Source organism: Mesorhizobium sp. P2_C4 (assembly GCF_056404575.1).
The window spans coordinates 1-55,594 of the sequence record NZ_JBFUDT010000001.1 but is presented as its reverse complement, the minus strand read 5'-3'; the positions used below and the strand labels follow the sequence as shown (position 1 = coordinate 55,594).

Annotated in this window: 58 protein-coding genes (1 of these 58 cut by a window edge); 40 read left to right on the top strand and 18 right to left on the bottom strand. The window is 63.5% G+C overall.

Annotated features, from left to right (window positions below; all coding sequences use genetic code 11):
* A protein-coding gene (locus AC1DX6_RS00290; protein ID WP_477310098.1) for an N-acetyltransferase family protein crosses the window boundary here: on the top strand, positions 1-187 show its 3' end. The gene continues 383 nt to the left of window position 1, outside the view; the window shows 187 of its 570 coding nt (coding positions 384-570); the start codon falls outside the window, past its left edge; the stop codon is at positions 185-187.
* Positions 188-191: 4 nt separating this feature from the next.
* Here the strand turns inward: AC1DX6_RS00290 and AC1DX6_RS00285 are convergent, their stop codons facing one another.
* Together AC1DX6_RS00285 and AC1DX6_RS00280 are read right to left on the bottom strand one after the other, a co-directional pair.
* Complete coding sequence (locus AC1DX6_RS00285; RefSeq protein WP_477310096.1) at positions 192-578, bottom strand: DUF2794 domain-containing protein; 387 nt, start codon at positions 576-578, stop codon at positions 192-194.
* A gap of 657 nt (positions 579-1,235) precedes the next feature.
* Positions 1,236-1,985: a DUF1223 domain-containing protein gene (locus AC1DX6_RS00280; RefSeq protein WP_477310094.1), complete on the bottom strand. Its 750-nt coding sequence runs from the start codon at positions 1,983-1,985 to the stop codon at positions 1,236-1,238.
* Positions 1,986-2,171: 186 nt separating this feature from the next.
* Between AC1DX6_RS00280 and AC1DX6_RS00275 the strand changes: the two genes are divergently transcribed.
* Positions 2,172-2,849: a ceramidase domain-containing protein gene (locus tag AC1DX6_RS00275; protein WP_477310092.1), complete on the top strand. Its 678-nt coding sequence runs from the start codon at positions 2,172-2,174 to the stop codon at positions 2,847-2,849.
* Positions 2,850-2,917: 68 nt separating this feature from the next.
* Here the strand turns inward: AC1DX6_RS00275 and acnA are convergent, their stop codons facing one another.
* Entirely contained in the window at positions 2,918-5,608 is a 2,691-nt protein-coding gene (acnA, locus tag AC1DX6_RS00270) for an aconitate hydratase AcnA (protein WP_477310090.1), read from the bottom strand.
* A gap of 285 nt (positions 5,609-5,893) precedes the next feature.
* Between acnA and ccmA the strand changes: the two genes are divergently transcribed.
* From ccmA to AC1DX6_RS00250, 4 genes are all read left to right on the top strand, one after another.
* Entirely contained in the window at positions 5,894-6,502 is a 609-nt protein-coding gene (gene ccmA / locus AC1DX6_RS00265) for a heme ABC exporter ATP-binding protein CcmA (protein WP_477310088.1), read from the top strand.
* A gap of 211 nt (positions 6,503-6,713) precedes the next feature.
* A complete protein-coding gene (gene ccmB / locus AC1DX6_RS00260; protein WP_477310086.1) occupies positions 6,714-7,379 on the top strand; it encodes a heme exporter protein CcmB in 666 nt (221 codons plus the stop codon).
* Positions 7,380-7,493: 114 nt separating this feature from the next.
* Positions 7,494-7,658 carry a heme exporter protein CcmD gene (ccmD, locus tag AC1DX6_RS00255; RefSeq protein ID WP_477310084.1) on the top strand — a complete coding sequence of 55 codons (165 nt, stop codon included), beginning with the start codon at positions 7,494-7,496 and terminating at the stop codon, positions 7,656-7,658.
* Positions 7,655-8,233 (top strand): DsbE family thiol:disulfide interchange protein, encoded by a 579-nt coding sequence (locus tag AC1DX6_RS00250; protein WP_477310082.1) that lies wholly within the window; start codon positions 7,655-7,657, stop codon positions 8,231-8,233. Before ccmD ends, AC1DX6_RS00250 begins: the two co-directional genes overlap by 4 nt.
* A 47-nt stretch (positions 8,234-8,280) precedes the next feature.
* Here the strand turns inward: AC1DX6_RS00250 and AC1DX6_RS00245 are convergent, their stop codons facing one another.
* Entirely contained in the window at positions 8,281-8,448 is a 168-nt protein-coding gene (locus tag AC1DX6_RS00245; protein ID WP_477249514.1) for a hypothetical protein, read from the bottom strand.
* Positions 8,449-8,730: 282 nt separating this feature from the next.
* Here AC1DX6_RS00245 and AC1DX6_RS00240 point away from each other — a divergent pair, with 282 nt between their 5' ends.
* Positions 8,731-9,651, top strand: coding sequence for an SMP-30/gluconolactonase/LRE family protein (locus AC1DX6_RS00240; RefSeq protein ID WP_477310080.1), 921 nt, complete (start codon positions 8,731-8,733; stop codon positions 9,649-9,651).
* A gap of 32 nt (positions 9,652-9,683) precedes the next feature.
* A complete protein-coding gene (locus AC1DX6_RS00235) occupies positions 9,684-9,890 on the top strand; it encodes a tautomerase family protein (RefSeq protein ID WP_202352214.1) in 207 nt (68 codons plus the stop codon).
* Between the two features lie 185 nt (positions 9,891-10,075).
* Here AC1DX6_RS00235 and AC1DX6_RS00230 read toward each other — a convergent pair whose 3' ends face one another.
* The 9 genes from AC1DX6_RS00230 to AC1DX6_RS00190 form a co-directional block, all read right to left on the bottom strand.
* Complete coding sequence (locus tag AC1DX6_RS00230; protein WP_477310078.1) at positions 10,076-10,624, bottom strand: NADPH-dependent FMN reductase; 549 nt, start codon at positions 10,622-10,624, stop codon at positions 10,076-10,078.
* A gap of 39 nt (positions 10,625-10,663) precedes the next feature.
* On the bottom strand, positions 10,664-11,284 hold the full coding sequence (locus tag AC1DX6_RS00225) for a pyridoxamine 5'-phosphate oxidase family protein (RefSeq protein ID WP_477310076.1): 621 nt from the start codon (positions 11,282-11,284) through the stop codon (positions 10,664-10,666).
* 10 nt (positions 11,285-11,294) lie between these two features.
* The gene (locus AC1DX6_RS00220) at positions 11,295-11,957 is read right to left on the bottom strand and encodes a septation protein A (protein WP_477311867.1); all 663 of its coding nucleotides are present in this window, start codon (positions 11,955-11,957) and stop codon (positions 11,295-11,297) included.
* A gap of 58 nt (positions 11,958-12,015) precedes the next feature.
* A complete protein-coding gene (ftsY, locus tag AC1DX6_RS00215; protein WP_477310074.1) occupies positions 12,016-13,683 on the bottom strand; it encodes a signal recognition particle-docking protein FtsY in 1,668 nt (555 codons plus the stop codon).
* Between the two features lie 12 nt (positions 13,684-13,695).
* Positions 13,696-15,003 carry a tRNA (N(6)-L-threonylcarbamoyladenosine(37)-C(2))-methylthiotransferase MtaB gene (mtaB, locus tag AC1DX6_RS00210; protein ID WP_477310072.1) on the bottom strand — a complete coding sequence of 436 codons (1,308 nt, stop codon included), beginning with the start codon at positions 15,001-15,003 and terminating at the stop codon, positions 13,696-13,698.
* Positions 15,003-15,887 (bottom strand): diaminopimelate epimerase, encoded by an 885-nt coding sequence (gene dapF, locus AC1DX6_RS00205; protein ID WP_477310070.1) that lies wholly within the window; start codon positions 15,885-15,887, stop codon positions 15,003-15,005. Before dapF ends, mtaB begins: the two co-directional genes overlap by 1 nt.
* Positions 15,888-15,960: 73 nt before the next feature.
* Positions 15,961-16,122, bottom strand: coding sequence for a DUF1328 domain-containing protein (locus tag AC1DX6_RS00200; RefSeq protein WP_477310068.1), 162 nt, complete (start codon positions 16,120-16,122; stop codon positions 15,961-15,963).
* Positions 16,123-16,217: 95 nt separating this feature from the next.
* A complete protein-coding gene (locus tag AC1DX6_RS00195; protein ID WP_477310066.1) occupies positions 16,218-16,784 on the bottom strand; it encodes a hypothetical protein in 567 nt (188 codons plus the stop codon).
* Positions 16,785-16,900: 116 nt separating this feature from the next.
* Positions 16,901-17,911, bottom strand: a complete 1,011-nt coding sequence (locus AC1DX6_RS00190) for an MBL fold metallo-hydrolase (RefSeq protein WP_477310064.1) — start codon at positions 17,909-17,911, stop codon at positions 16,901-16,903.
* Positions 17,912-18,072: 161 nt separating this feature from the next.
* Here AC1DX6_RS00190 and AC1DX6_RS00185 point away from each other — a divergent pair, with 161 nt between their 5' ends.
* From AC1DX6_RS00185 to zapE, 3 genes are all read left to right on the top strand, one after another.
* Entirely contained in the window at positions 18,073-19,506 is a 1,434-nt protein-coding gene (locus AC1DX6_RS00185; RefSeq protein WP_477310062.1) for a hypothetical protein, read from the top strand.
* A 190-nt stretch (positions 19,507-19,696) separates the two neighbouring features.
* Positions 19,697-20,236: a protease inhibitor Inh/omp19 family protein gene (locus tag AC1DX6_RS00180; protein WP_477310060.1), complete on the top strand. Its 540-nt coding sequence runs from the start codon at positions 19,697-19,699 to the stop codon at positions 20,234-20,236.
* A gap of 30 nt (positions 20,237-20,266) precedes the next feature.
* The gene (zapE, locus tag AC1DX6_RS00175; protein ID WP_477310058.1) at positions 20,267-21,466 is read left to right on the top strand and encodes a cell division protein ZapE; all 1,200 of its coding nucleotides are present in this window, start codon (positions 20,267-20,269) and stop codon (positions 21,464-21,466) included.
* Between the two features lie 221 nt (positions 21,467-21,687).
* Here the strand turns inward: zapE and AC1DX6_RS00170 are convergent, their stop codons facing one another.
* Complete coding sequence (locus AC1DX6_RS00170) at positions 21,688-22,152, bottom strand: N-acetyltransferase family protein (protein ID WP_477310056.1); 465 nt, start codon at positions 22,150-22,152, stop codon at positions 21,688-21,690.
* A gap of 215 nt (positions 22,153-22,367) precedes the next feature.
* Between AC1DX6_RS00170 and mdh the strand changes: the two genes are divergently transcribed.
* From mdh to AC1DX6_RS00115, 11 genes are all read left to right on the top strand, one after another.
* Positions 22,368-23,336 carry a malate dehydrogenase gene (mdh, locus tag AC1DX6_RS00165; RefSeq protein WP_477310054.1) on the top strand — a complete coding sequence of 323 codons (969 nt, stop codon included), beginning with the start codon at positions 22,368-22,370 and terminating at the stop codon, positions 23,334-23,336.
* A gap of 61 nt (positions 23,337-23,397) precedes the next feature.
* The gene (gene sucC, locus AC1DX6_RS00160) at positions 23,398-24,591 is read left to right on the top strand and encodes an ADP-forming succinate--CoA ligase subunit beta (RefSeq protein ID WP_477310052.1); all 1,194 of its coding nucleotides are present in this window, start codon (positions 23,398-23,400) and stop codon (positions 24,589-24,591) included.
* 4 nt (positions 24,592-24,595) lie between these two features.
* A complete protein-coding gene (locus AC1DX6_RS00155) occupies positions 24,596-24,967 on the top strand; it encodes a cupin domain-containing protein (RefSeq protein WP_477310050.1) in 372 nt (123 codons plus the stop codon).
* A gap of 2 nt (positions 24,968-24,969) precedes the next feature.
* Positions 24,970-25,467 carry a DUF1579 family protein gene (locus AC1DX6_RS00150; RefSeq protein ID WP_477310048.1) on the top strand — a complete coding sequence of 166 codons (498 nt, stop codon included), beginning with the start codon at positions 24,970-24,972 and terminating at the stop codon, positions 25,465-25,467.
* A gap of 11 nt (positions 25,468-25,478) precedes the next feature.
* Positions 25,479-26,381: a succinate--CoA ligase subunit alpha gene (sucD, locus tag AC1DX6_RS00145; protein WP_477310046.1), complete on the top strand. Its 903-nt coding sequence runs from the start codon at positions 25,479-25,481 to the stop codon at positions 26,379-26,381.
* A gap of 135 nt (positions 26,382-26,516) precedes the next feature.
* On the top strand, positions 26,517-29,501 hold the full coding sequence (locus AC1DX6_RS00140) for a 2-oxoglutarate dehydrogenase E1 component (RefSeq protein ID WP_477310044.1): 2,985 nt from the start codon (positions 26,517-26,519) through the stop codon (positions 29,499-29,501).
* 45 nt (positions 29,502-29,546) lie between these two features.
* A complete protein-coding gene (odhB, locus tag AC1DX6_RS00135) occupies positions 29,547-30,827 on the top strand; it encodes a 2-oxoglutarate dehydrogenase complex dihydrolipoyllysine-residue succinyltransferase (protein WP_477310042.1) in 1,281 nt (426 codons plus the stop codon).
* Positions 30,828-30,916: 89 nt separating this feature from the next.
* The gene (locus AC1DX6_RS00130; RefSeq protein WP_477311866.1) at positions 30,917-31,381 is read left to right on the top strand and encodes a hypothetical protein; all 465 of its coding nucleotides are present in this window, start codon (positions 30,917-30,919) and stop codon (positions 31,379-31,381) included.
* Positions 31,378-32,133: an SDR family oxidoreductase gene (locus tag AC1DX6_RS00125; protein WP_477310040.1), complete on the top strand. Its 756-nt coding sequence runs from the start codon at positions 31,378-31,380 to the stop codon at positions 32,131-32,133. Before AC1DX6_RS00130 ends, AC1DX6_RS00125 begins: the two co-directional genes overlap by 4 nt.
* Before the next feature lie 24 nt (positions 32,134-32,157).
* Positions 32,158-33,561 (top strand): dihydrolipoyl dehydrogenase, encoded by a 1,404-nt coding sequence (gene lpdA / locus AC1DX6_RS00120; protein WP_477310038.1) that lies wholly within the window; start codon positions 32,158-32,160, stop codon positions 33,559-33,561.
* A gap of 989 nt (positions 33,562-34,550) precedes the next feature.
* Entirely contained in the window at positions 34,551-35,027 is a 477-nt protein-coding gene (locus tag AC1DX6_RS00115) for a DUF2867 domain-containing protein (protein ID WP_477310036.1), read from the top strand.
* Positions 35,028-35,068: 41 nt separating this feature from the next.
* Here the strand turns inward: AC1DX6_RS00115 and AC1DX6_RS00110 are convergent, their stop codons facing one another.
* Together AC1DX6_RS00110 and AC1DX6_RS00105 are read right to left on the bottom strand one after the other, a co-directional pair.
* Positions 35,069-36,139: a TraB/GumN family protein gene (locus tag AC1DX6_RS00110; RefSeq protein WP_477310034.1), complete on the bottom strand. Its 1,071-nt coding sequence runs from the start codon at positions 36,137-36,139 to the stop codon at positions 35,069-35,071.
* Between the two features lie 388 nt (positions 36,140-36,527).
* Complete coding sequence (locus tag AC1DX6_RS00105) at positions 36,528-37,466, bottom strand: tyrosine recombinase XerC (protein WP_477310032.1); 939 nt, start codon at positions 37,464-37,466, stop codon at positions 36,528-36,530.
* 113 nt (positions 37,467-37,579) lie between these two features.
* On the opposite strand from AC1DX6_RS00105, the gene rimM reads away from it, so the two are divergent.
* A complete protein-coding gene (gene rimM, locus AC1DX6_RS00100) occupies positions 37,580-38,179 on the top strand; it encodes a ribosome maturation factor RimM (RefSeq protein ID WP_477310030.1) in 600 nt (199 codons plus the stop codon).
* Entirely contained in the window at positions 38,176-38,880 is a 705-nt protein-coding gene (gene trmD, locus AC1DX6_RS00095; RefSeq protein ID WP_477310028.1) for a tRNA (guanosine(37)-N1)-methyltransferase TrmD, read from the top strand. The genes rimM and trmD overlap by 4 nt, the downstream gene beginning before the upstream one ends.
* Here trmD and AC1DX6_RS00090 read toward each other — a convergent pair.
* Positions 38,862-39,614, bottom strand: a complete 753-nt coding sequence (locus AC1DX6_RS00090) for a sulfite exporter TauE/SafE family protein (protein ID WP_477310027.1) — start codon at positions 39,612-39,614, stop codon at positions 38,862-38,864. The genes trmD and AC1DX6_RS00090 overlap by 19 nt on opposite strands.
* A gap of 295 nt (positions 39,615-39,909) precedes the next feature.
* On the opposite strand from AC1DX6_RS00090, the gene rplS reads away from it, so the two are divergent.
* The 10 genes from rplS to AC1DX6_RS00040 all read left to right on the top strand — a co-directional run bounded on the left by rplS (position 39,910) and on the right by AC1DX6_RS00040 (position 50,178).
* Positions 39,910-40,449, top strand: a complete 540-nt coding sequence (gene rplS, locus AC1DX6_RS00085) for a 50S ribosomal protein L19 (protein WP_477248724.1) — start codon at positions 39,910-39,912, stop codon at positions 40,447-40,449.
* Positions 40,450-40,596: 147 nt separating this feature from the next.
* Positions 40,597-41,031 (top strand): organic hydroperoxide resistance protein, encoded by a 435-nt coding sequence (locus AC1DX6_RS00080; RefSeq protein ID WP_477310025.1) that lies wholly within the window; start codon positions 40,597-40,599, stop codon positions 41,029-41,031.
* Positions 41,028-41,537 carry a MarR family winged helix-turn-helix transcriptional regulator gene (locus AC1DX6_RS00075; protein ID WP_477310023.1) on the top strand — a complete coding sequence of 170 codons (510 nt, stop codon included), beginning with the start codon at positions 41,028-41,030 and terminating at the stop codon, positions 41,535-41,537. Before AC1DX6_RS00080 ends, AC1DX6_RS00075 begins: the two co-directional genes overlap by 4 nt.
* Positions 41,538-41,760: 223 nt before the next feature.
* The gene (locus tag AC1DX6_RS00070) at positions 41,761-42,585 is read left to right on the top strand and encodes a class I SAM-dependent methyltransferase (RefSeq protein ID WP_477310021.1); all 825 of its coding nucleotides are present in this window, start codon (positions 41,761-41,763) and stop codon (positions 42,583-42,585) included.
* A gap of 211 nt (positions 42,586-42,796) precedes the next feature.
* Positions 42,797-43,594: a transporter substrate-binding domain-containing protein gene (locus AC1DX6_RS00065; protein WP_477310019.1), complete on the top strand. Its 798-nt coding sequence runs from the start codon at positions 42,797-42,799 to the stop codon at positions 43,592-43,594.
* A 233-nt stretch (positions 43,595-43,827) separates the two neighbouring features.
* A complete protein-coding gene (locus tag AC1DX6_RS00060; protein ID WP_477310017.1) occupies positions 43,828-44,646 on the top strand; it encodes an amino acid ABC transporter permease in 819 nt (272 codons plus the stop codon).
* Between the two features lie 58 nt (positions 44,647-44,704).
* Positions 44,705-45,340: a class I SAM-dependent DNA methyltransferase gene (locus tag AC1DX6_RS00055; RefSeq protein WP_477310015.1), complete on the top strand. Its 636-nt coding sequence runs from the start codon at positions 44,705-44,707 to the stop codon at positions 45,338-45,340.
* A 534-nt stretch (positions 45,341-45,874) separates the two neighbouring features.
* On the top strand, positions 45,875-47,284 hold the full coding sequence (gene leuC / locus AC1DX6_RS00050; RefSeq protein ID WP_477310013.1) for a 3-isopropylmalate dehydratase large subunit: 1,410 nt from the start codon (positions 45,875-45,877) through the stop codon (positions 47,282-47,284).
* A 165-nt stretch (positions 47,285-47,449) separates the two neighbouring features.
* On the top strand, positions 47,450-48,646 hold the full coding sequence (locus tag AC1DX6_RS00045) for a GGDEF domain-containing protein (protein WP_477310011.1): 1,197 nt from the start codon (positions 47,450-47,452) through the stop codon (positions 48,644-48,646).
* Positions 48,647-48,981: 335 nt separating this feature from the next.
* Positions 48,982-50,178, top strand: a complete 1,197-nt coding sequence (locus tag AC1DX6_RS00040) for a GGDEF domain-containing protein (RefSeq protein WP_477310008.1) — start codon at positions 48,982-48,984, stop codon at positions 50,176-50,178.
* Between the two features lies 1 nt (position 50,179).
* Here the strand turns inward: AC1DX6_RS00040 and AC1DX6_RS00035 are convergent, their stop codons facing one another.
* On the bottom strand, positions 50,180-50,548 hold the full coding sequence (locus AC1DX6_RS00035) for a hypothetical protein (RefSeq protein WP_477310006.1): 369 nt from the start codon (positions 50,546-50,548) through the stop codon (positions 50,180-50,182).
* A gap of 267 nt (positions 50,549-50,815) precedes the next feature.
* Between AC1DX6_RS00035 and AC1DX6_RS00030 the strand changes: the two genes are divergently transcribed.
* From AC1DX6_RS00030 to AC1DX6_RS00005, 6 genes are all read left to right on the top strand, one after another.
* The gene (locus AC1DX6_RS00030; protein WP_477310005.1) at positions 50,816-51,220 is read left to right on the top strand and encodes a hypothetical protein; all 405 of its coding nucleotides are present in this window, start codon (positions 50,816-50,818) and stop codon (positions 51,218-51,220) included.
* 448 nt (positions 51,221-51,668) lie between these two features.
* A complete protein-coding gene (gene sdhC / locus AC1DX6_RS00025) occupies positions 51,669-52,073 on the top strand; it encodes a succinate dehydrogenase, cytochrome b556 subunit (protein WP_477310003.1) in 405 nt (134 codons plus the stop codon).
* 2 nt (positions 52,074-52,075) lie between these two features.
* Positions 52,076-52,471: a succinate dehydrogenase, hydrophobic membrane anchor protein gene (sdhD, locus tag AC1DX6_RS00020; protein ID WP_477310001.1), complete on the top strand. Its 396-nt coding sequence runs from the start codon at positions 52,076-52,078 to the stop codon at positions 52,469-52,471.
* Positions 52,472-52,473: 2 nt separating this feature from the next.
* On the top strand, positions 52,474-54,309 hold the full coding sequence (gene sdhA / locus AC1DX6_RS00015) for a succinate dehydrogenase flavoprotein subunit (protein ID WP_477309999.1): 1,836 nt from the start codon (positions 52,474-52,476) through the stop codon (positions 54,307-54,309).
* Positions 54,310-54,311: 2 nt separating this feature from the next.
* The gene (locus AC1DX6_RS00010) at positions 54,312-54,749 is read left to right on the top strand and encodes a DUF3052 family protein (protein ID WP_477309997.1); all 438 of its coding nucleotides are present in this window, start codon (positions 54,312-54,314) and stop codon (positions 54,747-54,749) included.
* Positions 54,750-55,529, top strand: coding sequence for a succinate dehydrogenase iron-sulfur subunit (locus AC1DX6_RS00005; RefSeq protein ID WP_477309995.1), 780 nt, complete (start codon positions 54,750-54,752; stop codon positions 55,527-55,529).
* Positions 55,530-55,594: the final 65 nt, after the last annotated feature.

The following is a 55,594-nucleotide window of genomic DNA, read 5'->3' as shown; positions in this document are numbered from 1 at the left end:
GGACAGCGCCTCGGTGCGGCTGCACGAAAAGCTCGGCTTTCGCCATTCGGGGCGTCTGGAAGGCTCCGGCTACAAGCACGAACGCTGGCTGGACACCGTGTTCATGCAGCTGTCGTTGAATGGCGGGGCGCAGGTGCCGCCCGATCCCGACTCACTGCCCGAGCGGAAATTTCGTCAGCAGAAATAAGAGTTTAGGCCTCAACAATCTTCAGCTTGGGGTCGAAGACGCCAAGCACGCGGCCAAGTTCCTGGCCGCGCTTGAGGATGCGGCCGCCGGCGGCGATGACGGCGAAGGCGCCTTGCCGGCGCGCCAGCTGCGGGTCCTTGACGATTTGGAACAGTGGTACCTCGCTGGTGCGGCGGAACACCGAAAAGACGGCGCGGTCGGAAAGCTGGTCGATGGCGTAGTCGCGCCATTCATTGGCGGCGACCATGCGTCCGTAAAGTCTGAGTATCTGGTCCAGCTCGCGCCGGTCGAAGCGAACCGGCTGGTCGAGGCGCTCGCGTCTTGCCTCATGCAACGGGATCAATATTGCGGATGCGTCCCCATCCTCCGCCCCACTGCCGCGATCGGTCATGCCTCGATCCTTCAAAATGAATCTTGCAAGCCAAAGTTGGCGTGTTCGTCGCCGAATTGCAAGACCCGGCTAAGCATCCCGCAGCCGCGCTGTTTCCGTCACGTCCAGTCACTTTTGTGAAACGCGCTGATGGAATTGGTGATCCTTCGCCACATTTCTGCCTTTTTTTATCCGCGCTCATGCCCCAATGTCCGACGAGTTTACCGGCGTTGCCTGAGACGGTTCGGTCCGGCACCGGCTCGTAAACCCCAAGCCCCCCGCCCACGGGTCTGCGTCGGATCGAACCAACCTCGGTTTTCCCAAGGGAAAATCGGGTGCGACGATCCCAAAACTAAATGACCGACGTCAGAAGCAAGCTGACGTCGGTTTTTTATTGGGTGAACCTCGCGCAACCGCGACGTCGTCATCCGCGGGCGGAGCGGAAGCGAAGCGGACGCGCAGACCCGAGGATCCATGCCGGGACGTTTGTCGAAGCATGCTCCCTGTCAGGCTGGTCAGCTGGTGCTTCAGGATAGCCTAAGCAGGCCGCTCCCCTATTTCTGGACCGCTTTCACGTGTGGCCTATGTCGCGGCATGGATCCCGGGGTCTCCGCGACGGAGCTTCGCTCCTGCTTCGCCCCAGGATGACGAAGGCACGGGTCGTTTCGGCGCTCTATCTCAAGGCTTATGTATAAACGCTGCCCCCAGGATCGGCCCGGGCATGCCGTCCTTGCCGACCGACTGCAGCAACACCGCGCAGCCGCCCTTCTTGGAGATCTCGCTCATCGGCAATTCGTAGCGCTGCGCCTTGCCGTGCCACATGCCGGCGGTCTGGATGCCGGAGACGGCGTTCCAGTAGGTCATGCTGCGGCCGCTGTTTTCGCCCTTGCCGATGTCGATCGTCTGCGGCGGGTCGAAATAGACGATGACGACATGGGCGTCGCGGGGGCCGTTGCCGGCTTCGCCGGCGTCGATCATGACGCGGTCGCTGGTCTGGCTGACCTTGATGCCGACCCGCATGCCTTCGCCGATACGCTCCATGCGGGCGAGCGCGCCATCGACTTCCTTGCGGCTGGCGCCGTTGACGTGGCTGCGGCCGTTGATGACGGCTTGCGGCGTGTAGACCGAACGGTTGCCGAAGGCGCGCATATAGTCGTACTGGCGCTCGGTATTTTCCTTGCGGCTCAACGTGTCCTGCCAGCCGAGATAATCCCAGTAATCGACATGATAGGCGAGCGCGACGATGTCTTCCTTGGCGGCAAGCTCGGCAAAGAACGCGTCGGCCGGCGGACAGGAACTGCAGCCCTGGCTGGTGAAAAGCTCGACCACGCCCAAGGGTCTGTCGCTCTCGGCGGCAAGCCCGGTTCCGGCAAGCGCCGAAAAGGCCAGCGCCAACGCCGCAAGCCGCAATTGTCTGTTGAAGGCCATGGTCGTTCCGATTTCCCGCCGGTGCTGCCGGCCTTGTTCTGGTTGCTGAAATATGTGGCAGAAGCGACAGTCAACGGGAAGTCACGTTGCGGTGAAATTTTGCCGTTGCAGCGGCAGGCTGCACCGCAATAGGAGGATGGGCCTGCACTTCACGGCGTGGTTCGATTCGAGGGCAGCATCAGCGGTATGTGGCAAACTCTCCTGACGCCGGTCGATCTCTATTGCGAACGGACCGGGCCGGAACTTTGGGCCGAACCAGCCAATGCTTTGACCAATCTTGCTTTTCTTGCCGCCGGTCTGTGGGGTGTGCGGGAAGTGCGGCGGCGCGGCACCGGCACGTTCGCCGAGGTGCTGGCCTGGTGGGTGGTGGCGATCGGCATCGGCTCGACGCTGTTCCATACCTTGGCCGTCCGGGCGACGATCTGGGCCGACGTGCTGCCCATCGCCGGCCTCACGCTGGCTTACACGCTGTTCAACCTGCGTCGCTTCCTCGGCATGGAATGGAGCAGGGCGGTTCCCGTCTTCTTCGCCTTCTATGCCGTTGCCGGCCTGCTGACTTGGGCCGTGCCGGACTGGCTGCACCAAGCCGCGAACGGCACGACAGGCTATCTGCCGCCCTTCCTGGCGCTTGTCTTCTTCGGCCTGTGGACGGTGGCGAGCGGCAGCAGCACCGGCCGCTACACTCTGGCCGGCGCGGCGATCTTTGTCGTCTCGGTTATCTGTCGGATGGCCGATCCGCTGGTCTGCACGAGCTTTCCGCTCGGCACGCATTTCCTGTGGCACATCTTCAACGGGCTGATGCTCGGCGTGCTGCTGGCGGCGGCGGCGCGGTATGGGGCGCCGAAAGTAGGCAGTAGGCAGTAGGCAGTAGGCAGTAGGCAGTAGGCAGTAGGCAGTAGGGGCTCTATTCCCTACTGCCTAACCCCTATTCCCTAAGCCGCCAGATCGCGCAGCACGTACTGCAAGATGCCGCCGTTCTTGAAGTAGTCGAGCTCGTCCAGCGTATCGATGCGGCAGATGATCGGCACGTTTTTCACCGTGCCGTCGCCATAGGTCACCTTGGCGGTCATGGTCTGGCGCGGCTTGATGGCACTCAAGCCATCGATCTCGACGATTTCGTCGCCCTTGAGGTTGAGCGTGGCCCATGACGTCCCTTCCTCGAAGACGAAGGGGATGACGCCCATGCCGACCAGGTTCGAGCGGTGGATGCGCTCGAAAGACTGGGCGATGACGGCGCGGACGCCGAGGAGATTGGTGCCCTTGGCCGCCCAGTCGCGTGACGAGCCGTTGCCGTATTCGACGCCGGCGAAGATGACCAGCGGCACGCCTTCCTTCTTGTATTCCATGGCGGCGTCGTAGATCGACGTCTCTTCCTTGCTGGGGTAGTGGATGGTGTAGCCGCCTTCGCGGCCATTCTCGCCCAGCATGTGGTTGCGGATGCGGATGTTGGCGAAGGTGCCGCGCATCATCACCTCGTGGTTGCCGCGGCGCGTGCCGTACTGGTTGAAGTCGGCCACGCCGACGCCATGGTCGGTCAGGTATTTGCCGGCCGGAGACGCCGCCTTGATCGACCCCGCCGGCGAGATGTGGTCGGTGGTGATCTTGTCGCCGAACAGGCCAAGCACGCGGGCGCCCTTGATGTCGCCGATCTTGCCGAAGCCTGCGGTCATGCCGGCGAAATAGGGCGGGTTCTGCACATAGGTCGAGTTGTCGTCCCAGGCATAGGTCTGGCCTTCCGGCGCCTTGACGTTCTGCCAGTACTCGTCGCCCTTGAAGACGTCGGCATATTTGCGGGCAAACAGCTCGCGCGTGACGTTCTTCTCGATGAACTCCTGGATCTCGGCCGAGCTCGGCCAGATATCCCTCAAGTAGACCGGGTTGCCGTTCTTGTCTTCGCCGAGCGGCTCTGACGTCAGGTCCTTGGTCACCGTTCCGGCCAGCGCGTGCGCGACGACCAGCGGCGGCGAGGCCAGGTAATTCGCCTGCACGTCGGGGGAGACGCGACCCTCGAAGTTGCGGTTGCCGGAGAGCACCGCGGCAGCAATCAGGCCCTTGTCGTTGATGGTTTTCGAGATCGGCGCCGGCAGCGGGCCGGAATTGCCGATGCAAGTGGTGCAGCCGAAGCCGACCAGGTTGAAGCCGATCTGGTCGAGCTCCTTCTGCAGGCCGGATTTCTCCAGATATTCGGCAACTACCTGGCTGCCCGGCGCCAGCGAGGTTTTCACCCACGGCTTCTGCTTGAGGCCGAGCCGGTTGGCGTTGCGCGCCAGAAGGCCGGCGCCGATCAGCACGCTCGGGTTGGAGGTGTTGGTGCAGGAGGTGATGGCGGCGATGACGACGTCGCCATGACCAAGATCGTGGCTGGTGCCTTCGACAGCGTAGCGCTTGTGAATCTCGGCGGCCTTCTTGTATTCGGTCTCCATCGCCTTGGCGAAGCCTTCCGGAATGCCTTCCAGGGCAACGCGGCCTTCCGGACGCTTGGGGCCAGCCATCGACGGCACGACGCTGTCCAGCTCGAGCTCGAGCAGGTCGGTGAAGACAGGGTCGGCCGAGCCGGTGTCGCGCCACAGGCCTTGCGCCTTGGCATAGGCCTCGACGAGGGCGATGCGGCTTTCCTCGCGGCCCGACATTGTGAGGTAGCGGATGGTCTCGCCGTCGACCGGGAAGAAGCCGCAAGTGGCGCCATATTCGGGCGCCATATTGCCGATGGTGGCGCGGTCGGCCAGCGTCATGTTGGAGAGGCCAGGGCCGAAGAACTCGACGAACTTGCCGACGACGCCCTTCTTGCGCAGCATCTGGGTGACGGTGAGCACGAGGTCGGTGGCGGTGACACCTTCCTTCAGCTTGCCGGTGAGGCGGAAGCCGATGACTTCCGGCAGCAGCATGGAGACGGGCTGGCCGAGCATCGCCGCCTCGGCCTCGATGCCGCCGACACCCCAGCCGAGAACGCCTAGGCCGTTGATCATGGTGGTGTGCGAATCGGTGCCGACGCAGGTGTCGGGATAGGCGGTGGTTTCGCCGTCCTCGGTGTTGGTCCAGACGACCTGGCCGAGATATTCGAGGTTGACCTGGTGGCAGATGCCGGTGCCGGGCGGCACGACGCGGAAATTGCGGAACGCCTGCTGGCCCCATTTGAGGAACTTATAGCGCTCCTCGTTGCGCTCATATTCGAGCTCGACATTGCGGGCAAAAGCCATCGGCGTGCCGAACTCGTCGACAATGACCGAATGGTCGATGACGAGATCGACCGGCACCAACGGATTGATCTTTTGTGGGTCGCCGCCGAGCGAGGCCATGGCGTCGCGCATGGCGGCAAGGTCGACCACGGCCGGAACGCCGGTGAAGTCCTGCATCAGCACGCGGGCCGGGCGGTAGGCGATTTCGACGCCGGCAGTGCCCTTGTCGGTCAGCCAGCCGGCAACCGCCTGGATCGATTCCTTGGTGACGGAGCGGCCGTCCTCGTTGCGCAGCAGGTTTTCCAGCAGCACCTTCATCGAATAGGGCAGCTGGGAAATGCCGGTGAGGCCGTTCTTCTCGGCCTCGATGAGGTCGTAGTAGACATAGTCTGTACCGCTCGCGGTCAGCGTGCGGCGGCAGTTGAAACTATCGAGGGATTTTGACACGTGCGGTCCGTCCTTGTCTGTTCAGCCTGAAAGGGAACGGACGCCGATGGCATGCAATCACGCGCAAAGGTGCGGGTACGGCCATTTCCGCTGTCCGTTCCCAGCCAACCCGAGCCGTTCAAGGCGGCGCGTGCGCTGGTTCGGCGCAAATTCCTGTTCCCGTGCCGACCGCTGGCACGGATGACCCGGATATAGAGAATTTTCTGGAATAGTTCTAGACACGGATTGGCCATTTTTGCTGCGGCGCACCGAAGCCGCGCGCGGATGTTCGGCGAAGGGGAAAGAATGCGGCTGGTTGCCGAAAATCTGGGCGGGGAACGCGGCGGCGAGACGGTGTTTTCTGGCATCCACTTCGCACTTGCGCAAGGCCAGGCGTTGATCGTCACCGGGCCGAACGGTTCGGGCAAATCGACGCTGCTCCGGGTCGTCGCCGGCCTGCTGCCGGTGGCGGAAGGCCGTGTGTCGATCGAGGGCGGGAGTGAAGATTTTCCGACAGTCGCCGCGGCCTGCCACTATCTCGGCCACCTCAACGCGATGAAGACGGCGCTGAGCGTGACGGAAAACCTGCGCTTCTGGCGGGATTTTTCGGGCGACGGCCTATCGAGCGTCGAAGAGGCGCTGGAGATCGTCGGGCTTGGCGGCATCGGCCATTTGCCGTTCGGCTATCTCTCGACCGGACAGCGGCGGCGTGCGGCGATAGCGAAATTGCTGGTCAGCGGGCGGCCGCTTTGGCTGCTGGATGAGCCGACAGCGGGATTGGACAAGGCATCGGAGGCGCGGTTTGCCGGGTTGATGACGAGGCATTGCAGGGATGGTGGGATGATCGTGGCGGCGACGCATTTGCCGCTGGGGATCGAGGGGGCGATAGAGTTGAGGATGGAGGAGGCTGGATGATGCCGGCACTCGACGGCGCCCCCCTCTGTCCTGCCGGACATCTCCCCCACGAGGGGGGAGATCGGTTGTCGCCACGGCTTTCGCCAATCACCGATATCGCAAAGATGTGCGGGGCGCCGAAACCGTCAATCTCCCCCCTTGTGGGGGAGATGGCCGGCAGGCCAGAGGGGGGCGTGAAGGAGCGCCTGCCTCAACAGAGGACCACATCGTAATGTGGTCCCTCTTCCTGCGCGACATCCGTCTCAACATCCGCGCCGGTGGCGGGGCGCTGACCGGCGTCATCTTCTTCCTCGCTGTCATCGCGACGATCCCCTTCGGTGTCGGGCCGGATCTGAAGCTGCTTGCCCGCATCGGTCCGGCGATCCTGTGGATCGGCGCGCTGCTCTCTTGCCTGCTCGGCCTCGATCGGCTGTTCCAGGCCGACCGCGAAGACGGCTCGCTCGATCTCTTGGTGCTCGGCAATGACCGCCACATGCTGGCGCTGACGGTGCTGATGAAATGCCTGGCGCATTGGGCAGGAAGCGTGCTGCCGCTGGTCATCGCAGCACCCCTGCTCGGCCTGTTCATGAACATGGAGCCGGTCGCCATCGGCGCCACGGCGCTGACCCTGCTGGTCGGCACGCCGGCCATCACCTTCATCGGTGCCGCCGGCGCCGCGGTGGCGGTGGCGCTGCCGCGCGGCGGGCTGCTGATCTCAGTGCTGGTGCTGCCGCTGACCATTCCGGTGCTGATCTTTGGCGTCGCCGCCAGCTATGGCGCGGTGGCGGATCCCGATCCGTTCCTGCAGCCCTTCCTCATTCTCGCCGCGCTGACCTTGTTTCTTGCCGTGCTGGGACCGGTGGCAGCGGCGCTGGCGTTGCGGCACGGGACGGATTGAAGGCCGCGGCATGGCGGCCGATTGCGAAGCCGATGGCGCGAGGCTAAGGAAAGGCATGGTCGAACAAGGCGAAATGGGCGGATCGGAAGGCTGCGCGCTGGCGGAGGGGATCGCATGAGCGCGCACGCCCTCTACGTCACCGCCGCCTATGCGATCACCGGCATCGTGCTGGCCGGCCTGATCGGCTGGATCCTCATCGACCAGCGCGGCCGCAAGCGCGATCTTGCCGAACTGGAAGCCGCCGGCGTGCGGCGACGCTCCGACAAGGCCAAGCCATGAGCATGGAAAACGAAACGCCAGCGCGTGGTCGCCGCCTGATCGTGCTGTTGCCGCTGCTGATTTTTCTCGGGCTGGCCGGGTTGTTCCTGTCGCAGCTTTTGTCCGGGCGCGATGTTTCGGAAGTGCCGTCGGCGCTGATCGGCCTGCCGGCGCCGCAGACCAACCTGCCGGCGCTGGAAGGCATCAATCTGCCGGGACTGGACTCGAAATCGTTCGCCGGCAAGGTGACGCTGGTCAACGTTTTCGCGTCATGGTGTGCGCCGTGCCGGGAAGAGCATCCGGTGCTGCTGGCGCTGTCGCAGGACAAGCGTTTTGTCATGGCCGCGCTGAACTACAAGGACGAGCCGGAAAATGCTCGCCGGTTTCTCGGCGATCTCGGCAATCCGTTCCAGGCGATCGGTGTCGACGAGGCGGGCCGCACGGCGATCGACTGGGGCGTCTACGGCGTGCCGGAGACTTTTGTTATCGGCAAGGACGGCAAGATTGCCTACAAGCATGTCGGCCCGCTGACGCCAGACTCGGCGCAGACGCTGCTATTGCCGCAGATTGAGAAGGCGCTTGCGGCGCCGAACTGATGCGGCACCTCGGGCTTCGAGCCCGAGGATGACGAACGTGGTGCGGCTCAGCCGTAGATCTGCTTGTGGACCTGGTAGAGCATTTCCGAGCGGTCGGCGCGCATGTCGGCGAGGTCGCGGCTGGAGAAGCTGTCGATTTCGGCGACGAGGCGGTTGTAGTGCTTGCGCTTGGCAATGCTGGCACGAGCGCGGGTCATAAGGCTGTCGATGATCATAGCAAGGTTCCTTTCAGCGCCGCATTGCTGCGGCAGTTATTCCTCCCTTGATCGATACGAAGCATGACATAGTTACGTAGCGTTGCAAAAAGAAGATGTTGCAATGCACCATTGCACTGGGCGCATAGCCGGTTAATGCGGCGCTAACGTCATGGGCAGGGAACAGGCCGGCAAGTGATCTGTCCTGGCCGCCCTTTTTATATGGCACTGTGCGTACGCACATTGCCTTCTGTTCCACGGGCTGGCTTGATCCCTCGCGTTGTGTAGTGCCCGGAGGAAAGCATGGCGGCCGCAGACTATTACGAAATTCTCGATCCGCGTTTTGCGCGGCTGTTCAATTCCAACGCGCAAGTGGAAAAGCTGTTCACGGGATGCCAGTGGGCGGAAGGGCCTGCGTGGTTCGCCGCCGGGCGCTATGTGGTCTGGTCCGACATCCCCAACAATCGCATGCTGCGCTACGACGAGACCGACGGCAATGTCAGCGTCTTCCGTCAGCCATCCGGCAATTCCAACGGCAACACCGTCGACCGGCAGGGCCGGCTGGTCACCTGCGAGCATTCCGGCCGCCGCGTCAGCCGCACCGAGTTTGATGGCTCGGTCACCACAATCGCCGCGAAATGGAAGGGCAAAAGGCTGAACTCGCCGAACGACGCGGTAGTCAAATCCGACGGCTCGATCTGGTTCACCGATCCGAGCTACGGCATCGACACCGACTATGAGGGCGACAAGGCCGAGAGCGAGATCGGCGCCTGCCATGTCTACCGCGTCGACCCTGATACGGGTGAGGTCGAAGCCGTCATCACCGACATGGTCAGGCCCAACGGGCTCGCCTTCTCGCTCGACGAGAGCAAGCTCTATGTCGTCGACACCGGCCGCACGCACGGCGCCAAGAACCCCGCCCATATGCGGGTGTTCAATGTCGGCAAGGGCGGCAAGAAGGTGTCTGGCGACAAGGTCTTTGCCGACTGCACGGCCGGTCTGTTCGACGGTTTCCGGCTCGACGCGGACGGGCGTATCTGGACCAGCGCTGCCGACGGCATCCATTGCTACGACCCCGACGGGACGCTGATCGGCAAGGTCAAGGTGCCGGAAGTCACCGCCAACTGCGTGTTCGGTGGCAACAAGCTGAACTGCCTGTACATCGCCGGCACCACCTCGCTCTACATGGTGCGGCTCATGGTCAACGGCGCCAAGACTTTTTGAGACGGTCAAACGGGATCCATGGGAGGGACTTCATGCCATTCGTCAACATCCGCATCGTCAAGGAAGTCATCGCCGCCGACCCGGCCGGCAAGAAGGCGGATATCGCCAAAAAAGTCACGGCGGCGATCATGGATGCCACTGGACTGGGTAACAACGATGTCTGGGTGGTGTTCGAGGAGGTCAACGCCCGCGACTGGTATGTCGGCAAGACGGATGTCGAGACGTTGCGGAAGGGGTAGGGTCGCCGGCACGTTTGGGTGCGGCCGCTCCCTTTCCTTCGTCATCCTCGGGCTTGACCCGAGGATCCATGCCGTGACCTCTAACGTCAAGCACAGCGGTGCCGAATCTGTAACCGTTGCAACGCCTTAGCGTCACGGCATGGATCCTAGGGTCTGCGCCGCGTCGCTACGCTCCTTGCTTCGCCCTAGGATGACGAAGGCGCGTTTGCGCGTACAAAACCTACAAAGCCGTTCAGTGCTTCACGCATCGCCCGCTGGTTCGCTTCCTCCCTCAGGATCATTTCCACCTCCGGCGGCTTCTTGCCGAGCAAAGCGATTTCGCACACCGCTTCCTCAAAAAGCGCAAACGACATCGTCCGCATGATCTCGGCCAGCGCCGTGCGGGCGAACAGCGAGCGCGGCGAGGCGTGCACCAGCATGGCCGGCTTGGCGACGGCGGCGTCGCGCGACACCAGCCAGTCGAGCGCGTTCTTCAGGCCACCCGGCACGCCATGGGCATATTCCGGACAGGAGATGATGACACCGTCGGCGCGGGTGACGGCGTCGATCAGCCGGGAAGCCTCCTGCGGCGTCCGTTCGCCTTCGTCGTCGGGGTTAAAGATCGGCAAGCGGCCAAGCCCGTCATAGACGCTGACACGGCAGCCGGACGGGGCGGTTTGTGCCAGCGCCGCGACCAGCGCTGAATTGGTGGAGGCGGCGCGCAGGCTGCCTGAGAGGGCGAGGATTTCGATCAAGGGAGGCGAGCCGTATGCGAGCGAATCGTGTCCGCAAACCTACCACATCGTCTGTTTGTATTCCTCGTCGAGCCAGCGGTCGGTCGCCTCGGCCGAATCGGAAACCGCCAGTTGGTCGCGCAGGATCTGGCCCAGCGTCGGCAGCGTCGCGCGGTCGTACCAGGTCTCCGGCTTCCACAGATCGGAACGCATGAAGGCCTTGGCGCAATGTATGTAGGCGGCCTTGACGCTGACCACGACGACGCTTTGCGGTTCCTTGCCGTCGACCGCCAGCCGCTCGCGCAAGCCGGCATCGACGGTGATGCGGGCGTCGCCATTGACGCGCAGCGTCTCGTTCATGCCGGGAATGAGGAACAGCAGCCCGATCGAGGGGTTGAGCAGGATATTCTCCAGCGTGTCGAGCCGGTTGTTGCCGGGCCGGTCGGGGATGGCGATGGTTTTGTCGTCGAGCACCAGGGCGAAGCCCGGCCTGTCGCCTTTCGGCGTCACGTCGGCATTGCCGGCGCCGTCGGATGAGCCGATCAGCACGAACGGGCTCTTGCCGATGAAGGAGCGGCAGTGGCCGTCGAGCGCCTTCAGCTCCTTGCGGATGGAGCCGTCGGTCGGCCGCGGCGTCTTGTAGATCGTCCTCAACTCGTCGCGCGAAGTGACGAATTCCATGACCCTCTCCCTACTTGCCGGCCTCTCCGGTCTTGTCTTCAAGCGAATGGCGCAAGATCAGCGGCATCTGGCTGAAGGTGAACAGAAGCGTGATCGGCATGATGCCCCAGACCTTGAAGGTAACCCAGGCGTCGGTGGAAAAATTCCGCCAGACAATCTCGTTGACGAGGGCCAGGAACAGGAAGAACAACCCCCAGCGGAAGGTGAGTTTGCGCCAGCCCTCGGCATCGAGGCTGAAGGCGGAATCGAAGACGTAGCCGAGCAGCGACCTGCCGAAGAACAGGCCGCCGAGCAGCACGCCGCCGAACAGAGTGTTGACGATGGTCGGCTTCATCTTGATGAAGATGTCGTCCTGCAGATAGAGCGTCAGCGCACCGAAGATGAGGACGACGACGCCTGACACCATCGGCATGATCGGCAAGGTGCGCAGCAGCAGCCAGGACGCGATCAGCGCAATCGCGGTGGCGGCCATGAACAGGCCGGTGGCGACGAAGATCGGTCCACCGAATTCGGCCAGAACAGGGAATTTCTGCACCAGCCAGGCGCCGCGCGCATTGGCGAAGAAGAACACCATCAACGGGCCGAGCTCCAGCACCAGCTTGAGCAGCGGGTTGACGCTCTCCTTCTTCTTCTGCGGATCGGACGGGTCGCGTTCGAGGATAGGCGGGTTCATGATTTCCTTCTGACGCATGATCTTGTCCAAAAGCCTGCGGCTCCCGGGATCGTACCTGCTACGCTACACCAGCGATCGCCCTGGCGAATTCGCTGGCTGAAAAAGGTTCGAGGTCGTCGACCTGTTCGCCGACGCCGATGAAATAGACCGGCAATTTGTGCTTTGCCGCGATGGCCACCAGAATACCGCCACGCGCCGTGCCGTCCAGCTTGGTCATCACCAGGCCGTTGACGCCGGCGATGTTGCGAAAGATCTCGACCTGGTTGAGAGCGTTCTGGCCGGTGGTGGCGTCGACCGTCTGCAACACCGTATGCGGCGCCTCCGGGTCGAGCTTGCCCAGCACGCGGACGATCTTTTCCAGCTCCGCCATCAGTTCGGTCTTGTTCTGCAGCCGGCCGGCAGTGTCGATGATCAGCACGTCGGAGCCGGCCTCCCTGGCCTTCTCGAAAGCATCGTAGGCGAGACCGGCGGCGTCGGCGCCGATCTTGGAGGCGATGACGGGCGATTTCGTCCGCTCGCCCCAGATTTTCAATTGCTCGATGGCTGCGGCGCGAAACGTGTCGCCGGCGGCGAGCATCACCGACAGGCCGCCATCGGTCAGCTTGGCCGCCAGCTTGCCGATGGTGGTGGTTTTTCCCGTGCCGTTGACGCCGACGACCAGGATGACATGCGGCTTGTGCGAGAGGTCGAGCTCCAGCGGCATGGCGACGTGGGTGAGCACCTTCTCCACTTCGGTCGCCATGATGGCGCGGACCTCTGCGTCGGAGACGTCCTTGCCGTAGCGGCTGGCAGCCAGCGCATCGGTGACGCGCAAGGCGGTTTCCATGCCAAGGTCGGCGCGGATCAGCACGTCTTCCAGATCCTGCAGCGTGTCCTCGTCCAGCTTGCGCTTGGTGAAGACGCCGGCAATGTTGCCCGTCAGCTCTTTGGAAGAACGGGCAAGCCCGTCCTTCATGCGCTGGAACCATGAGCGCCTCGGCGCCGGCTCCGGCGCTTTTTGGGGTTCGGCCTTCTGCTCGACCTTTTTGGTGACGGTCACCTTGCCGGGCGCGGGTTTTGGCTCCGGTGAAGGATGGGGCGCCGGTGGCGGGATCGGCTGGGGTTCGGGTGCGATCTCGGCAAGAACGGGCTGCGCCACGGCCGGCGCAGGCTGGCGAACGGGGGGCGGGATTTCCGCCGGCGGGGCTTCAGGTTCCGGCTCGGCCGGGGTAGGCTCAACAGGTGCCGGCACCTCGACAGGCGCTGGCTCCGGCTGTCTCTCCGGCTGCGGCGGGACGATTTCCGGCTGCTTCGGCGCGGGCTCCGGAATTTCCTGCGGTTCGGGTTCAGGCTCGGGCGCCGCAGGGGCAGCTGGGATTTCCTCCGGCACCGGCTGTTCTACCGGCGCTTCCGGCTCGGGCGGCTGCGGTTGCTCGAAAGGCGCCGGCTCTGGCTGGATTTCCGGCTCCGGAGGAACGATCGGTGTCGGTTCTTCGACAGGTGCCGGTTGCGTCGCAGGCGGTGCCTCTGGCTCAACCCCGGGAGGTGGTGCCGGCTCGACTGCCGGTGCGACCTCCGCCTCGGGTTCCTCGCGCTTCAGGAACTCTGGAACAACTTGCTCAGCCGCCGGTTTCAGCGCCTCGAGCGCTTCCCATTTGATCGGCGGCAGCGGGGCGGTCTCGTCGACCCGCTCCTCGACCACTTCCTTCTTGCCGAACGAAAATATCTTCTTGAAAAAACCAGCCATGCTTTGCGTTTCTCAGGCGGCGCGGGCGCTAAGCGGCGCCGCGATCAGGCGGGCACCGTCATGGCCGGAAATATCGGCCTCGACGATGTCGCCCGGCGCACCCGCGGAGACCGTGGCCAGCGTAAAGCCTTCGGTGCGGCCGAGCCCGTCGCGTTCGACCAGGATCGATTGGCGTGTCCCGGCAAGCGAGGACAGGTGACGGCGGTAAGCGGCTTCGCCGGCAGCACGCAGCCTTGCCGCACGCTGCTTGACGACTTCGCGGCGTAGCTGCGGCATGCGCGCGGCGGGCGTGCCTTCGCGTGGGCTGAACGGAAAGACGTGGAGATGCGTCAGGCCGCATTCCTCGACGATCTTTTCCGAGTTTTCGAACATGGCGTCAGTTTCGGTCGGGAAGCCGGCGATGATGTCGGCGCCGAAGACGATCGCAGGGCGCAGCTTGCGCACATCCTCGCAGAAGCGGATCGACTGGTCACGCAAATGCCGGCGCTTCATGCGCTTCAGGATCATGTCGTCGCCAGACTGCAGCGACAGATGCAGATGCGGCATCAGCCTGGGCTCGGTGGCGATGGCGTCGAGCAGATCGTCGTCGGCCTCGATCGAATCGATGGAGGACAGGCGCAGGCGCTTCACGTCGGGCACCTGCTTCAGAATGGTTTTCACCAGTTTGCCGAGTTTGGGCGCGCTCGGCAGGTCGGCGCCGAAACTGGTCATGTCGACACCGGTCAGCACGATCTCGGCATAGCCATTGCCGGCAAGCCGCTTGACCTGCTCGACCACGGCGCCCATCGGCACCGAGCGCGAATTGCCGCGGCCATAGGGGATGATGCAGAAGGTGCAGCGGTGGTCGCAGCCATTCTGCACCTGGACGAAGGCGCGGGCCCTGCCCTCGATGGCGTCGACCATGTGGCCGGCGGTCTCACGCACGGAGAAGATGTCGTTGACGCGGGCCTTTTCGGTGTCGTTGACGCCGAAATCCGGCAGCGCGCGATAGGAATGCGCCTTCAGCTTCTCTTCATTGCCGAGCACGAGATCGACCTCGTCCATGGCGACGAAATTTGCCGGCTCGGTCTGCGCGGCGCAACCGGTGACGATGATGCGCGCCTGCGGGTTCTCGCGGCGGGCTTTCCGGATCGATTGCTTGGCCTGGCGCACCGCCTCCGATGTGACGGCGCAGGTGTTGAAGATGATGGCGCCGCCTTGCAGCGCGCCGAGGCCGGCGCTTTCGGCTTCGCGGCGCATCACTTCGGATTCATAGGTGTTCAGCCGGCAGCCGAAGGTGACGACGTCAATATTCTTGGAACCCTTGGAGAGGGGTGCCATCAGGCGGCGCTTTCGGTGTCGCGGGCCCAGATGCCGGTCGACGGGTCGAAACTGCCGGAAAATTCCCATTCGGCGGCGCCGGTGAGGATGACATGGTCGTCGTCGCGCCATTCGACATGCAGCGAGCCGCCGCCGGGGGTCATCAATGTGACGCTGCGACCGGTGCGCCTGGTGCGGGCCGCGGCGACGACAGCGGCGCAAGCGGCCGAACCACAGGCCTTGGTCAGGCCGGCGCCACGTTCCCAGGTACGGATGATCATCGCGTCGGGCGAGGTCACCTGCGCCAGCGTGATGTTGGCGCGCTCGGGAAACATCGGGTGGTTCTCGAGCAGCGGGCCGAAACGGTCGAGTTCATAGGACCAGACGTCCTGGTCGACCCAGAAGATGGCGTGCGGATTGCCCATCGAGACAGCGGAGGGCGAATGCAGCACCGGGGCGTCGATCGGGCCGATCTGCAGCTCGATCATGCGGGTGTCGCGGAATTCCTCCGCCAGCGGAATATCCTGCCAGCCAAAGCGGGGGGTACCCATGTCGACCGAGATCGTCCCATCGGCATGTTCTATGGCGTTGAGGATGCCGGCGCGCGTCTCGAAGGTGAAAGTCTTTTGTCCGGTTTCGGCCGCGAGCGCCTGGACGACGCAACGCATGCCGTTGCCGCAGGCCTGCGCCCCGGAGCCGTCGGAATTCAGGATGTCGATGAAAAAGGCAGTGCCTGGCGTCCTGGCATCATGGATCGCCATGATCTGATCGAATTTGGTCGCGGCGTCGGCATTCAGGGCAATGGCCGCCGCAGGCGTCACCCGATCGGCACGGCTACGCATATCGGCAACGATGATCTCGTTGCCGATGCCGTTCATCTTGGCGAAAGGGGCAGCACTTGCCATGGGTCGAAAGGTCTCTTGCCGGTTTGGCGCCTATATGGCGGATACCGGCCGAAATTACCAGTCCGCGCTGCTTTTAGGTTATCGCGAAGACCCCGAGCACGATCAGCAGGAAGATGATCAGGACGATGCCGATCAGCACACGGGCGCCGGTGGCGGCGGCCCCAGCGAGAGCCGGCATGCCGAGCAGGCTCGCCGCAGCGGCGACAATCAGCAGAATGACGATCCATTTGATCATGGCAAATGCCTCACAGCCGACAGTTTGAAACTGTCTACAAACGCGGCTGTGCGGCCTGCGGTTCCCCGGTCTGCCGGCGATGCGCAAGGGGGATTCTACCCGGCGATCTCGATATCCGTGGTGAAGGGCGCCGTCTTGGTCGAATTCTCGTCATGCATGAGGAAATCGCAGCGGTATTTGCCGGGCGGCAGGCCATCGAGGGAGAGGTCCAGTTTGAAGAACAGTTCGCGGTTGTGCGAGCGGGAAGCGACCTGAATGCGGCCGACCTTCTCCATCGTGCCGAGAGTCTCGCCCGCCGCGGAAACGACGGTGATGTCGACGGAAAGAGCGATCAGGCTGTTGCCGAGGCCGTCCTTGCCATAGCCGTAGCCGACAGGTTCCATGTAGAGGACGATCTTCTCGCCAGGCTTGTAGATGTGGTTGGCGCGCTCGCTGTAGATGCCAAAGCCGCTCGCCGTGTCGATCTGTTTGACGTTCTGCACGCCAAGCGGCATCGCCTGCCACAAAGCTTCCTCGGCGCTGCGGAATTTCTCCAGCGCGCCGGCGCCGTCGCCCGCCTGCAGCGCCTTTTCGGCCTCTGTCGCCAGATCGCCGATTTCGCCCGCGAACGCAGCCGGTGCCGAAATCACCAGCGCCAGCAGAGCTGCCAGGATTGATTTCATGTGATTTCCCCTATGCCTGTTGAGGGGGACCATCAACGAAAACGGCAGTGCCGTAAACGGCCAAATGCAGACTTCAGCCGTGTCAGGATCAATCGACATCGACAATGTCGATTGGCCTAGGTCTCCGGCACGTCCCAGATCTCGCCCGGACGCAAGGCGCGAAAGCGCTCTTGCGGCACACCTTGCCCGTCGAGCGCCTCGACCAGTTTTCTCACGGGCTCGTCGATCGGTTCGTCGGTGAGCTGGAACGTGCCCCAATGGCAGCCGGCGGCATAGGCGGCGTTGCATAGCTGCATGCCTTGCACCGCCTCCTCAGGGTTCTGATGCTGCGGCGCCATGAACCAGCGCGGCTCATAGGCGCCGATCGGCAGGATGGCGAGGCGGAAGCCGCCATGCTTTTCGGCCATCAGCCGATAGTTGGTGCCGCCGTGAAAGCCGGTGTCGCCAGCGAAATACATCTTTGTGTCAGGCGTTTCGATGACGAAGCCGGCCCACAGCGCCATGCGCCGGTCACGGGCGCCGCGCGCCGACCAGTGGTGCACCGGCTCGACATGGATGGCGACACCGTTGCCGATCTCGACGCGATCGCCCCAGTCATGCGCCGAAAGCCGCATGCCTGGTACGGCATCGTCGATGATGGCGTCGTTGCCGAGCGGCGTCAGCACTTTTGGGTCGTGCCCAGCCTGCAGCCGCTGCAGCGTGGCGAGGTCGAGATGGTCGTAATGGTTGTGGCTGACAAGGACGAGGTCGATCGGCGGCAGGTGGGAAAAGGCGATGCCCGGCGCATTGACGCGTTTGGGTCCGGCAAAGGAGAGCGGCGAGACGCGGGGCGACCAGACCGGGTCGGTGAGGATGTTGAGCCCGGCGATCTGGATGAGCAGCGTGGAATGGCCGACCATGGTGAGCCGCAATCCCGAACCGTCGATCCGTTCAGTCGGTCTTGCCTGTTCAAACGGGCTCGGATTGGCCGCCGGCCATTTCGAACGCTTGCCGTTCAATTGCCATTTCAACAGATCGCCAAAACGGCCGGGCGGTTTGCCATCGGGGTTGAAGAACAGGGTGCCGTCGAAATGATCGCTGGGCGGGCCGCTGTAGTAGCGATTGGCGGCTTTCTTTCTGGCGACCAATTTTCCGCTCCCGCATGTTTCAGTCTCAGCAAACATAGGGACGCTGGCCTTTGGCGCAATACCGGGCAGCAACCAGACACCAGCGAGCCGGTATGCCCGGCTTGCTGGTGTCGGTGGGGATTTTCGGTGTACGATGCTGTCGTAGCGGAGGGGTTCAAACCATGCGCTGGCTGACTTTTCTTGCGATCATCGGGATAGCGTCCGCGCCGTCGATGGCTGTAGCGCAGACGCAGCCCGACAAGCCCAGCGCCTGCATCCATGCACCAACCATCCTGGCCAGCGCTGATTTCCTGCTTGCTGAACCAGCTACGTTCCCCAATTTCTGGCGCGATCGTTATGGGGATGATGCGGCCTATCTGAAGATCCGCTATGGCGGCCTCAGCTACACCGAAGGCTCGGCGCTGCTGGCCGGTCTGGAAAAACGCAGCCATCCGCCGCTGCGGATTGGCGAACTCAGACTTGCCTATGCAACAACGCCGGAGCGGACGGCGATGATCGCCGGCATGCAGCCGGAGCGCAACGCGAAGTCGGTTGTGCCTCAGCTTGGTGAATCTGCCTGGCGCGCGCTCGTCACCGAGGACGGCGGCGACTGGCTGCTGGGCGAACTGGCGCGCTGGCGTGCGGCCGACGCCGGCCAGTTCGACGCGTCGAGGATTTCCGTGGGGCTTGCCCAGGTGCTGGCGGACCTCGAGGATGACGCCAAGTCGCGCCTTGCCAAAAGAGCGGAAGACGCAGGCATCTGGCCCGTGGCTCTGGAGATGCGGGCAGTCAAAGACGACCTCTCGGACTATGTAGCTTACCTCGACAGGCTTCCCCCCGCAGTACGTTCCGACAAGGGTGGTCGCATATGGTTTATCCGCCAAGCCCTGAACCTGGCCAATCTTCGCCCTTCCGTCGATATGTCCAAACAGCCAGCGGAGGTGCAGGCGCTCGACGGTCAAAACGATCTGGGCTCAGCCATCCGGTCGATCGGGCAGCTGATTGCCTATGTTCCTCAAACTGCGATCTTGCTGCCTCTCGTGAACCAGACCGGCAACCTCAGCCTCGGCACAACGGTGGCAGGGGCGATCAACGCGCAGATTGCCGCAAAACATCTCGACCCGATCAACAATCCCGATACGGTCACGGCAGCCATGCTCGACGGGATCGACTACATTCTTGGCCGCCGCGACCGGGAGCATAATTTGCGCGACGCTCTAATCTCGGAAATGCAGGGCGAAACGGCGGAGTCGTTCATAGACAGGGCGTTAGCCCGGGTGATGTTGGCCTCATTCATGCTAGACAATGGGGCCGAACCGCCACGTCGCCCGGATCTGCTCACCGCGGCCTTCCCCTGGGAACAGTGGGTTGGGTTGGCCGGCAAGCTGAAGAGCGGCGAAGCCATCGCGCCGGAAGATCGCATCGTCGCGGCCGATCTCATGATCGCAGCCGACCGTCCTGCGGATGCGTTGGCCTTGCTGAAAACGGCCGGCGATTGGAAGACGGCAGTGCGGCGCTCTCATCAGTTGGCGCTTAGGCTGGACCGCCGATGCGCCGACCTGCTGCGGCCCCCAATGCCGGTTTCGCAGCCGCTCTACCGGTTCGAGCCGCGCTAGGGCACCTCCCGGTCAAGCTCCCGATGGCCGACGAGCGCGCCCTTGGCCGGATGATTGCGTTAAATTTGCAACAAATGTTGCCGCAAACCGTATTTTAACCATATCAGGTTGAAATTTCGCCACCTTCTCCGTCTTGGTGGGGGTGAGATTGCGCGGACGGCACCCCCAGCCGGATCCGACGGAGGTTGATATGAATTTTTCGAAGACCGGTTTGCTGGCCGTATCGCTGGCCGCCCTCATTGCGAGCGGCTGTTCGACCTCGCGCTTTTCATCAATGGACGACCAGCAGCCGGCGCCGCTGCAGCCTGCGCCCGCCGGCCAGGTGACCGGCAACCAGCTGCCGCCGCCGGCAACGCCCGGCGCCACCGACCCGTCGCAATTCCCGACCGCGCCGGCAAACACGCAGGTCGCCTCGCTGCCGCCGGATGGAACGGCGCCAGCCGGCGCCACCGACCTGACCGCGGCCAGCGTCGCCGGCGTCTGGAACGCCAGTGTCTCCGGACAGAGCTGCAAGGTGGCGACGCCGCAGACCAAATTCGGCGCCGGCTTCCGCGCCGGGCCGCTGCATTGCCCGGCTCCCATCGATGGCATCAAGTCGTGGAACGTCGCCGGCAAGCAGCTGACGCTCTATGACGAGAATGGCGGCACGCTGGCGCGGCTCTATTCCTCGGGCGGCTCGAAATTCGACGGCCAGACTTCCACCGGCTTGCCGATTTCGCTTACACGATAAGGCCGACCTACCTCTTTTATGACGTGACCGATGCATCTGCGTGACGGCCTCCAGACCCATGCGACCGTCAGGCAGCGCTACGACCATCTGGTCGAGACCGGCGCCATCGAACGCGACCCTGCGCAGGAGCGGATCGCCGCTGCGCTCGACCGGCTGACCGACGAGATTTCGGCAAAACGGCTGGCGCAGAAATCGAGTGCGCTGGGCTGGCTGTTTGCCCGCAAGCGCGAAACGCATGAGCCGGTCAAAGGCCTCTACATCCATGGCGGCGTCGGCCGCGGCAAGACCATGCTGATGGACATGTTCTTCGAGCTGCTGCCGGTGCGGCGCAAGCGCCGCGTGCATTTCAACGACTTCATGGCCGATGTGCAGGACCGCATCCAGAAGCATCGGGCCGCGCGCAAGAACGGCGACGTCAAGGAGGACGACCCGATCCCGCCGGTGGCGCGCGCACTGGCCGAGCAGGCCTGGGTGCTGTGCTTCGACGAGTTTTCGGTCACCGACATTGCCGATGCGATGATCCTGTCCCGGCTGTTTTCGGCGCTGTTTGCCAATGGCGTGGTGCTGGTCGCCACCTCCAATGTCGCACCGCAGGATCTCTATCGCGACGGGCTGAACCGCCAGCTGTTCCTGCCCTTCATCGGCATTCTCGAACGGCAGACCCATGTGCTGGCGCTCGACGCCGACAAGGACTACCGGCTGGAAAAATTGGCGCGCACCCCGGTCTATGTCACCCCGGACGATGCGGCTGCCGATCGGACGCTCGATGACGCCTGGGAAGCAATGACGCATGGTGCGCCGACCGCCGGGACGGCGCTGACGGTGAAGGGCCGGCAGGTCGCGGTGCCGGCTGCCGCCGGAGCTGCGGCGCGGTTTTCCTTCGCGGATCTGTGTGAAAAGCCACTTGGCGCCCGCGACTATCTCGCCATTGCCGGCCGCTTCTCGACCATTTTTGTCGATCACGTGCCGGTGCTCGGCGAAGGCCGGCGCAACGAGGCAAAGCGCTTCATCCTGCTGATCGACACGCTCTACGACCATCATGTGCGACTGGTGGTAAGTGCGGCGGCACAGCCAAATCTGCTCTATACCGCCAAGCGCGGCGTCGAGGTGTTCGAATTCGAACGCACGGCCTCGCGATTGATCGAGATGCAGAGCCGCGACTGGCTGGAAGATTGGGCGGAGCGGCACAAGGCGAAGGCGGTTGCCGAAATGCAGCAGGCGCAGGCTTAGCCGCCATGCATTTCGTCATCCTAGGGCGGAGCAAGGAGCGAAGCGACGCAGCGCAGACCCTAGGATCCATGCCGGGACTTGCGAGCGTCGCGGCGGTGCAGAATGATACGACCACCGGACGAAACGGGAAGAGCAGAGATTGTTCTGCGCCGCTGCGGGTTCATCACCGTCAAGGAATGGATCCTAGGGTCTCCGCGACGTCGCTTCGCTCCTGCTCCGCCCTAGGATGACGAAGGTGTGAGGCTTTCGGCTAAACGCTGAAGTTCATACACATACATCACAAACCGCTCTGCTTCCCCATGTGGCTCTCTCCGTGACTTATAAAGCGCGCGTGCCGCAACATTGTCCGGCTCGGTGCCGACCCAGGCTTCCCCGCAACCCTGCTCGCGGCCGAGCGCCAACATGGCGTCGAGCATTTTTCGGGCGATGCCCTGGCGCTGGAAGGCCGGGGAGACGCCGACCTCGTCGATGTAGAGTTCGCTGATCTTGTCGGGGTGGCGGTGGATGACGGCGGCGCATTGGCCGACAACGACATCATCGGCCAGCGCCACGATCATCAGATGGCCCGGCGCGGCGAGATAGGCGGCCAGCCTGTCGGCCCGCACCGGCTCGTCGAACACATCTTCGGCGATCCGCATCAAAATGCCGTCATCACTAGGATTGAGCCTTCTGATTTCCACAGTCATGTGCAAAATCTCCCAAGTCGGCTTAGCAACTTTGACGTTTACGTAAATCCCAATGTTTCTAACCGATTGAATTTATTCACTCGAAAATAATCGTTTGAATATTTTTCCCACCAAGGCTATTGGGTGCGGCGAAAATTCGCTGATACCCCGCAGCATTCCGGCCTCTTCTTCGACGCCGTTCGGCGCCGTCACCGACAAAGGGAAAACATCCTCACATGGCACGCAACAAGATAGCGCTCATCGGCTCTGGCATGATCGGCGGCACCCTCGCACACATGATCGGCCTCAAGGATCTCGGCGACGTCGTGCTGTTCGATATTGCCGAGGGCGTCCCGCAAGGCAAGGGTCTCGACATCGCGCAGTCTTCGCCGGTCGATGGGTTCGACTCCAGGCTGACCGGCGTCAACGACTATGCCGGCATCGAGGGCGCGGATGTCTGCATCGTCACCGCCGGCGTGCCGCGCAAGCCGGGTATGAGCCGCGACGATCTTCTGGGCATCAACCTGAAGGTCATGGAGCAGGTCGGCGCCGGCCTCAAGAAGTACGCGCCAAAGGCCTTCGTCATCTGCATCACCAACCCGCTCGACGCCATGGTCTGGGCGCTGCAGAAGTTTTCCGGCCTGCCGAAGAGCCATGTCGTCGGTATGGCCGGTGTGCTCGATAGCTCGCGCTTCCGCTATTTCCTGGCCGAGGAGTTCAAGGTCTCGGTCGAGGACGTCACCGCCTTCGTGCTTGGCGGCCACGGCGATTCCATGGTGCCGATGATCCGCTATTCGACGGTATCAGGCATTCCGCTGCCCGACCTGATCAAGATGGGCTGGACCTCGAAGGAAAGGCTCGACCAGATCGTGCAGCGCACCCGCGACGGCGGCGCCGAGATCGTCGGCCTGCTCAAGACCGGTTCGGCCTTCTACGCGCCGGCCGCCTCGGCGATCTCGATGGCCGAAGCCTATCTCAAGGACAAGAAGCGCGTGCTGCCCTGCGCGGCGCATCTCTCGGGACAGTATGGCGTCAAGGGTACCTATGTCGGCGTGCCGGTGGTGATCGGCTCCGGTGGCGTCGAGCGCATCATCGAGATCGACCTCAACAAGAGCGAGCAGAAGATGTTCGACGCGTCGGTGGCGACGGTGCAGGGCCTGACCGAGGCCTGCGTCAAGATCGCTCCGCATCTCGCCAACAAGTGATCTCTCGCCGGCATCCCGCCAACCGACATCCTAGCTGCCAAGTGACCCGGAGACATTCTCGATGAACATCCATGAGTATCAGGGCAAGGCGCTGCTGAAGAGCTTTGGCGCACCGGTTGCCGAAGGCGTGCCGGTGTTCAAGGCGAGCGAGGCGGAAGCCGCGGCCAAGGCGCTGCCCGGCCCGCTCTATGTGGTGAAGAGCCAGATCCATGCCGGCGGCCGTGGCAAGGGCAAGTTTAGGGAGCTTGCCCCCGACGCCAAGGGCGGGGTGCGGCTGGCGAAGTCGGTGGCCGAGGTGGTCGCCAACGCCAAGGAGATGCTCGGCCACACGCTGGTCACCAAGCAGACCGGCCCGGCCGGCAAGCAGGTCAACCGCCTCTACATCGAGGACGGCGCCGATATCGACCGCGAGCTTTATCTGTCGATCCTGGTCGACCGCACCGTTGGCCGCATCGCCTTTGTCGTCTCGACCGAAGGCGGCATGGACATCGAGGCGGTCGCGCATGACACGCCGGAAAAGATCATCACCGTCGCCATCGACCCGGAAAAGGGCGTCACGGCTTCCGATCTGAAGGCGCTGAACGGCGCGCTGAAGCTCGACGGCATTGCTGCCAAGGACGGCGATACGCTGTTCCCGATCCTCTACAAGGCCTTCGTCGAGAAGGACATGAGCCTGCTTGAGGTCAACCCGCTGATCGTCATGAAGAACGGACGGTTGCGGGTGCTCGACGCAAAAGTGTCGTTCGACAACAACGCGCTGTTTCGCCACCCCGACGTGATGGAACTGCGCGACACCACCGAAGAGGACGAGAAGGAGATCGAGGCGTCGAAATACGACCTCGCCTATGTCGCGCTCGACGGCAATATCGGCTGCATGGTCAACGGCGCGGGCCTGGCCATGGCGACGATGGACATCATCAAGCTCTATGGCGCCGAACCGGCCAACTTCCTCGATGTCGGCGGCGGCGCGTCGAAGGAAAAAGTGACGGCGGCGTTCAAGATCATCACCAAGGATCCGGCGGTCAAAGGCATTTTGATCAACATCTTCGGCGGTATCATGAAGTGCGACATCATCGCCGAGGGCGTCATTGCCGCGGTCAAGGAAGTCGGGCTGCAAGTGCCGCTGGTGGTACGCCTGGAAGGCACCAATGCCGATCTCGGCAAGAAGATCATCAACGACAGCGGCCTCAATGTGGTCTCTGCCGATGACCTCGACGACGCAGCCAAGAAGATCGTGGCGGCGGTGAAGGGCTGATCTGGTGCCTCCGCGCAAGATAAACCTGGTCGAGGCGGCCGACGCGAAGATCAGCAAGGTCTTCGATCCGCATATTGCCGGCGACGTCAATGATGCCCAAGCGAAGGTCGCCAAGTTCGGCGAGATCTTCGACTGGCACGCGCATGAGAGGGAAGATGAAGCCTTCCTCGTGCTGCGCGGGCGCATCGCCATCGATTTCCGCGACGGTCCGGTCGAGCTCGGCGAGGGCGACTTCATGGTCGTGCCGCGTGGCGTCGAGCATCGTCCACGTTCGCTGACGGCGGAGCCCGTGGTGCTGATGTTCGAGCCGGCGACGACGCTCAACACCGGCAATGCCAAGAGCGACCTTACCGTCGCCGAGCTGAAGCGGCTCTGACCATGAACGCGGCCTCCTTCTCTTCGCTCTCGGCCGATCACCAGCGCCTGCAGGCGCTGGTCGGCGCGTGGCGTGGCGAAGAAGAGGTGGCGGCCACGCAATGGACCGATGCCGGCACGGCGACGTCGGAAGTGCTGGCAGAGGCACAGTTCGGCGGCCTGTTCGTGGTGCAGCGCTATCGCCAGCGCCGCGACGGGACGATCTCGTTCGGTTCGCACAATGTGTTCGGCTTCGACCAGCAAAACAGCGTCGTCAGCATGCACCAGTTCGATTCGATGGGCTTTGTGCCGGCTACTCCTGCCACAGGTGCCTGGAACGGCAGCGAGTTGGTGCTGGTCCGCTCGTCGCCGCGCGGATCGGCCCGCGTGACCTACATTTTCGATACAGATGACAGTTACCGGATGCGGCTGCAGTTCCAGCCGGCCGGCAGCGACATCTGGCAAGACATGGTGAGCGGCGTTTACCGACGCGTTTCGCCTTCCTCGATCAACGGTTTGTAAAAAGGGCCATCATGTCCATTCTCATCGACAAGAACACCAAGGTGCTGGTGCAAGGCCTGACCGGCAAGACCGGCACGTTCCACACCGAACAGGCGCTGGCCTATCATGGCACCAAGATGGTCGGCGGCATCCATCCGAAGAAGGGCGGCGAGACGTGGACCGGCTCGAAGGGCGAAAGCCTGCCGATCTTCGCCACTGTCGCCGAAGGCAAGGAAAGGACCGGCGCCAACGCCTCGGTCGTCTATGTGCCGCCAGCGGGTGCCGCCGAAGCGATCCTGGAGGCGATCGAGGCCGAGATCCCGCTTATCATCTGCATCACCGAAGGCATACCGGTGATGGACATGATCAAGGTCAAGGCACGGCTCGACCGCTCGACCTCGCGGCTGATCGGCCCGAACTGCCCGGGCGTCTTGACCCCCAACGAATGCAAGATCGGCATCATGCCCGGCAACATCTTCCGCAAGGGTTCGGTCGGCGTTGTTTCGCGCTCGGGAACGCTTACCTATGAGGCAGTCTTCCAGACCACCAATGTCGGCCTCGGCCAGACCACCGCCGTCGGCATTGGCGGCGACCCGGTCAAGGGCACCGAATTCATCGACATGCTGGAAATGTTCCTTGCCGACGACGAGACCAAGTCGATCATCATGATCGGCGAGATCGGCGGTTCGGCCGAGGAAGACGCGGCGCAGTTCCTCAAGGACGAAGCCAAGCGCGGCCGCAAGAAGCCGATGGCCGGCTTCATCGCCGGGCGCACGGCGCCGGCGGGACGCACGATGGGCCATGCCGGCGCGGTTATCTCCGGCGGCAAGGGCGGCGCCGAGGACAAGATTGCGGCAATGGAATCGGCCGGCATCAAGGTTTCGCCATCGCCGGCACGGCTGGGCACGACGCTGGTCGAGGCGATCAAAGGTTAAGGGAGTAGGGCAGTATGGCAGTAGGGAAATAGGAAGAACGGGACGAGCGCGGCTTGCTTTCCCTACTGCCCTATTCCCCTACTGCCCTACTCCCCTCCAAAAACAGGAGACGGAGCCAGGCTCCGCAGGCAAAAAATGGCAAGACAAGATCAGGCCAACGACCAGTTTTCGCTCACCTCTTTCCTGTACGGCGGCAATGCCGACTATATCGAGGCGCTGCACGCCGCCTATGAGGATGATCCGGAATCGGTCAATCCCGAGTGGCAGGACTTCTTCTCGGCGCTGAAGGACGACGCCGGCGATGTGCGCAAGAACGCCAAGGGCGCCTCCTGGGCGAGGCCCTCATGGCCGCTGCAGGCCAATGGCGAACTGGTGTCGGCGCTCGACGGCAATTGGGGGATCGTCGAAAAGCACCTGGAAAAGAAGGTCAAGGACAAGGCCGTCACCAACGGTATCGTGCTGTCCGATGCCGATGTGCACCAGGCGACGCGCGACTCGGTGCGCGCCATCATGATGATCCGCGCCTACCGCATGCGCGGCCATCTGCACGCCAATCTCGATCCGCTCGGCATCGCCAAGCTCGAGGACTACAACGAACTGTCGCCGGAGAATTACGGCTTTACATCAGCCGACTACGACCGGCCGATCTTCCTCGACAATGTGCTCGGGCTCGAATTCGGCACCATCCGGCAGATGCTCGATATCCTGACGCGCACCTATTGCTCGACGCTGGGCGTCGAGTTCATGCACATTTCCGATCCGGTCGAGAAGGCCTGGATCCAGGCGCGCATCGAAGGTGCCGACAAGGAGATCAGCTTCACCGCCACCGGCAAGAAGGCGATCCTGCAGAAGCTGGTCGAGGCCGAAGGCTTCGAGCAGTTCATCGATGTCAAGTACAAGGGCACCAAGCGCTTCGGCCTCGACGGCGCCGAGGGGCTGATCCCGGCGCTGGAGCAGATTATCAAGCGCGGCGGCCAGCTCGGCATGAAGGAGATCGTGCTCGGCATGGCGCATCGTGGCCGGCTGAACGTGCTCTCCCAGGTGATGGCCAAGCCGCACCGCGCCATCTTCCACGAGTTCAAGGGCGGCTCGGCCGCCCCCGATGAGGTCGAAGGTTCGGGCGACGTGAAGTACCATCTCGGCGCTTCGTCGGACCGCGAGTTCGACGGCAACAAGGTGCATCTGTCGCTGACCGCCAATCCCTCGCATTTGGAAATCGTCGATCCGGTGGTGATGGGCAAGGCGCGCGCCAAGCAGGACTATCTGTTTGGCCGCAGCCGCGAGGAAATCGTGCCGCTGGAAGAGCGCGCCAAGGTGCTGCCGCTGCTGCTGCATGGCGACGCCGCCTTCGCCGGGCAGGGCGTGATTGCCGAGATCCTCGGCCTGTCGGGCCTGCGCGGCCATCGCGTCGCTGGCACGCTGCATTTTATCATTAACAACCAGATCGGCTTCACCACCAATCCGCGCTTCTCGCGTTCGTCGCCCTACCCGTCAGACGTCGCCAAGATGATCGAGGCGCCGATCTTCCACGTCAATGGCGACGACCCGGAAGCCGTGGTCCACGCCACCAAGGTGGCGATCGAATTCCGCATGAAGTTCCACAAGCCTGTCGTTGTCGACATGTTCTGCTACCGCCGCTTCGGCCACAATGAGGGCGACGAGCCGGCCTTCACCCAGCCGATCATGTATCGCAACATCCGCAGCCACAAGACGACGGTGCAGATCTATGCCGACCGGCTGATCGCCGAAGGCCACCTGACCCAGGCCGAGTTCGACAAGCTCAAGGCCGACTGGCGCGCGCATCTGGAACAGGAATGGGAAGTCGGCCAGCACTACAAGCCCAACAAGGCCGACTGGCTGGACGGCGCCTGGTCGGGCCTGCGCACGGCCGACAACCAGGACGAACAAAGGCGCGGCAAGACCGCCGTGCCGGTCAAGACCTTGAAGGAAATCGGCAAGAAGCTGACCGAAGTGCCTAAGGATTTCGAGGCGCACAAGACCATCATCCGCTTCCTCGAAAACCGTCGCCAGGCGATCGATTCGGGCGAAGGCATCGACTGGTCGACGGCCGAGGCGCTGGCCTTCGGCGCCATCCTGCTCGACGGCAATCCGATCCGCTTGTCGGGTCAGGATTCCGAACGCGGCACCTTCTCGCAGCGCCATTCCGTGCTCTACGACCAGCGCGACGAGACCCGCTACATCCCGCTCAACAATCTGTCTGCGGCACAGGCCGGCTACGAGGTCATCAACTCGATGCTTTCGGAAGAGGCGGTGCTCGGCTTCGAATATGGCTACAGCCTGGCCGAGCCGAAGGCGCTGACGCTGTGGGAAGCGCAGTTCGGCGATTTCGCCAACGGCGCCCAGGTTGTGTTCGACCAGTTCATCTCGTCTGGTGAACGCAAGTGGCTCAGAATGTCGGGCCTCGTCTGCCTGTTGCCGCATGGCTATGAAGGCCAGGGTCCGGAGCATTCGTCGGCCCGTCTGGAGCGCTTCCTGCAGCTTTGCGCCGAAGACAACATGCAGGTGGCCAACGTCACTACGCCGGCTAACTACTTCCACATCCTGCGCCGGCAGTTGAAGCGCGACTTCCGCAAGCCGCTGATCCTAATGACGCCGAAGTCGCTGCTGCGCCACAAGCGGGCGGTGTCGACGCTGCCGGAAATTTCGGGCGAAAGCGCGTTCCACCGGCTGCTCTGGGACGATGCCCAGCTGCTGTCCGGCCAGGCGATCAAGCTGGTCAAGGATTCGAAGATCCGCCGTGTCGTGCTGTGCTCGGGCAAGGTCTATTACGACCTCTACGAGGAGCGCGAGAAGCGCGGCATCAACGACATCTATCTGCTGCGCGTCGAACAGCTCTATCCGTTCCCGGCCAAGGCGCTGATCACCGAACTGTCACGTTTCCGCAATGCGGAGATGGTGTGGTGCCAGGAAGAGCCCAAGAACATGGGCGCCTGGTCGTTCATTGATCCCTATCTCGAATGGGTGCTGGCGCATATCGACGCCAAGCATCAGCGGGTGCGCTACACCGGCCGGCCGGCGGCGGCTTCGCCAGCGACCGGACTGATGTCGAAGCATCTCGCGCAGCTCGCCGCCTTGCTCGAAGACGCGCTCGGTGAATAGAACAGAACTGGGCGAATAAAACTCAGAAAGAAACGGACAGGCACAATGGCTACCGAAATCCGCGTCCCCACTCTCGGCGAATCCGTCACCGAGGCGACCATCGGCAAATGGTTCAAGAAGGTCGGCGACGCCATCGCCGCCGACGAGCCGCTGGTCGAGCTCGAGACCGACAAGGTGACGGTGGAAGTGCCGGCAGCAAGCGCCGGGACGCTGAGTGAGATCGTCGCCAAGGAAGGCGAGACGGTCGGTGTCGGTGCACTGCTGGGCATGATCGCGGCCGGCGGCGATGCCGCTGCACCCACGACCAAGCCGCAAGCCGTATCGCAGGCGTCGAGCCCCGACGCGGCGTCCACCGTCAAGCAGGCAGCGGCCGAGACCGCCAAGATCGCCGGCGATGCCGGCGCGGTCGAGCCGCGCTCCATGCCGCCGGCGCCCGCCGCGGCAAAACTGATCGCCGAGAACAATCTGTCGGTCGACCAGCTCTCCGGCTCCGGCAAGCGCGGCCAGGTGCTGAAGGGCGACGTGCTCGACGCCATCTCCAAGGGCGCGCCGTCGCAGCCGGCGGAGACGCCGAAGGCAGCACCCGCGCTGGTCGTTGCTCGTGCGCCGACCTCGGGCGACGATGCCTCGCGCGAAGAGCGTGTGCGCATGACCAAATTGCGCCAGACCATCGCGCGCCGGCTCAAGGAAGCGCAGTCGACCGCCGCCATGCTGACCACCTTCAACGAGGTCGACATGTCGGCGGTGATGGCGCTGCGGACCAAGTACAAGGATGTGTTCGAGAAGAAGCACGGCGTGAAGCTTGGCTTCATGGGCTTCTTCACCAAGGCGGTGACGCATGCTCTGAAGGAAATCCCGGCCGTCAACGCCGAGATCGACGGCACCGACATCATCTACAAGAACTATGCCCATGTCGGCGTCGCCGTCGGCACCGAAAAGGGCCTCGTCGTGCCGGTGGTGCGCAATGCCGACCAGATGTCGATCGCCGAGATCGAGAAGGATATCGGCCGGCTGGGCATCGCCGCGCGAGACGGCAAGCTGTCGGTCGCCGACATGCAAGGCGGCACGTTTACGATTTCCAACGGCGGCGTTTACGGATCGCTGATGTCGACCCCGATCCTCAACGCACCGCAGTCCGGCATTCTCGGCATGCACAAGATCCAGGACCGGCCGGTCGTGGTCGGCGGCCAGATCGTGATCAGGCCGATGATGTACCTGGCGCTCTCCTACGATCACCGCATCGTCGACGGCAAGGAAGCGGTGACGTTCCTGGTGCGCGTCAAGGAAAGCCTGGAGGATCCGGAACGGCTGGTGCTCGATCTCTAAGGCGCTGCTCAGGGAAGAAAGGACTGCGCCGCCGCATGACGACCCGTGCCTTTCGCCTGTTCAGAAGTTTGTCGACCTCATCGGTCGCGATGGGCATGGCGCTGGTCACCGTAAATGCCCATGCCGCCTGCCCGCTGGCGCTTGCCGTCTATGGCGATGCCGAGAGCGAGGCCGGCATCGATTTCCGGCCGACGATGGATTCGGCGACCGTCACCAACAGCTTCAAGATGGTGCTCGACAAGGGCGTCGTGCTCGACGGCCTCGTCATGTGGACCGACGGCGTGGCGCGGCCGCATGGCTCGCTGATGTACAAATGCCCGACCGGTGACGTCACCGGCGAGGAGCTGGCCGCCTGCACGGTGTGGGAGGGCGTTGTCTATAGCGCCGATGACAAGGGCAACATCGCCTTGCTGCCGGCCGAAAGGGTGGATGCGCCCAGGAGCCTGATCTTTCCCGATCTCGGAGCGTCCCTGCAGATGTCGGCGGCCTATGGCGAGAACGGATTTTCGAAAGTGCCGTGGGATGTTTTTCTGCTGAAGGGTTGCCAGGAATGAGTGCAGCGAAAAAAGTGCTGCTGGTCACCGGCGGCAGCCGCGGCATCGGCGCCGCCATCTGCCGGCTGGGCGCTGCCGCCGGCTACCGCGTCGCGGTCAACTATGCGTCGAACCAGGACGCTGCCGACGCACTGGTCGCTGAAATAGGTGCGGCAGGCGGCGAGGCTTTTGCCGTCAAGGGCGATGTCGGCGTCGAGGCCGATATCGTCGCCATGTTCGAAGCGGTGGACCGTGCCTGGGGCCGGCTCGACGGGTTCGTCAACAATGCCGGCATCGTCGACGTTAAGGCGCGCGTCGACGAGATGAGCGCGGCACGGCTGGAGCGCATGATGCGCATCAATGTTGTCGGCTCCTTCCTCTGCGCCCGCGAGGCGGTGAAACGCATGTCGACCCGTCATGGCGGCAAGGGCGGTGCCATCGTCAACATCTCGTCCGCGGCGGCTCGGCTGGGCGCACCTGGCGAGTATGTCGACTATGCCGCCTCCAAGGGTGCGATCGATACCTTCACCATCGGGCTGGCGCGCGAAGTTGTGACCGAAGGCGTGCGCGTCAATGCGGTCAGCCCCGGCATCACCGACACCGAAATCCACGCTTCCGGCGGCCAGCCCGACCGTGTGGCGCGGATGCGGGACACGCTGCCGATGAAACGAGCCGGCACCGCTGATGAAGTCGCGCATGCGGTCCTCTATCTTCTATCCGACCAGGCGTCCTATACGACGGGCGCAATCTTGAATGTGAGCGGCGGCCGCTGAGCCCCTGACGAGAAGGACACCATCATGGCTTATGACGTCGTTATCATCGGTTCGGGACCAGGCGGCTATGTCTGCGCCATCAAGGCGGCGCAGCTCGGGCTGAAGACGGCGGTCGTCGAGAAGAATGCGACCTTCGGCGGCACCTGCCTCAACATCGGCTGCATCCCGTCCAAGGCGCTGCTGCATGCCTCCGAGATGTTCGCCGAGGCCAGCCATTCCTTCGACACGCTCGGCGTCGAGGTCACGCCGAAACTCAATCTGAAGAAGATGATGGCGCACAAGGATGCGACGGTGGCGGCCAACGTCAACGGCGTCGCCTTCCTGTTCAAGAAGAACAAGATCGACAGCTTTCGCGGCACCGGCAAGGTGGTTGCCGCCGGCAAGGTCTCGGTGACCTCTGAGGACGGCAAGGTCGAGGAGATCGAGACCAAGAACATCGTCATCGCCACCGGCTCGGATGTCGCCGGCATTCCGGGCGTCAAGGTCGATATTGACGAGAAGGTGATCGTGTCGTCGACCGGCGCGCTGTCGCTGGCCAAGGTACCGGCTCATCTGGTGGTGGTCGGCGGCGGCGTCATCGGACTGGAGCTCGGCTCGGTGTGGGCGCGGCTCGGCGCCAAGGTCACCGTCGTCGAGTTCCTCGACACCATTTTGGGCGGTATGGACGGCGAGGTGTCGAAACAGTTCCAGCGCCTGCTTTCCAAGCAAGGTTTCGAGTTCAAGCTCGGCGCCAAGGTCACCGGTGTCGCCAAGGCCAAGAAGGGCGCGACCGTCACCTTCGAACCCGTCAAGGGCGGAGCGGCGGAGACGATCGAGGCCGACGCGGTGCTGATCGCCACGGGACGCCGGGCTTATTCCGACAGCCTTGGGCTGAAGGAGGCCGGCGTCGAAATCGACGAGCGCGGCCGGGTCAAGACCGACGGGCATCTCAGGACCAACGTTCCCGGCATTTATGCCATCGGCGATGTCATCGCCGGACCGATGCTGGCGCATAAGGCCGAGGACGAGGGCGTCGCGGTGGCGGAGACCATTGCCGGCCAGGCCGGGCATGTGAACTACGAGGTCATCCCGAGCGTCGTCTACACCAGCCCGGAAATCGCCTCGGTCGGCAAGACCGAGGAAGAGCTGAAAAAGGCCGGCATCGACTACAAGGCCGGCAAATTCCCGTTCACCGCCAACGGCCGGGCGCGCGCCATGCTGCACACCGACGGCTTCGTCAAGATACTGGCCGACAAGGCGAGCGACCGCGTGCTCGGCGTTCACATCGTCGGCTTCGGCGCCGGCGAAATGATCCACGAGGCAGCGGTGCTGATGGAGTTCGGTGGCTCGTCGGAAGATCTCGCCCGCACCTGCCACGCGCATCCGACGATGTCGGAAGCGGTGAAGGAAGCGGCGCTGGCCACGTTCTTCAAGCCGATCCACATCTAGCCTTAAGGGGCCGACCAACGCGTCGTCATCCCAGGGCGGAGCAGCCGCGAAGCGGCGTCGCGAAGACCCTGGGATCCATGCCGCGACGTTAAAGCGTCGCGGCGATGCATACCTATCGTTTTCGGCTGTCGTAGCGAGGCTGCGTTCTGCCCAGTTGCGCCCTTCACAGAGGTCGCGGCATGGATCCTCGGGTCAAGCCCGAGGATGACGAAGGTGCGGGGCTTGCCGCTATCGCCCAAGGGCTCATCACCTCAAAACAAAACGGCCCGCTTTTCAGCGGGCCGTTCTCGTTGCAATCAGAGGCCTGATCAGGGTGTCGGCGCAGGTGCCGGTGCCGGTGCCGGTGCAGGAGCCGGGGCTGGCGCAGGAGCCGGTGCGGGCGCAGGGGCTGGTGCGGGAGCAGGCGCCGGTTCGGCGGGCTTCATCGGCTCGGCGGGCGCAGGTGCTGGCGCCGGTGTGCTGGCGGCCGGCGGTTCAGCTGGCGCCGGATGTTCGCCACTTCTGCCGAAAACATAGTAAGCGACAATAGCCAGGATAACGACAACCAGGGCAATCAGCCATGCGCTGCCGCCACCCGACTTGGGAGCGTCGTTTGGATTCGCCATAAAAGTCCTCCTCCGTGGATGAAAGATATCAATCAATAGCCATCAACGCGCAATCGTTGAATGGGTTTCACGCTAGGGTTGGAAAACGCCAAAAACACGGCAATCCGCCCCCCTCTCTGCCATGCGACTCAGTTGACAACGCTTACAGTATAGCCGGCTTTATGGAAATCCTCGACTGGGGCCTATTCCATCCCGATTGAAGCGCGATGGAGGGCTTTTTTTGAGCATGATCTTTTCCGAAAACCGGTACCTGCCTTTCGCTGACGCGGACCTTCGGTTCGAGATACTGCTCCAGGCCTTCAGATCCTGGCGATGGTTGGCGACGTTTCGCCACGCAGCGCGGCGCGCCTGCCGCTGCTATCCTGCTTTCAAAGGATGGCCGCGATGAAGCCGCTTTCACAGACTTTTCCCAATCCCCAGGACGTTCTTTCCGGCGCGCAATTCGCCGACCGCTACGTGCTGGTCGCAAACGGCTTGTCGTTGAGCGCAATTGCCGCGACCGAACGCGTCATGGGGCGAACGCCGCGATGGATCGGCAGGCTGACGACGTTGCGCAATTTCGCCGTCCGGCCATTTGGCCTGAAGACGGGCGCGGATGCTGCGTCGGCGCCCGAAGGCAAGATCGGGATATTTCCGCTCATCAGCCGGTCACCAGGCAAGGTCGTCCTCGGTCTTGACGACCGGCATCTCGACTTTCGCGTTCTGGTCGAGGTCAGGGAGCTTGGCGGCGGCCGCCAGGAAGTCGCCGCGTCGACGATCGTCAAAACACACAACCTGTTCGGACGTGTCTATCTCGCGATCGTCAAACCCTTTCACCGGATTATCGTCCCGGCGATGCTGGCTCAGGTCTTGGCTAAGTAGGCATCGGACCAAAATGGGAACCGATGGGCGGCTGATCGGTCCTAGAGGTCGGCTGGCGTAACCGTGTATCCGGCTTTGCGGAAATCCTCGATCAGGCCTTCAGGACCGGGAAGATGCAGGGCGCCGACCGCCATGAAGGCGTTGCCTTTGGCGAGGATCGGTGCGGCATGATCGACCATCACCTTGTTGCGGCTGGTGATCATGGTTTCCTCAAACGCGGCGTAGCCTGCCTGGTCGTCGTCCCCGCCGGGAATCACAGCGCGAAACATTGGCCAGAACATGCCGGTCTCGCCACGCAGGTAGAGCACGATCATGGTCTCGTTGACGTCATTGACCTTGTCGCCGAGTTTCAGCGTGTCGACGAGCCCCTTCATGTGAAAGGAAAGTGGCAGCGAGGCCATGGCGCGCAGCTGGCTGACAGCCGTTTCCAGCCCTTCGACCGACTTTCCGGAAGCCTTGGCACCTTCCGCCAGCTTGACGTCGAGCACCGGTGCCCCGCCCGACTGGCGGGCAAGTTCGCAGGCCGGCAATGCCAGCATCGCCGACAGCAGCCAGGGCTTCATCTTGGCCACCGTCAGCGGCGGGATACCGCGCGCGTCGAGCGCGCTGTTCATCGCCGCCGCATCGTCCGGCGACAGCAGGGACGACAGCGTCGTGTTGTCGGTGAACATCATCAGGCCCGGCTCTTCGAGCATCGCCGCCATCATCTTTTGCTTGTCGAGCACATCGGTGGTTTCGATGATGATGGTGCCCGCGGCGTCATAGGCCGTCTGCGCCGCGGGCGGCAGCACGGTCACGCGCGGGTCGGTCATGTGCATGGTGCCGAACAGCCAGGATGGCTTTTCGCCCGGCTTTTCGAGCTTCCACAACAGGCCCTTGCCGTTCGGCGTCGCAGTGGCTTCCGCTTCGACCTTTTGGTAGGCGGCGGGATCGCTCTTCTGCAAGGCAGACAGCATGTCGGCACCGGCGCAGGTCGGGATTTCGGCATGCGCCTTGCCGGCAGCGAGCAGCGCTACGGTGAGGAAAGACAGGAAAAACAGGACGTTGAGCGCGACAAGCAGCTTCAGCGACACGAGTGCTGCGCGGTCGGCGATGGCAATGACGCGTTTCATGACCCGGTTCTAGGGATAAAAAGCGGCAAAACGGTTAACTTGTATGGGGAAATTGTCTTCGACCGGCTCCTGGCGCTGAGATTCTGACAGGTTACCTGTCCTGCCTTGGCGGTTAGCGGAAACGCCCATCTCTTCGTCATCCACGGGCGGAGCAAGGAGCGTAGCGACGCAGCGCAGACCCGAGGATCCATGCCGCGACTTCCGACCGATGCTACTGTGCAGAACCTGCTCTGGTGAGCGTAGCCATCATTCTGAACCGCTGTGTTCGTGTCGACCGTCGCGGCATGGATCCTCGGGTTTCCGCGACGTCGCTTCGCGACTGCTCCACCCTAGGATGACGAAGCTGAGGGGCCTCGCCCAATCACGCTGCGTAGCGCTCCGCCAACCATCACGCTCTTGGATGCGCCTGGTCGTAAATCTCCAGCAGCCTTGCCGTGTCGACGCCGGTGTAGATCTGCGTCGTCGACAGGCTGGCATGGCCGAGCAGTTCCTGGATGGTGCGCAAATCGCCGCCGCGTCCCAGCAGATGCGTGGCGAAGGAATGGCGCAAGGCATGCGGCGTCGCGGTGTCGGGCAGGTTGAGCGCCGAGCGCAGCTTGGCCATGTCGCGCTGGACGATGGCCGGGTTCAGCGGGCCGCCGCGGGCGCCGCGAAACAACAGGCCTTTCGGGTCGAGATGATAGGGGCAGAGCCGGCGGTATTCGGCGATCGCCCGCAATGCCACCGGCAGCACCGGTACCAGCCGCGTCTTGCCGCCCTTGCCAGTAACGCGCAGCACGGTGTCGGTTTCCAGTGCCAGATCGGCGCCGGCGAGGCCGAGCGCCTCGGAAATGCGCAGGCCCGAACCATAGAGCAGCGTCAGCACGGCCGCGTTGCGGGCAGCAATCCACGGTTCCTCAGCCAGTTGGCCCTCCACCGAGACGATATGTTTGGCGTCGCTTGCCGTCAGCGGCTTGGGCAGCGATTTCGGCTGGCGCGGCGCACGCAGTGCTGCCGCACCCGCCGCATTGACGAGGCCGCGGCGCTCGAGAAAGCGCAGCAGCGAGCGGATGCCGGCCAGCCCGCGGCCGAGTGTGCGGGCGCCGGCGCCGGCGTTGCGGCGGGCGGCGAGAAAGCCGCGCAGATCGGCCGGGCGCAGATTGGCGATCTCGGCAATGCCGGGCGAGCCGCCGCAATGGCCGGTGAGGAAATGTAGGAACTGGCGTGTGTCGCGCTCATAGGCTTCGACGGTTTCCGGCGACAGCCGGCGTTCGCGCGCCAGCATCTTCAGCCAGCTTTCGCGCGCCGCCTGAAGGTCCGGCTTGGCCGGGATGAGGAATTCCTGCATGGCGCTGTTCCAGTTCCGTCCCATTGTCGGGCAGTCGGGTTAGGAAGCGGTGAAGAGCTGTGTCATTGAAATGACGCCGGGGCGGCGCTAGAGCAGGGCAAAGGAATTTTGCCATGACCAAGCCCCAGAACCCCGTGCAGATGGCCGTGATCGGCGCCGCCCATGGCATCAAGGGTGAATTGCGGGTGAAGACCTTTACCGGCGAGCCCTTGGCGCTGGCCGATTACGGGCCGCTTTACGCCAAGGATGGCCGCGCCTTTCAGATCATCGACATCCGGCCGGCCAACACCGTCGTCGTCGTGCGCTTCAAGGGCATCAGCGACCGCAACGCCGCCGAGGCGCTCGCCGGTACCGAACTGTTCGTCGACCGCTCGATGCTGCCGGACGATGGCGAGGAGGACGAGTTCTATCATGCCGACCTCGTCGGGCTGGAGGTCCGGGACGATACGGGCGCTCTCATCGGCAAGGTCGTCGCCGTGCACAATTTCGGCGGCGGCGATATTCTCGATGTGACGCTGGCGGGGCGCAAAGGCGTGCTGATCCCGTTCACGCAGGCCGCCGTTCCCGAGGTGTCGATTGCCGACGCTTTCATCCGCATCGATCTGGCGGCGGCGGGGCTGGTCGATGACGAGGATAGCGATGCGCCTCGCGAAGAAGATTTCGACGCCAAGGGCAGGCCGCGCGGACCGAGGGATGCCGGGGGCAACCGGTGAGTTTTTCCGCCTCGGTGCTGACGCTCTATCCCGAGATGTTTCCGGGCGCGCTCGGCCTGTCGCTGGCGGGCCGCGCGCTGGTATCAGGCACATGGTCGCTGCAGGCGATCCAGATCCGCGACTTCGCCACCGATCGTCACCACACCGTCGACGACACGCCGGCCGGCGGCGGTGCCGGCATGGTGATGCGCGCCGACGTGCTGGCGAGAGCCATCGACCATGCGTCGCCAAAGGGTGATCCCCGCCCGCGCCTGCTGATGAGCCCGCGCGGCAAGCCGCTGACGCAGGCGCGTGTGCGCGAACTGGCTGCCGGGCCTGGCGCCGTCATCGTCTGCGGCCGCTTCGAAGGCGTCGACCAGCGGGTGATCGACGCGCGGAACCTCGAGGAAGTCTCCGTCGGCGATTTCATCCTCTCCGGCGGCGAGCCGGCGGCACTGGTCCTGCTCGATGCGGTGGTGCGGCTGCTGCCGGGCGTGATGGGCAATGCGGTGTCGGGCGAAGAAGAGAGTTTTGAGAACGGCCTGCTCGAGCATCCGCACTACACACGGCCGCAGGAGTTCGAAGGCCGGCCAATCCCCGATGTGCTGATCTCGGGCAACCACGCAAAAATCGCGAAATGGCGGCGCGCCGAGTCGGAAAGGCTGACGAAGGAAAGACGGCCGGATCTGCCGGGCGGCGCCGCTCAACCCTTGGTGAAGTAGTAGAAGGCGAGGAACAGGCCGACGGCGACGACGAAGCCGCGCACGGCGTTCTGCGGCACGCGCTTGGCGATCCAGACGCCGGCATAGCCACCGAGCGCGGCGCCGGGAATCATGACGATCGCTTGCGGCCAGGCGATGACGCCGCCGGAGACGAAGACCAGGATGGCGACGGCGGCGATGACCACGGCCAGCATGTTCTTCAGCGCGTTGAGCCGGTGATAGTCGCCGGCTTGCGTCAGGCCCAGTGTCGCCAGCATCATCACGCCCATGCCGGCGCCGAAGAAGCCGCCATAGATTGCGGTAGCGAACTGCGCCAGGGAGCCGGCCAGCGAGCCGACCGATGCTTTATGTCCAGGCTTGGGCGCCGGCTTCAGCCATGGGCCGGCGGCAAACAGAGCGGTTGCGCCCAAGAGCAGCCACGGCACCATGGCGCGGAAGGACGGATTGGAGAGCGCCAGAAGGATGAGCGCGCCGGCCAGTGCGCCGAAGGCTGAGATCACGCAGAGCAGCAGCGCGCCACGCCAGAAATGCCGGATGTCGTCGGCGTAGGCGAGCGTCGAGGTGATGTAGCCGGGGAACTGTGTCACCGACGAGGTCGCGTTGGCGACGATTGGCGGCAGGCCGACCAGTGTCATGGCGCCGAAGGTGATGAACGTGCCGCCACCGGCGACCGCGTTGGCGGCGCCAGACAGAAAACCTGCGAGAAAGAGCAGGATCGCGTCGAATACAGACATGAGGATGTCGCCCGAGACCTATGCTTTGCCCGGATTAGGAAGCTTGCAGGGTCGGCGCAACCCCGTGCTGGACGATTGCGTGGTGGCATGCGAGCAAAAAAGACAGGGCCAAGGCGTGACAAAGCCTCGAAATAGCTGTATGTGCCCGCCCGAACCGGAAGAACAATCTACCGGACCCGTCAACAATGACGGTGTAGTCGCCCCTGCCCGAAAGGGCATAGCCGAGCGGTCAATGGAACTGCAAGGCGAGTGTCGGACGCTCTGACTGTCGGAAGAACAAGAAGTGGATTTTTAGATGGATATTCTCCGTCAGCTCGAGGCCGAACAGGCCGCCAAGATCGAAGCCAAGCGCAAGCTTCCCGAATTTCAGCCCGGCGATACCGTGCGCGTCCAGGTCCGCGTGACCGAAGGCACCCGCACCCGCGTCCAGGCCTATGAGGGCGTCGTCATCGCCCGCGCCGGCGCCGGCTTCCAGGAAAATTTCACCGTTCGCAAGATTTCCTACGGCGAAGGCGTGGAGCGCGTGTTCCCGGTCTACTCGCCGATGGTCGAAGGCGTCGAGATCGTTCGCCGCGGCAAGGTGCGTCGCGCCAAGCTGTATTACCTGCGAGATCGTCGCGGCAAGTCGGCCCGTATTTCGGAAAACACCGGCGTGCGCGCCCGCAAGCTGAACGACGACGAGCGCGATGCGCTGAACGCCGAGAAGGCCCGCATCGAGGCTGAGAAGGTGGCCGCCGCCCAGGCGCTGGCGATCGAGAAGGCAGCGCAGGACGCCGCCGAGAAGAAGGCCGCCGACGAGGCCGCCAAGGCTGCGGAAGCGACCGCCGCCGAATAAGGTTTTCAGGCACAAGTTTCGGAAAGGCGGCTTCGGCCGCCTTTTTTCGTTTTGGGCGGAAATTATCCGGAAATCTGCCCTCGGTCGGGTTGACTCCAATTATCTTGTACACTAATTAATCGTGTACAAATTAAATGGAGATACGAAATGCATGCACTCTACGTCACCCAAGCCCGCGCCGTCGGTGGCCGCGCCGGCCATGTTCAGAGCAATGATGGCCTGCTCAACGTCGACCTCGCCATGCCGACGGAACTGGGCGGCAAGGGTGGCGCCACCAACCCCGAGCAGCTGTTTGCCGCCGGCTATGCCGCCTGCTTCGAAAGCGCCATGCGCTTCATCGCCGGCAAGCAGAAACTGCCGCTGCTGGATGCTGCGGTGACGGCCAATGTCAGTTTGCATGCCAATGGCCAGGGTGGCTTCCGGCTCGGCGTTTCGCTGACGGCGGAGACGAAAGGTCTTGATCAGGCGGCCGCGGAAGCGCTTGTATCGGCGGCTCATCAGGTTTGCCCCTATTCCAACGCCATCAAGGGCAATGTCGAGGTGGTGCTTTCGGCAGTGGCGCTTCCGGCAAAGGCAGCATGACGACAACGACCACAAAGAGTGCCAGCGACGTCTCGGCGGTATCAGCCGGGACGATCAAAGTTCCGCGCCTCGACCAGCAGCTCTGCTTCGCGCTCTATTCGGCGAGCGGACTGATGACGAAGCTCTACCGGCCGCTGCTCGAGCCGCTCGGCCTGACCTATCCGCAATATCTGGTGATGCTGGTGCTGTGGGAGCGCGCGCCAAGCACTGTCGGCGCGCTCGGCGAAGCGCTCGGGCTCGATTCGGCGACGCTGACGCCGCTGCTCAAACGGCTGGAGGCGAACGGCCTGGTGACCCGCCGGCGCGACGCCGCCGACGAGCGCCGCGTGCTGGTCGAGCCGACCGCAGCAGGCCAGGCGCTGCGCGCACGCACGCAGGACGTATCCGCCGGGCTGGCCTGCGCCATGCCGCTCGAGGCCGAAGAGCTGAGGGCTCTGCACCGCACCTTGACCAAATTTGTCGCCGGGTTGCGCGAGGCGGACGCCGACGCGGCGGACCGGGATTGATCGCCGCTAGAGCCTGTTCCATCCCGATGGAATCGGGATGGGGCTCTAGCTTCTTGTTTGAGCATAATCTTTTCCGAAAACCGGGTCCCACTTTCGGGATCATGCTCTAGAACGCCTGCCCGGCGCCGCACAGTAAACAATCTCTTACTAATATACCTTGCATTGGACATAACATTGCTTAGCAATGGGTGGCTTCGGCTGTCCCCTGTTTTGGAGTGATGTGATGGATTCTTTCGCCAGGGCGAACCGCTTCAACTGGGACAATCGAGCCGAACTGCATACCACTGACGAGGCCCATCGCTATTACCCGATCGATCGGGTTCTGGCCGGCGGCTTGAGCCTGACCGCGCTGGAAAAGCGGGAAGTCGGCAACCGCATCGTCGGCAAGGACGTCGCCCACCTGCAATGCCATATCGGCCTCGACACGATCAGCCTGAAGCATCTCGGCGCAAAAAGTGTCACCGGACTGGACTTCTCGCCCAAGGCGCTTGCCGCGGCGCGCCGGTTTGCCGCGCAGGCCGGTGCTGAAGTCAGCTTCGTGGAGGCTTCGGTCTATGATGCGGTGGCGGCGCTCGACGACTATTACGACCTCGTCTACGTGACGTGGGGCACGACCATCTGGCTGGACGACATCTTCAGCTGGGCCAAGGTGGTCGCCAATCTGCTGCGCCCGGGTGGGCAGCTGTATTTCCTCGACGGGCATCCGACGATGTTCCAGTGCGGCCGCAAGACCGATCAGCCCGGCCTGTTGCTGGATTGGCGGACGCCGCCACAGGCGCCGCTGGAATGGCACGACACGCATACCTATACCGGCGACGAGCGGCCGCTGACCCATCGCCTGAATTATGAGTGGATCCATCCGTTGGGCGACGTCGTCAACGCCCTCATCGCGTCCGACATGACGATCGACTTCCTGAACGAGCATGCCATTCTGGGCTGGAAGGAATTCCCCTACATGGTCGAGGCCGGCGAGGGGCTTTACGCGCTGCCGGACGGCATGACCAAGATTCCGCTTTCCGTGTCGATCGGCGCAACCAAGCGGCGCTGAGCCGCAGCTACGCACGGCGCTGTCGTGCGACGGATTGACCGCCCGGCAAAGATCGTTTCGGAATCCCCTGATGGAAAGCATTGGAATCCGCTTTTGCGTGAAGCGCCACGTTGGATCGGCTTGCAAGGCGCTTGCGGAAAGCTAAAGTCGGCGCCGGATTTTCCTGCAAGCCTCGGCCGTGCCGGGGCCTTTCAAGTTCTGGGAGTGTGTCATGACCAAATCGAAACTGCTGCTGGCCGGCCTGCTGGCCTGCCTTCTCGCGCCGGTCGCCGCATGGGCGCAGACGCTGCCCGACCTCGGCGGCAAGAAGGTGGTGGTGGTGACCGAGAACGCCTATCCGCCGCTGCAGTTCATCGATGCCAAGACCGGCAAACAGATCGGCTGGGAATATGATGCAATGAACGAAATCGCCAAGCGGCTGAACTTTTCCGTCGAGTACCAGAACACCTCCTGGGATGCGATGATCCAGGCGGTTTCCGACAACCAGTACAACATCGGCATGACCGGCATCACTATCAAGGACGACCGTAAGGAGAAGGTCGATTTCTCCGACCCCTATATGCGCTCGGAACAGTTCATGCTGGTGCGCGGCGACGAAAGCCGCTTCACCGACGCCAAGACTTTTGGTGCCTTCAAGGACGGGCTGATCGGCGCGCAGGCCGGCACCACGCCCTTCTACACCGCCGTCTACAGCGTGCTCGACGGCAATGAGCAGAACCCGCGCATCAAACTGTTCGAGACGTTCGGCGCCACGGTGCAGGCGCTCAAGTCCGGCGACGTCGATGTCGTCTTGACTGACGGCACCGCCGGCAAGGGCTATGTCGACGCTTCCGAAGGCAAGCTGAAGCTGATCGGCGGCCCGCTCGGCACCGAGGATTTTGGTTTTATCTTCCCCAAGGGCTCCGACCTGGTGAAGCCGGTCAATGCGGCAATCGCGGCGCTGAAGGCGGACGGGACGATCGATGCGCTGAACAAGAAGTGGTTTCTTGATTACAAGATGGGGCAGTAGGCCCTCTTGTCGGGCCTCATTCTTTCACGCCCCCCTCTGTCCTGCCGGACATCTCCCCCACTTGGGGGGAGATCGGCAGTTCTTACGGAGGCGCTTTTCTTTCAAGGTTGCAGATTGGCGAAAGCAGTCGCGACAGCCGATCTCCCCCCAAGTGGGGGAGATGTCCGGCAGGACAGAGGGGGGCGACATAGAGCTCTATCCGCGGACATCGGTTCCGCAGGCATAGACGACTAATGCCTCCTGCCCCACCATCTTCCACCGCCAAATCCGACTTCCCCTGGTGGCTTGCCGTGGCCGTGGCGATCGCCGTGATCGCCGCCATCTTCATCGCCACCAGCAACCTCTACGCCCAGGTTTTTGCCACCGTCGCCAAGGGCATCGGCATCACCGTCTTCGTTACCGTCGTCGCCTTCGCGATGGCTTGCGCGATCGGGCTCGGGCTTGCGCTGATGGGACTGTCGGGGTCGCGCTGGCTCGGCCAGATCGCCCGCTTCTATGTCGAGATCATCCGTGGCGTGCCGATCCTGGTGCTGTTGTTCTGGATCGCCTTTGCCGGCGCGCCGGCCTTCGTCGCAGCCTGGAACGCGCTGACCGCGCCGCTGCAGAATGCCGGCTTCTTCGGCGAACTGCTGGTGCGCGACGTGTCGCTGTTGTGGCGCGCCATCATGGCGCTGACCATCGGCTATTCCGCCTTCATCTCGGAGGTGTTTCGCGCCGGCATCCAGGCGGTCGAGAAGGGCCAGATCGAGGCCGCGAAGGCGTTGGGACTGTCGCGCGCGCAACGCTTCAGGCTGATCGTCTTTCCGCAGGCGATCCGCACCATCCTGCCGCCGCTCGGCAATGATTTCGTCGCCATGGTCAAGGATTCCTCACTGGTCTCGGTGCTCGGCGTCGCCGACATCACCCAGATGGGCAAGGTCTACGCCGCCGGCTCGTTTCGCTTCTTCGAGACCTATTCGATCGTCGCTTACATCTATCTCATCCTCACCGTCGGCCTGTCGCTGGCGCTCAGGGCACTGGAGAAGCGGCTGCGCAACCAGCATCAGGAATAGAAGTCAGGCGAAGACGGGGCTACCATCACCGATGATGCGGCCAGGTCCGGAGGAAGCCATGATCGTCGACAAGGCCAATGCGGCGCTGGATTCGGTCTATACCGCCGATACGCCGGAAGCGCTATCTGAGGCTTATGCCGCTTGGGCAGCGACCTATGACAGTGAAACGGCGTCGCTCGGTTATCTCCTGCCGTTCCTGATCACCGCCTGGGTGGCGCGCCATGTGCCATTGGGCGAAGGGCCGCTGCTCGATGCCGGCTGCGGCACCGGCCTGTCGGGACCGTCGCTCAAGGCGCTGGGCTACCACGATATTGCCGGGCTCGACCTCTCCGATGATATGCTGAAGATCGCAGGCAGCCGGCAAGCTTACAGCGAGCTGAAAAAGGCGATGCTCGGCGGTCCGCTGCCCTGGCCTGACGGCCACTTCCGTGCCTTCTTCTCGACCGGCGTCTTCACCATCAGCCATGCGCCGGCGTCCGGCCTGCATGAACTGGTACGGATTACCAGGAAGGGCGGCCATGCGATCTTCACGGTGAGAGACCAGGTGTTTGAAAGCGGCGGGTTTCAGGCGGTGTTCGACGAACTGGAGCAGGCGCAAAAATGGCGGCCGGTCGAGGAGAGCCCATGGTTCAGGTGTTACGCCATCGCCGAGCCGGATGCGCTGGTGAAGACTTTCGTGTTCGAGGTGGTGTGAGCCGCGAAGTTCGCCGACCTTGGCGCCCTTCCTCTCCCTCCGGAGGGGGGAGAGGTGGCGCTGCGAAGCAGCGACGGAGTGGGGGAATCACCTGGCAACCGTCGCCAACGGACATTGAAAAGGTACCAAGGCGCAATAATCTTCCTGCACCGCGCTAAGGGTCGACCCCCACTCCGTCGAGCTTCGCTCGCCACCTCTCCCCCGATCGACGGGGGAGAGGAAAGGCGTGAGTTCACCGACCTTGGCGCCCCTCCTCCCGAAGGTGTGGACGTGAGGACGAGGAACCCAGATTCTGCCAAGACACGCCGCAATTGCCGAAAACCCAAAACATTGATATGAGCCACGCCATGGAAGAGCTTTTTGGCAATCCGGCCTATAAGGGGTTCGTGCTGCAGGACAGAAAACGCCTGCCGTCGCGCTTCTCCGCGCGCGTTTGCGGCGCGCTGACCAGCCGACTTAGCTAGACCGCTTTCGCCGGGCCCAACGGTCGGCATTTCGCCTCTTCCCCCTTATCAGATCGACGGATTTACGCACATGAGCGCACCGCGCACCCTCTACGACAAGATATTCGACGAGCACGTTGTCGACCGCCAGGACGACGGCACCTGCCTGCTCTACATCGACCGTCACCTCGTCCACGAAGTCACCAGCCCGCAAGCCTTCGAAGGCCTGCGCATGACTGGCCGCAAAGTCCGGCATCCGGAAAAGACGCTGGCCGTGGTCGATCACAATGTCTCGACCTCGCCCGAGCGCAAGTTCGGCATCAAGAACGAGGAAAGTCGCATCCAGGTCGAGGCGCTGGCCAAGAACGCCAAGGATTTCGGCGTCGAATATTATTCCGAAAACGATATCCGCCAGGGCATCGTCCACATCATCGGCCCGGAGCAGGGTTTCACACTGCCCGGCATGACCATCGTCTGCGGCGACAGCCATACGTCGACGCATGGTGCTTTTGGCGCCTTGGCGCATGGCATCGGCACATCGGAGGTCGAGCATGTGCTGGCGACGCAGACGCTGATCCAGCGCAAGGCCAAGAACATGTTGGTGCGTGTTGACGGTGTGCTGCCGGAAGGCGTCACCGCCAAGGACATCATCCTGGCGATCATCGGCGAGATCGGCACGGCCGGCGGTACCGGCTATGTCATCGAATATGCCGGCGAGGCGATCCGCGCACTGTCGATGGAAGGCCGCATGACCATCTGCAACATGTCGATCGAGGGCGGCGCGCGCGCCGGCCTGATCGCGGCGGACGAGACCACCTTCGCCTATGTCAAGGACAAGCCGCGTGCGCCGAAGGGTGCGTCGTGGGATGCCGCGCTCGAATACTGGAAGACGCTGCAGTCCGACGAAGGCGCGCATTTCGACAAGGTGATCGTGCTCGACGCGGCCAAACTGCCGCCGATCGTCTCCTGGGGCTCGTCGCCCGAGGACGTCGTTTCGGTGCAAGGCATCGTGCCGAACCCGGATGACATCGCCGACGAGAACAAGCGCACCTCCAAGCAGCGCGCGCTCGACTATATGGGCCTGACGCCGGGAACCAAGATCACCGACATCACGCTCGACCGCGTTTTCATCGGCTCCTGCACCAACGGCCGCATCGAGGATTTGCGCGCCGTCGCCAAGGTTGTCGAAGGCAAAAAGGTCAGTGCGCATGTCGATGCGATGATCGTGCCGGGCTCCGGCCTGGTCAAGGAACAGGCGGAGGCCGAAGGCCTCGACAAGATCTTTGTTGCCGCCGGCTTCGACTGGCGCGAGCCGGGCTGCTCGATGTGCCTGGCCATGAACGACGACCGGCTGAAGCCGCATGAGCGCTGCGCCTCTACCTCGAACCGCAATTTCGAGGGCCGTCAGGGCTTCAAGGGCCGCACCCATCTGGTGTCGCCGGCGATGGCGGCGGCAGCGGCGATCGCCGGCCACTTCGTCGACATCCGCGACTGGAAATAATCCGGATTTTCGCCGCCCATATCGCAGAGCATTGCAGACCCCGGACCGCACCAGCGGTTCGGGGTTTTTCTTTGGCGCCGACCGCATATTCGGTCTCGCTTAACCGCTTGTTTGGGCTTGCGGCCTAAACATCTTCCCTGACGGAAGCGAGAGAAGTCACGGTCCTTGGACACCGGCCTGTTCATAGCGCTGCTCAACCCGACGATCGCGCTGGCGCTCGGCGCTGCGTTCCTCGTGCTGTGGTTCTATCAGCGCCACCGTCCCTATCTGGCGGTGCTGGGTGCAAGCTACTGCGTCTCGGCGGGTGGCTTCCTGCTGCAGTATTTCACGCTGCCCGTCGGCATGGTGCTGACCAAGCTCCTCTCCAACATATGCTTCACCTTTGCAGCCTGCTGTCTCTGCGGCGCCATCGTGGCCCGCTATGGCCGGCGCGTGCCTTTTGTCGGGATCAGTGTTCTGGCAGGCGGCGGGTTGGCCGCGTTTTGCTGGTTCCTGTTCGTCCAACCGGATCTCACCTGGCGCATCCTTGCCATCAATTTCGGCTTCGGCGGCCTCAGCCTGCTGGTCGCCGCCGAACTGCGCCAGGTGCGCAACAACGGCCCGACGGAAAACATCCTGTTCGTGCTGTCGCTGCTATCGGGCCTGAACTTCTTCGCCCGCACGCTGGCCGTCGTCATCGCGCATGGACCGTTCACCAGCTATGACGGTTTCTATGCCTCGTCCTACTGGACGACGGCGCTGCTCTCGCACGCGCTGCTGTCGTTGCTGATCGCGCTTTGCCTGTTCTCGGCCGCCGCGCTCGACGTGTTGAAGGCGCTGAAGACCGAGACGTTTACCGATCCGCTGTCCGGCCTCCTCAACCGCCGCGGCTTCGAGGAGCGGGCGGCGCTGCTTCTGCGGCAGTGCGCCTCGGCCAGGCTCCCGGTTGCGCTGGTGCTTGCCGACCTCGACCACTTCAAGGCGCTCAACGATGTGCACGGCCATGCGGCGGGCGACAAGGTCATCGCCGATTTCGCCGCCAAGTTGAATTTCGCCACCGGCGCGCGCGGTGCTGCCGGCCGCATTGGCGGCGAGGAGTTCGCGGTGCTGCTGCCGCTGTGCGACCTGGCTTCGGCGCGTCTGTTCGCCGAGGCGATCCGCTCGCTCTATTCGTCCGGCGGCGTCACCAGCCTGCCGCCGGGTATCCGAGTGACCGCGAGCTTCGGCGTCGCCGCCCGCACCGGCGACGAGGGGCTGGAGCCGCTGATGCGTCGCGCCGACGAGGCGCTCTACAAGGCCAAGAAGAATGGTCGCGACAGCGTGCGCCTGTCCTACGAGCGCCCGGAAACGGTGTTCGTGCCGGAGACGGCAAACCTCGGCTAGAGACACTTTGTTTGTCTGAAGCGGACTGTTGCAACCTTCGAGGTTGATCGAAACCTCGCGCCTTCGTCATCCTCGGGCTTGACCCGAGGATTCATGCCGTGACCGTCGCCGACACACGTGGCGCATCAGAATTCTGCACCGCCGCGTCGCTCGAAGGTCACGGCATGGATCCCGGGGTCTGCGCTGCGTCGCTTCGCTCCTTGCTTCGCCCCAGGATGACGAAGCTGTGAAGTTTTTGGCTAGTCGCCAAGGTGTGCGATCTGTCGACATGCCTGAACGTTAACGTCTTTTTCGCGCGTTGGTGATTAGCTGTCGCTCTAAGTGCGAAAGGCGCCATGGGCAGCGCAGACTTCATCCTCATCATCAATCTGTTCGTTGCCGGACTGCTGGCCGCGGCCTTCATGGCGATTGCGATCTATGACGTGGGACGCGTGTCGGCGCGCTGGCTGGCGTTCGGCTATGTCCTCGGCATGGCCTATTTCGCCGTCGAATTCAGCATCCCGGTTTTCGCCGACGCACGACCCGCGGTTGTCACAGCCTTTGCCGTTTTCCTCGGCGCCACCATCGCCTTCAATACCGGGCTTGCCCGCAAATATGGCGTGGCGCCGCCCTGGCCGCCGATGCTGTTCTTCCTGATCTTCGCTACCGTCGCGGTCTGGTTCGTGCAGGATCTGCCGCGCCAGTCGCTTGCCCGCATGATGGCCTACCAGCTTCCCTATGCAGCCATGCAGCTCGTCGGTTTCGGTATCGTCTGCTCGTCCAGGCAAAGACGCGATCGGCTCGATCGGATTCTGCTGGCCGTTCTGGTGGCCAGCGCCGTGCAGTTCGCCTCAAAGCCGTTCATCGCGCATGCGCTGGGCGGCTGGGGCGCCAACCCGCAGTCCTATATGCAGACCAGCTACGCGCTGGTGTCGCAGTCGCTCGGTACTGTGCTGGGTCTCGCGCTGGCGCTTCTGATGCTGGCCATCCTGGTTCGCGACGTGCTGGCCGAGGCGACGTCGAAGTCGGAAACCGACACGCTTTCACGGCTGCTCAACCGCGGCGGTTTCGGGCGCCATGCCGAAATCGCGCTGCGCGACGCCGTGCGCCGGGGTGTTCCGGTGGCGCTGGTCATTGCCGATCTCGACCATTTCAAGGGCATCAACGACAGCTATGGCCATGCTTCCGGCGACCGGGTGATCGAGACCTTCGCCGGCTTCCTGCGCGATGCCGCTGCCGACCATCATGTTGCCGGCCGCATCGGCGGCGAGGAATTCGCCATCATCCTGCCGGGAACCAACGTTGCCGCCGCGCGGCTGTTTGCCGAGGGTACGCGCAGCGCTTTTGGCGCGCTGCCGATCGACAGCCTGCCGGCGGAGCAGCGCTGCAGCGCCAGTTTCGGCGTTGCCGAGTTGCATCCGGGCGAAGGCTTTTCCGATTTGTTGCGGCGCGCCGACGAAGCGCTCTATCAGGCCAAGGGCGCCGGCCGCGACTGCGTGCGGGTCTCGGCCGGGCCGATGGCCCGGCAGGCGACTGCCGCAAACGCTGGATAGATCAGCGGCAAGGGCTGAGGTTGGGCATCTCGCCGTCGGAGAGGCCGTACATATAGGAGCGGCCTTTGACGAAAACCGGCGGCTGATAACAGCCGCGGCGGATCACATTGTCCGATTCGTTCTCGTAGATGACGTCTGGTTCGTTGGCGTCGCTGGTGCTGGTGTAGGCTGACAATTCTTTCGCCAGCTTGCCTTCGCCAACGATGATGCGCTTGTAGCCGGCGGCGCTGTCGATGACGAGATTGCCGAAGGAATCGGCATAGACGCGATCGTGGTGGCGCGTCCCGGCGAGCGCCGGTGCGGCAAAGCCGACGGCTAACGCCGCCACTATCAGTGCCGGAAGTCTTAGTGTGCCTGAATTCGAACGCATGGCGTCCTCTCCGTTTCCTAGAGGCAAGCCTCCTCGAATCAGAAATTAACCTTTTATTAACCTTTGTTAAGAGGGGGAGCCGTTGAGGCGGCAATCTCTTGGCAAACATGGTTAATATCAGACGGAATGGAAAGCCCGGCAGCCATCATTCGGCCATGCTTGCCCGCACCATCGCGGCCGGCGTCGAGCTAGAGCTTCCGTTTACGTCAGGCGGGCTTGATCTTGGCAAGGCATCGCGGCTAGCTTGCCGCGCGGGGAGGACAGCATATGGCGTTACGCCGGACGTTTCGGGTGGCGCCCTTGTTTCCGCTGTTGATGGCCATGGCGGCCTGTGTGCCCCAACAGAGCGCGCCCAAAGCCGGGAGTACCGCCGCCCCCACCGTGTCGCTTACGTCCAAGCCGATGGGCGCTCCCAGTTCCACCGCCACCGATCTGACGGCGCCGCAGCCGCGCACCGCGACCTACAACTGCGCGGACGGCGGCAGAATGACCATCCAGAACCTCGGCACCTCGCTGCACGTGCTTGCTGCAGACGGCACAGCTGAGGACCTGCCGGCGTCGCCCGCCAACCAGAACAGCCGCTATGGCATTGCGCATGACGCAATCGTGATCGACGGACGCGACGCGCTGGTGATGAAGGGCGGGAAGACGCCCCTCACCTGCACAAGGTAGCCGGTGTGTCGATATTCAGGTGAGGCCGGCCTGCAAAGGAAGCCTCCTGCGTTTCCGGCCTTCGCCGGCCGAAGCCCTCATGAAGGGTCGCGGCAGTTAGGCTACGGTCGGCGTAGGCCGGTGCTCACGTACATTAAGTAAGCTCCGCTCCTGTTCTCGGATGCTGCCATTTTCGACCCGGCCTGACCCGAATCTCGACGCACCTTCGGCCCGAGCTAAGTCGACTTTGCCGCACTGCAGCGAACTTTGCGCCGGCTTGGTGCGTATGCCCTAATCGATTAAAGCGAAACCCCGCCGTTTTGTCAGACTAAATGACGTTTTCAAAACGATTTTCTGGCTTTGACGCGGTGCAAAAAGAGCATTAGAAACCGCCTGTCCGAAGTCGCATCCGGAAGCGGTATTGCCGCATTTCCACCTGTGGCTCCAGAGACGCCGAACTGGGGGAGCCATGAGCAAATCACCAGCCACCCGCGCAAGACCGCTTTCGCCGCATCTGACCGTCTATCGGCCGCCGATAACCATGACGATGTCGATCATCCATCGCATCACCGGCGGGGCGCTCTATTTCGGCACGCTGCTGGTGGCCGTGTGGCTGATGGCGGCGGCGAGCTCCGAGGCCACTTTCGACTGGGTCAACTGGGCGTTCGGTTCGTGGCTGGGGCGGCTGGTGCTGTTCGGCTACACCTGGGCGCTGATGCATCACATGCTGGGCGGTGTGCGCCATCTGGTCTGGGACACCGGCGCTGGCCTTGAAAAGCACACGGCATCGAAGATTGCCTGGGCGACGCTGGCCGGTTCGATCGCACTGACGCTGCTGATCTGGATCGCCGGCTACATGGCGCGGGGAGCCTGATCATGAGCTCTGGCAATACCGATATGCGCACGCCGCTGGCCAAGGTCCGCGGCCTCGGCTCGGCCCGCGAAGGCACTCAGCATTTCTGGCGCCAGCGGCTGACCGCGATCGCCAACATCCCGCTGATGCTGTTTTTCGTCGGTTTCCTGATCGCGCTCAACGGCGCCGGCTATGCCGAGGTGCGCGCCGCTCTCGCCAATCCGTTCGTGGCACTGGTGCTTGCACTGGTGCTGCTGTCGGGGCTCTACCATATGCGGCTCGGCATGCAGGCCATCATTGAGGACTATGTGCATGGCGAGGGCATGAAGCTGGCGCTTATCGCGCTCAACACATTCTTTCCCGTAGTGGTCGGCGTCGCCTCGATCTTCGCCCTGCTCAAGCTGGCATTCGGAGGCTGAATTTGGCCAAGGACGCGAAGACCGCCAACAAGGCTGGTTACACCTATGTCGACCACAAGTTCGATGTGGTGGTCGTCGGCGCCGGCGGCGCCGGCCTGCGCGCCACACTCGGCATGGCCGAACAAGGCCTGCGCACCGCCTGCATCACCAAAGTGTTCCCGACGCGCTCGCACACGGTGGCGGCGCAGGGCGGCATCGCCGCTTCGCTTGCCAATATGGGGCCTGACAACTGGCAATGGCATCTCTTCGATACCGTCAAGGGTTCGGATTGGCTGGGCGACATCGACGCGCAGGAATACATGGTCCAGCAGGCGCCCGCCGCCGTCTACGAGCTCGAACATTACGGTGTGCCGTTCTCGCGCACCGAAGAGGGCAAGATCTATCAGCGGCCGTTTGGCGGCATGATGATGAATTTCGGGGAGGGCCCGCCCGTGCAGCGCACATGCGCTGCCGCCGACCGCACCGGCCACGCCATGCTGCACACGCTCTACGGCCAGTCGCTGAAGCACAACGCGCAGTTCTTCATCGAGTATTTCGCACTCGACCTGATCATGGAACCGGACGGCACCTGCACCGGCGTCGTCGCCTGGAATCTCGATGACGGCACCATCCACCGCTTTTCAGCCAAGATGGTGGTGCTGGCGACGGGCGGTTACGGCCGCGCCTATTTCTCGGCGACGTCGGCGCACACCTGCACCGGCGACGGCGGCGGCATGGCGGCGCGGGCCGGCTTTCCGCTGCAGGACATGGAATTCGTGCAGTTTCACCCGACCGGCATCTATGGCGCCGGGTGCCTGATCACCGAGGGTGCGCGTGGCGAGGGCGGCTATCTCGTCAACTCCGAGGGCGAGCGCTTCATGGAACGCTATGCGCCGTCGGCCAAGGACCTTGCCTCACGTGACGTGGTGTCGCGCTGTATGACGCTGGAAATCCGCGAGGGGCGGGGCGTCGGTCCGAAGAAGGACCATATCTTCCTGCATCTCGACCATCTCGACCCGGCCGTCCTGCATGAGCGTCTGCCCGGCATTTCGGAATCGGCCAAGATCTTCGCCGGCGTCGACCTGACCAAAGAGCCGATCCCGGTGCTGCCGACGGTGCACTACAATATGGGCGGCGTGCCGACAAATTACTGGGGCGAGGTGCTCAACCCGACGGCCAAAAGCCCCGACCGGGTGTCGCCCGGACTGATGGCGGTCGGCGAAGCCGGCTGCGCCTCCGTGCACGGCGCCAATCGGCTGGGCTCGAACTCGCTGATCGATCTCGTGGTGTTCGGCCGCGCGGCGGCAATCCGCGCCGGCCAGGTCATCGACCGCACATCGGCCATCCCTGCACCCAACGAAGCCTCGGTCGAAAAAATCATGGACCGCTTCGACCGGCTACGTCATGCCAACGGCTCGACGCCGACGGCGGTGCTGCGCGAAAAGATGCAAAAGGCGATGCAGGAAGACGCAGCGGTGTTCCGCACCCAGGAATCGCTGGACAATGGCTGCAAGCGCATTTCGCAGATCTGGACCGAGCTCAAGGATGTCAAAGTCTTCGACCGCTCGATGATCTGGAACTCGGATCTGGTCGAGACGCTGGAGCTGGAAAATCTGATGGCCAACGCCATCACCACTGTCTACGGCGCCGCGGCGCGCAAGGAAAGTCGTGGCGCACACGCCCGCGAGGATTTCTCGGCGCGCGACGACACGACCTGGCGCAAGCACACCCTGGCGCGGCTCAACGAGGCCGGCGAAGTGGCTCTCAGCTATCGGCCGGTGCACACCGAGCTGCTGCGCAAGGAGGCCGACGGCGGCATCAACCCGGCCAAGATCGCGCCCAAGGCCAGGGTGTATTGACGATGGCGCTGGCGGCCTCGGGATATTCCGGCACGCCGCTTCCGGCCAAGCTCGGCCTGAAGGACGGGATGATCGCTGCCTTCATCGCGCTGCCGGCGGAACTCGATGACCTCACCGATGCGGTCGATTTCGCTCAGGTCGACCGGCTAGCCGACTGGTCGGAGATTTCCGGCGCTGCCCTGAAATACGATGCCGTCCATGCCTTCACCCGGCAGCGCGCCGAGATCGAGGATCGCCTGGGCGATGTCCAGGCGGCGATCAAGCGTGACGGTATGGTCTGGGTCTCCTGGCCGAAAAAGGCCTCGAAAGTGCCGACCGACGTCACCGAAGGCGTCATCCGCACCGAGGCGCTGAAGCTCGACCTTGTCGATGTGAAAGTCGCCGCCGTGAATGAGATCTGGTCCGGGCTGAAGCTCGTCATCCGAAAGGACCTGAGGTAAATGGTTGAACTGACGCTCCCCAAGAACTCGCAGATCAAGGCGGGAAAAACCTGGCCGAAGCCTGAGGGTGCGACCAATCTGCGGGAATACCGCATCTACCGCTGGTCGCCGGACGATGACGAGAATCCGAGCATCGACACCTATTTCGTCGACATGGACGATTGCGGGCCGATGGTGCTCGACGCGCTGCTCTGGATCAAGAACAAGATCGACCCGACGCTGACCTTGCGCCGCTCCTGCCGCGAGGGTATTTGCGGCTCCTGCGCCATGAACATCGACGGCTCGAATACGCTGGCCTGCACCAAGGGCTGCGACGACATTTCCGGCGCCGTCAAAGTCTATCCGCTGCCGCATATGCAGGTGGTCAAGGATTTGGTGCCCGACCTCACCAATTTCTACGCCCAGCACGCCTCGATCGAGCCATGGCTGAAGACGGTGTCGCCGCAGCCGGCCAAGGAATGGCTGCAGAGCCATCAGGACCGCGAAAAGCTCGACGGTCTCTACGAGTGCATATTGTGCGCCTGCTGCTCGACCTCGTGCCCGAGCTATTGGTGGAACGGCGACCGCTATCTCGGCCCGGCGACACTGCTGCAGGCCTATCGCTGGCTGATCGACAGCCGCGACGAGGCCAAGGGCGAGCGGCTCGACAATCTCGAAGACCCGTTCCGGCTCTATCGCTGCCACACCATCATGAACTGCGCCCAGACCTGTCCGAAGGGGCTGAACCCGGCCAAGGCTATTGCCGAGATCAAGAAGATGATGGTGGAGCGGCGGGTATAGGCGCTGCGGGCTCGCTCGCGGCAGCATCGAACGCAGCGATCTTTCGCGCCCCCCTCTGTCCTGCC

Bases quoted from the DNA above. Each gene is read 5' to 3' on its own strand.
- AC1DX6_RS00285 (WP_477310096.1), bottom strand. From the start codon at position 578: ATGACCGATCGCGGCAGTGGGGCGGAGGATGGGGACGCATCCGCAATA.
- AC1DX6_RS00090 (WP_477310027.1), bottom strand. From the start codon at position 39,614: ATGTCTGTATTCGACGCGATCCTGCTCTTTCTCGCAGGTTTTCTGTCT.
- AC1DX6_RS00275 (WP_477310092.1), top strand. From the start codon at position 2,172: ATGTGGCAAACTCTCCTGACGCCGGTCGATCTCTATTGCGAACGGACC.
- sucD (WP_477310046.1), top strand. From the start codon at position 25,479: ATGTCCATTCTCATCGACAAGAACACCAAGGTGCTGGTGCAAGGCCTG.
- lpdA (WP_477310038.1), top strand. From the start codon at position 32,158: ATGGCTTATGACGTCGTTATCATCGGTTCGGGACCAGGCGGCTATGTC.
- AC1DX6_RS00065 (WP_477310019.1), top strand. From the start codon at position 42,797: ATGACCAAATCGAAACTGCTGCTGGCCGGCCTGCTGGCCTGCCTTCTC.
- AC1DX6_RS00235 (WP_202352214.1), top strand. From the start codon at position 9,684: ATGCCATTCGTCAACATCCGCATCGTCAAGGAAGTCATCGCCGCCGAC.
- AC1DX6_RS00055 (WP_477310015.1), top strand. From the start codon at position 44,705: ATGATCGTCGACAAGGCCAATGCGGCGCTGGATTCGGTCTATACCGCC.
- odhB (WP_477310042.1), top strand. From the start codon at position 29,547: ATGGCTACCGAAATCCGCGTCCCCACTCTCGGCGAATCCGTCACCGAG.
- AC1DX6_RS00225 (WP_477310076.1), bottom strand. From the start codon at position 11,284: ATGGAATTCGTCACTTCGCGCGACGAGTTGAGGACGATCTACAAGACG.
- AC1DX6_RS00220 (WP_477311867.1), bottom strand. From the start codon at position 11,957: ATGAACCCGCCTATCCTCGAACGCGACCCGTCCGATCCGCAGAAGAAG.
- rplS (WP_477248724.1), top strand. From the start codon at position 39,910: ATGGATATTCTCCGTCAGCTCGAGGCCGAACAGGCCGCCAAGATCGAA.
- sucC (WP_477310052.1), top strand. From the start codon at position 23,398: ATGAACATCCATGAGTATCAGGGCAAGGCGCTGCTGAAGAGCTTTGGC.
- AC1DX6_RS00115 (WP_477310036.1), top strand. From the start codon at position 34,551: ATGAAGCCGCTTTCACAGACTTTTCCCAATCCCCAGGACGTTCTTTCC.
- AC1DX6_RS00125 (WP_477310040.1), top strand. From the start codon at position 31,378: ATGAGTGCAGCGAAAAAAGTGCTGCTGGTCACCGGCGGCAGCCGCGGC.
- AC1DX6_RS00200 (WP_477310068.1), bottom strand. From the start codon at position 16,122: ATGATCAAATGGATCGTCATTCTGCTGATTGTCGCCGCTGCGGCGAGC.
- AC1DX6_RS00035 (WP_477310006.1), bottom strand. From the start codon at position 50,548: ATGCGTTCGAATTCAGGCACACTAAGACTTCCGGCACTGATAGTGGCG.
- AC1DX6_RS00170 (WP_477310056.1), bottom strand. From the start codon at position 22,152: ATGACTGTGGAAATCAGAAGGCTCAATCCTAGTGATGACGGCATTTTG.
- AC1DX6_RS00105 (WP_477310032.1), bottom strand. From the start codon at position 37,466: ATGCAGGAATTCCTCATCCCGGCCAAGCCGGACCTTCAGGCGGCGCGC.
- AC1DX6_RS00010 (WP_477309997.1), top strand. From the start codon at position 54,312: ATGGCGCTGGCGGCCTCGGGATATTCCGGCACGCCGCTTCCGGCCAAG.
- ftsY (WP_477310074.1), bottom strand. From the start codon at position 13,683: ATGGCTGGTTTTTTCAAGAAGATATTTTCGTTCGGCAAGAAGGAAGTG.
- AC1DX6_RS00180 (WP_477310060.1), top strand. From the start codon at position 19,697: ATGAATTTTTCGAAGACCGGTTTGCTGGCCGTATCGCTGGCCGCCCTC.
- AC1DX6_RS00030 (WP_477310005.1), top strand. From the start codon at position 50,816: ATGGCGTTACGCCGGACGTTTCGGGTGGCGCCCTTGTTTCCGCTGTTG.
- mtaB (WP_477310072.1), bottom strand. From the start codon at position 15,003: ATGGCACCCCTCTCCAAGGGTTCCAAGAATATTGACGTCGTCACCTTC.
- rimM (WP_477310030.1), top strand. From the start codon at position 37,580: ATGACCAAGCCCCAGAACCCCGTGCAGATGGCCGTGATCGGCGCCGCC.
- AC1DX6_RS00075 (WP_477310023.1), top strand. From the start codon at position 41,028: ATGACGACAACGACCACAAAGAGTGCCAGCGACGTCTCGGCGGTATCA.
- leuC (WP_477310013.1), top strand. From the start codon at position 45,875: ATGAGCGCACCGCGCACCCTCTACGACAAGATATTCGACGAGCACGTT.
- AC1DX6_RS00070 (WP_477310021.1), top strand. From the start codon at position 41,761: ATGGATTCTTTCGCCAGGGCGAACCGCTTCAACTGGGACAATCGAGCC.
- ccmD (WP_477310084.1), top strand. From the start codon at position 7,494: ATGAGCGCGCACGCCCTCTACGTCACCGCCGCCTATGCGATCACCGGC.
- sdhD (WP_477310001.1), top strand. From the start codon at position 52,076: ATGAGCTCTGGCAATACCGATATGCGCACGCCGCTGGCCAAGGTCCGC.
- zapE (WP_477310058.1), top strand. From the start codon at position 20,267: ATGCATCTGCGTGACGGCCTCCAGACCCATGCGACCGTCAGGCAGCGC.
- sdhC (WP_477310003.1), top strand. From the start codon at position 51,669: ATGAGCAAATCACCAGCCACCCGCGCAAGACCGCTTTCGCCGCATCTG.
- dapF (WP_477310070.1), bottom strand. From the start codon at position 15,887: ATGGCAAGTGCTGCCCCTTTCGCCAAGATGAACGGCATCGGCAACGAG.
- AC1DX6_RS00110 (WP_477310034.1), bottom strand. From the start codon at position 36,139: ATGAAACGCGTCATTGCCATCGCCGACCGCGCAGCACTCGTGTCGCTG.
- AC1DX6_RS00195 (WP_477310066.1), bottom strand. From the start codon at position 16,784: ATGAAATCAATCCTGGCAGCTCTGCTGGCGCTGGTGATTTCGGCACCG.
- AC1DX6_RS00250 (WP_477310082.1), top strand. From the start codon at position 7,655: ATGAGCATGGAAAACGAAACGCCAGCGCGTGGTCGCCGCCTGATCGTG.
- AC1DX6_RS00060 (WP_477310017.1), top strand. From the start codon at position 43,828: ATGCCTCCTGCCCCACCATCTTCCACCGCCAAATCCGACTTCCCCTGG.
- AC1DX6_RS00240 (WP_477310080.1), top strand. From the start codon at position 8,731: ATGGCGGCCGCAGACTATTACGAAATTCTCGATCCGCGTTTTGCGCGG.
- AC1DX6_RS00280 (WP_477310094.1), bottom strand. From the start codon at position 1,985: ATGGCCTTCAACAGACAATTGCGGCTTGCGGCGTTGGCGCTGGCCTTT.
- ccmA (WP_477310088.1), top strand. From the start codon at position 5,894: ATGCGGCTGGTTGCCGAAAATCTGGGCGGGGAACGCGGCGGCGAGACG.
- AC1DX6_RS00245 (WP_477249514.1), bottom strand. From the start codon at position 8,448: ATGATCATCGACAGCCTTATGACCCGCGCTCGTGCCAGCATTGCCAAG.
- AC1DX6_RS00005 (WP_477309995.1), top strand. From the start codon at position 54,750: ATGGTTGAACTGACGCTCCCCAAGAACTCGCAGATCAAGGCGGGAAAA.
- AC1DX6_RS00140 (WP_477310044.1), top strand. From the start codon at position 26,517: ATGGCAAGACAAGATCAGGCCAACGACCAGTTTTCGCTCACCTCTTTC.
- AC1DX6_RS00150 (WP_477310048.1), top strand. From the start codon at position 24,970: ATGAACGCGGCCTCCTTCTCTTCGCTCTCGGCCGATCACCAGCGCCTG.
- AC1DX6_RS00185 (WP_477310062.1), top strand. From the start codon at position 18,073: ATGCGCTGGCTGACTTTTCTTGCGATCATCGGGATAGCGTCCGCGCCG.
- mdh (WP_477310054.1), top strand. From the start codon at position 22,368: ATGGCACGCAACAAGATAGCGCTCATCGGCTCTGGCATGATCGGCGGC.
- ccmB (WP_477310086.1), top strand. From the start codon at position 6,714: ATGTGGTCCCTCTTCCTGCGCGACATCCGTCTCAACATCCGCGCCGGT.
- AC1DX6_RS00130 (WP_477311866.1), top strand. From the start codon at position 30,917: ATGGGCATGGCGCTGGTCACCGTAAATGCCCATGCCGCCTGCCCGCTG.
- AC1DX6_RS00040 (WP_477310008.1), top strand. From the start codon at position 48,982: ATGGGCAGCGCAGACTTCATCCTCATCATCAATCTGTTCGTTGCCGGA.
- AC1DX6_RS00080 (WP_477310025.1), top strand. From the start codon at position 40,597: ATGCATGCACTCTACGTCACCCAAGCCCGCGCCGTCGGTGGCCGCGCC.